A 57,671-nucleotide genomic window follows, 5' to 3' on the forward strand; every position below is an offset into this window, starting at 1 on the left:
GCTAAAAATGGAAGACGCCTAATTACATAAAAGGCTCGAAAAAAAGAATCCTTTTCAAAAATAAATGCAGATTTATCTTCCATAATATCTTTCACACATACATCTTCTAAACCCTCATTACATTTACGTTCTAAAATATCTACTTTATAAATGATCCCTTTAAATCTCTTCTCATCTTCTGCAAGTACAGGGATCGCTCTATATCCCTTCACGTTCATAATTTTTAACGCCTGTTCCCCCGAATCATTATCCTTACAAAATGTCACCTGTTGTTTCGGCAGAAAATGATATTTAACTCGCAAAATACGTTCCTCCTCACATGACGACATGTAATCTATATATAATAAGGAGACCCATATTTTATGAGTGAAATTATTTTTAAAACGCTTTCATTTATTAGTTTGCACGTAACGAATTGTTCTCTTTATATAACTGAACTCTTAGTTCCTTTAATCATCAATAATTTCACGTGATAATTCATTAAATACTCTAACCCCTCTAACCATTTTTTCGTCTCTTCTGGCGAGTTTCCCCATACAATCATTCCGTAATTATGAACAAGTATAGCACCGCCGCCTTCTATAAAATTAGGAACATGATTCTCTAATAAATCAGCAAACTTCTTTTCATTTTCTACAATCGGAATCGTAATCTCTGTAATTCCTTCTTTTCCAAAAACACGTTCTACAGTGCGTTTTTCAAATGTAACTGCTCCTTCTTTTCCATATAACTCTGATATTAAATGACTATCTACAGTTTGAACTTGCAAAATACACTCCGCATTACCTTTTTTATAAATATCTGCATGCATAAACGATTCAACTGCTGGTTTTTCATCATTTGCAAATACAGGCTCGCACATACTATTTACTACAATAAAATCCTCTTCTGCAAATAACCCTTTGTCTCTTCCTTCAATATTTACTAAAAATGTTAATGGTTCTTGTGATGTCCGCATAGATAAACTAATTTTTGTACCATAAAACCAATCACGGAGAGCCAATTCCATTTTTACATCTCTTAACTCTTTCCACTTCTTTAAAAAAAATAACATTTCGTCACCCCCATGAGAATATCACTGTAATGGTTTAGCCATTTCTATGTAAAAGAATTATTTTTTGATTATTCCAAAAATTTAATTGAATTATCACATGAGAATCTCTTTTTGTCAATACAATTTCTTCATCTACCTGAAAATTAGGCACATGTTACACAACAAAAAAAGCTCTTTCACAGAGCCTTTTTGTTCATCATTTGAAGCATCTCACTCTTCTCTTGCTCATTAATAATGCCGATCTTTTGTAATATATTTGTATACAATATAAGTTTATTATACAAGCGTTCCGACACCTTTTCCCCTTCTTTCCTCCAGTCAACTTTTTTTCTGTTGGTAAATTATATGAAGGGAACCGAAAAATGTGTCCATTTTTTTTGCACTGATACAAAACTTTTCAAAGTACCTCTCTTATCTACGTGTAAAATAATAAAACAGTAGGCCCTACAACTTTCGGATTGGAAACCTATATTTAACTAATCGTCCAGCGAATATTATTTTTTGTAATAAATTCTTCAAAACTATGCGGCATTTTTTTATCGCAAATTACGTGCCCCATATCAGAAAAACCGGCGATTCGATAATTTCCTTTTACCCCCATTTTTGTATGATCACATAAAATAAATGTCTTTTCCGCTAATTGAATCATCGCTTCTGATAACTTAGCTTTTTCCAATTCAAAACTCGAGATTCCAAAACTAGGTAACAAGCCATCAATTGAAATAAATGCCTTATGAAAATGAAACTGACGAATGACTTGCTGTGAAATAGATCCTGATACACGACAGTGTTTTGGCGATACCTTTCCTCCAATAAATAATACTTCACCATCAAACATTTTTTTATTTATAGAAGAAATTAATTGGGCTGCAACAGGAAATGAACTCGTCACAACAGTTAAGTTTTTCCGATGAACGAGATACGGGACCATTTGCAGGGGCGTGCTTCCATCATCGATAACAATGACATCTCCATCTTCTACAAAAGTTGCTGCTTTATAGCCAATTCTTTTCTTTTCCTCAATATATAGCATTTCTCTTTCTAGCATAGGGGGCTCTATCCCTGCTCCCGGAAGTTGAACCGCTCCCCCGTATACTTTCTTCAACTTTTTTTCCCGATCAAGCTCTTCTAAATATCTGCGAATGGTTTCTGTTGATACTGAAAATTCACTTGCTAGCTCTGAAACTTTCACTTTTCCCTTAAACTCTACTTTTTCAAGAATACTACGCTTTCTCTCTTCTCCAACAATAGACATAACTTCACCTCATTTTTCTCTCCCACTTACTTTTTCGGTTCTGCTTTTTGACCAAATTCTTTTTCCCAACGTTCTAAAATTTTATCGCGATTATCAGCCGCCCATTTAAAATCGTTATTTTTATATAACTTGTCTGTTGCATCTTTTGGGAAACCATCCGGAAGTTTATAATCATTTTTAATCGTCGCGAATCCATTTTTCTGGCTTTTTATCATCTTTAATTGCGGAAGTACATGATCTACACCTTTTGGAGAATATTCTTTTAACATTTCTTTCTTGTCTAAAGCCAGAAGACTAGAAGCCGCTGTTCCCCATACAACATCCGCTTGTGTATTTTTCCCTTCTGCTAACAATTTTGCTGTAATAACCCCAGTTGAATCACGAGCGATATTTAATTTCACATCTGCGTATTTCTTTTTAAAGGAATCAAGATAAATAGGTGCAAGCTCTTCTTCAATTGCTGTGTAAACTGTTAATAATCCAGACAATTTGTCATCTTTCACTTTCGCCCCCGCAGTTTCTTCTTTCTTGGCACCACACCCCATTAATAAAGAAAATACTCCCCCGGTTGCTACAGCTTTAAAGAATGTTTTTTCACTGTTTCTCTCTCCTTTTATTTTTCTTATGTACAACTTAAATATAAACATCAAGTGTAAAAGCAGTATTAAACCAACATTAATCTTTTGTTTGTTGTTTGTTTTGGTGTAATACGTTGGTACTTCAATGTTTTTTCTATTTTTTCTTTTCTAGAAAGACAGGAAGTTTACAAATAATTAAAAAAAGATTAAAAATCCCACAAAAAAACGAGGCGTTTGTAAAAAACGCCTCATTTTTGCTTACCCTTTTTTGAATTACGATTTGCATATTTCGCTGGATTTTCATTTTCATACTCTACCGCAAATTCCGCATCCGGTAGACTTTCTTTTGGAGTTTTATTATGATTCATTGCCGCATGTTGTTTTACTTTTCGTTTTACCATCAATAATACCTTCCTTCCCTGTAATGACATCTTACTTTCTATATTAGTTTGAGAAAACTTTCAAAAATTATTGATGGGAAGTGTTAACAAGTACAAAGCAACGTATATAGGGAAACACTATATCTGAACAGGAAATTTATATTTCCTACTATAATAAAGAAGGAACGATTACTTTGAAGAAAAAACAACAAATTCATTCACCCATTTTAGATGAAACTTTGCCACATCAAATGAATTTCCCCTCCTTTAAAGGAACAGGAAAACAAATGCAACAGCCCTTTATTAATCAATACGATGTTGTAATTGGAGATAGTAAATACAATTCTAAAAATAGCCCACTTAACAATTGGAGTGATGAAGTTGATCCGGCCATTATGGCTGGCGAAGAATGGATTCATCCAACAAATGATATCGGATGGATTTCAGAAGAAAATCAAGAAGTGTTACGAAACAAAACAGACGGGGTTGAAGATTCATTTATGCACCCTCAATTTGGTATTAACGATTAAAAAACCATTCTACCTTTATAGGTAGAATGGTTTCATGTTATCCAATAATAATTCTCTCTTTGGGATATTTATAGCGAGGCGGTTGTTCCCTTCCACCACTTGCTAAAATAAATGTTAAAATACCAACACGACCAATAAACATAAGAACAATTAATACAAGTTTTCCAGCAGTTGTTAAATCAGAAGTGATACCTGTTGATAACCCAGTCGTTCCAAATGCAGAACATACTTCAACAATTAAACTCATAAATGGTGCATTTTCAGTCATCGATAAAATAAATAAAGCAGAAGCACATAATAAAATCCCCATAGTCATAACAACGGACGCTTTTAAAACGTCTTCCTCATGCAATTGCCGTTTAAAAACACGTACCGTTCTACCACCTTTTGCAAACGTATATAGGGAAAGAATATTCACAGCAAACGTCGTTGTACGTATTCCCCCTCCAACTGAACTTGGAGAAGCACCAATAAACATTAAAACACTCATAAATAAAAGCGTCGGCTGTGACAAGTCACGTATATCCATTGTCGCTAATCCACCACTTCTCGTTGTAACGGATTGAAACAACGTATAAAATACCGTTTCATGCCAGGATTTCCCTAACAAAAACTGATTTCGCTCCAATAAAAAAATAACGATTGTTCCCACAATAATAAGCGAGAAAAATGTCGTTGTTGTCAATTTTGTAAATAGTGAAAAACGAAACAATTGATGTTTTTCCTTACTCAAATACTGTTTTACTTCCATTAGCACAGGAAATCCAATTGCTCCTAAAATAATAAGAAGCATATGAATTATTTGTACAATATAGTCTTTCTGATATGGTATAAGCGACTGACCAGTTAAATCAAATCCACCATTGGTTGTTGCACTAACAGCGGCAAAAAAACCATGAAAATACGCTTCTTTCCAACTTGGGAAATAGAGTAAAAATCTTGTTCCTAATAGAAGCGCCCCAACCACTTCTATCGAAATAATCAAAATTAAAATAGACCGCATCAACTCAACAAGTCCTGATAAATTTCCTTGGTTATGATCTGCCATAATTAATCGTCTTCGCTGCAAACCTATTTTCTTACCTGTTATCATCCAAACAAATGTACCAAGTGCCATAATTCCTAAACCGCCTAATTGTAATACGAGCGCTAAAATCATAATACCTGCCGTATTTAACGTATCTGGAATAGAAACCACTGAAAGCCCCGTAACACTAACAGCGCTAACAGATATAAATAACGCATCTATAAAAGTCCATTTTACACCTGGCTTAATGACAAATGGTAAACTTAATAAAATTACAGAAACAATTACTGCCATGAAATAAAATAAAACAATAAGCTGTACCGGACGCAATTTTCGCAAAAATTTCTTTATATCTCTCATCCCATCACTTCGCTACCTTTTTTCTATCGATTAAACAAAGAAAAATCATCATTTTCTTTATTTGTAAATAACTGCTGAAATAGTTTTGCAAATACCATTCCATATACAGTTCCATTTCCCCCATACGGTAATGCATAATACAAATTAGAGACTTTATCATCTTTTTTACAAATAGGAAGACCATCATGACTTCCGCCAAATGCAGCAGCCCAATAATATTCAGCTCTAACATTTGAAATATTCGGAAACATCTCTTGTATAATTTTAGTTAGCAATTCTCGTTTATGCAATAACTTTGTATCACCAAATTTCTGAAGTTGCATCGCTTCATCTAATCCGCCTACAATAATTCTGTTTTTGTACGTACGAAAATACAAATACGGCCGAGCAGTTTCCCAAATTAATGATTGTTCGTGCCACCCATTAAAATGCTCTTGCTCATTTGTAACAATAGCATAAGAGGTTTCTACCGTTGTATTTGCTTCTTTTTTCCCAAATAGTGTTTCATATCCTGTAGCCATAATCACTGCTTTCGCTACAATTTTCTTACCTATTTTTGTGTAAGAAACCAAATCTTTTTGAACAGGCTTAATATGCACAACCTCTGTATTTTCAAAAATAGAAGCACCTAGCTGGTTTGCTTTATGTATAAGACCATGAGCTAACATATACGGGTTCACTTCTGCATCCCCTCGTGTATATAATGCTGCCGGTTTTGTAAATGAATATCGTTTCTTAATATCAGATTCTGTAAAATACTCAACAGGAAATCCGTAACGTTGTAATGTACGATACTCTTCTTGAAGGAATGAAATATCTTCATTTTGACTTGCATAATATAAGCTTCTTCTCGGAATAAAACAAGGATCAATATCTAACATTGGAACAACCTGTTCCAATGTTCGCAGTGCCTCGTAACAAAGCTGATAAGCTCGCACCCCTTTTGCTTCCCCAAATGTATGAATCAAAGATGTCAATGACTTATCATGAACAAATTGTAGTAATCCTGTATTAGCAGCTGTGCTTCCGTGTGCAATTTTTCGTTTATCAATCAACGTGACACTCATTCCTAATTTTGTTAAAAAATATGCAATTTGAGCGCCTGATTCTCCACTTCCAACAATAAGCACATCACATATCATATCATTTTCTAATATCGGATAACAAGGCATACAAGCTTCTTCATTCCAGTATAACTTTCCTAATGCTAATTTCATAACTACTCTCCTACAATTGAATTTCCTACCTTTTATTTTTTGTTACTTTACATAAAAAAATCCAGCTAGCCTGTGCTAGCTGGATTTTCCATTTCATTCGTATGAACAAAAAAGATATTTGTTCAAGCCATATTAATCACTTTTTCACTTCAATTAGAGCGTTCCTCAAGCCAATTTCCAACTGTAGGATACGTTTGTTTTACAGCCGTTCCACCGTATACAACTGACATATGTCCTGTCGGCAAGCACACATACTGTTTGTCTGTACTAGAAATATGATCTAAGAGCGCCTCTACTTGACATGGCAATGCAATATGATCACGTTTTGCAGAAATATTTAAGACATTTGCCTTAATGTTTTCAAGTTTTACTTTTTGACCTCGAATCACGAGCTCACCTTTAACCAATTTATTATTTTGATAAAAATCGCGAATCCATTGTCGATACGATTCACCTGGGAATGGGATACCATCTCCAACCCATTTTTGAATTAGCTTCCAGCTTTCAACAAAGCGCTCATTTTCTGAGCGGTCAAGTAAAGCAACATACGGACCAACAAAGTTTGTAACTGGCTTTAACATTTTATTTCCGAAATCAATCATTTCCGGCGGTATATTTCCAAATGTATCAACTGCTTTGTCTAAGTTAAAATACTTTTCATCTAATAATGGACCATATAATCCTGTTTCAGAGAAATCAAATGGACTTGTCATAAAAATTAAATTTCGAATCGGCATATGTGGATGAAGTGCCGCATAAATGGATGTTAGCGTACCACCCATACAATATCCGAGTAGAGATACCTCGTCCGCTTTTGCAGTTCGCATTACTTTTTTAACTGCTTTTGCAATATAGTCGAACACAAAATCATCAAACTTTAAATGACTATCTTCTAAACCGAATGTGCCCCAATCAAGCATATACACATCAAAACCACGATCTACTAAATATTCCACCAAACTATTTCCTGGTGTCAAATCCATAATATATGGTTTATTAATTAGCGCATAGATCAATAAAATGGGAACTGAATGTGTTTTTTCCTGCTTTGGAATGTAACGATACAGCTTCGTTTTATTTTTCGTCCAAATGACCTCTTTTGGAGTTAAACCAACTTGTGGCTCTGGTTCACGTAGTAAAACTTCACTCGCTCTTTTAAAACGACGGTATGCTTTTCGATATTCTTCTGGGTATAGTTCCAATTGCTTTTCCCATTCTGTTACGAATGTAGTCATTTTCCTATCTCCTTTTTAATTGATTTCCTTCTTCAAGAAAGAAGTGCACTCCTGCTATGGATATGCACTTTCTCTTTGCTTCATTACATATATAATCCGCCGTTAATATTTAACTGTTGACCAGTGATATACGCTCCATCACGGCACAAGTATACAACACCTTTTGCAATTTCATCCGCTTGTCCGAAACGTTTCTTTGGAATCTTAGAAACGATTTTTTGACGAACATCTTCCGGCACTTCTGCTACCATTTCTGTATCAATGAATCCTGGGCAAATCGCATTCACTGTTACATTTGTTTTCGCAAGTTCTAGCGCTAATGACTTTGTAAATCCTAACATACCAGCTTTTGCTGCTGAATAGTTTGTTTGTCCAAATCCACCAGCTTGTCCAATAATAGAAGAAATGCTAATGATTCTACCCTCTTCTGATTCTGTTATGTAAGGAAGTGCCGCACTCGTTGTATTAAATATACTACTTAAGTTTACATCGATTACGCGATCCCAATCTTCACGGTTTAATTTTTTGAAAGTACGGTCTCTTGTAATACCAGCATTATTTACAAGAATATCTACCTTACCAAAATGATTCACAGCTTCATCTACAAGGCGCTTCGCATCTTCTAGCTTAGAAACATCTGCCTGAACTGCATATACATCATGACCTTCTGTTCCTAATTCATTCGCTAGATTTTCAGCCGCTTCTTTACTGCTATTATAGTTAATAACAACCTTTGCGCCCTCTTTTGCTAATGCTACTGTAATCGCTTTACCAATCCCTTTTGCCCCACCTGTTACGATTGCTACTTTACCATTTAATTGAACCATTTCTATTCCCCCTTTATTGAACTTGTTAGATATAAGAATGCATCACCCTGATACATATTTTAAAACGATATTCTACATACAAACTATTTTCAGCTGTTCATACCATTCGTAAAAGAGGTTCTCCCTTTCCCTTTTTGAACGTATAAACAACACTTCTTAACTACTTTTTATTCTCTGGTTTCAGAGGCGCTTTCGCCACTTCTTTCGCTGGTTCCTGTAATTTTGCTAACACTTCATTTTGTTTTTCAAGTAATTCTAAAATCTTATCCACTTTATCTTCTAATGTACGAATATCTTGTTTCACTTTTATTACATCACGTTTTAGCGTAGGAGATTGTCCTAAAGAATCTGCTTTTTCTTCCAAAAACTCTTCGATGTTATCAACTTTATTTTCTAAGTTAATAACAAGCGTAGCCACTCTTGCGATATCGTCTTGGGTTGGCATGTTCACTTTTTCTAAATAACCTTTTGTTGCATCATTCAACATCTTCTGATAAAACAAATTCAAATCTAGAACGCTTCCCATCCAAGCAGAATACTCTTCTGTTTTGATTGTTTCATTGAGCGCTTTTCCCCAAAATGTTTCGGTCTGTTCATAAGCTTCTTTCCATGCTTGTAGTGGATCGAATTTTTGATCAATCACTTCTCCTACACTCCTTTATTCGTTTTTGAAACAATTCAACCTATTCACTATTTTCCAATATTCTGAATAAAACTTCAAGTCTGTATTTTGTTTTTTTCTATATTCCAACAAATGTATTGACATAGAAAACAGATAGGTGTAAATTGCACTTATAAGCAAAAAATTCCATCTAACTGATTCATGAGGTGATGCACAATCATGCTACATAATGAACCAGAACAACAAGAAAGTTTGGAAACAAACCAAGCGAAACAACCAAACTCCATGCCAAAAAACTTCTTAGTTCCCTTCTTACTTCTCTGTCTAAAAGACTGGAGTCTTCACGGTTACAAACTCATTCAAATGCTAATGGATATTGGCTTTTCTTCCGTTGACCAAGGTAATGTTTATAGAACCTTGCGCAAGTTAGAAAAAGAAAACCTCATATCTTCCACTTGGGATACAAGTGAAGGAGGGCCAGCAAAGCGAATTTATTCTTTAACAGAATATGGAGAGCAATATTTAGCAACATGCGCGACCTCTTTTGAACATTATCAAAATATGTTGCGAACATTCTTCACGTTATACACCAATGCATTCTTTCCATTTTCTACTTCTCCAGAAAAGGATGAAAAAAAATCTTCATCTTCACCTGGTGGTACAGCAGAATAATCTGCGTTCACAATATGCAAAAAAATATTTGGAGGTCAAACCATGGAAACTAAACCATACGAACTGGTCGATGCATTTTGGAAAAATTGGTCACATTCTCTTTCCCTTTTCTCTTCAGCAGGGAAACAATTGGAGCAACTTACTTTAGAAACTTTAAAACAACAGCAGGATGCTTTGCATAAATTAACAGCAGGAGTAGATGAACTCGAAAAAGAACTACAACAATTCACTACTCAATTTAATAGTCAATATACAGAATACGTGAAGCAATTCACAGGCAACTCCTTAAATGAACAAATTAACGAATGGCAAGAAAAATGGAACGAACTCTCTAATCATCTTCATCAACTTACTGTGTCTCCAACAAAAACATCTTTGACAATTCTTACTCAAACGAGCGGCCAGTTTGAAGAAACAACAAAACAATTCATTGAACAACAACAACTTCAACGTGACGAGGTTCAAAAACAATTAGAAGGTTTTTTGGAAGAATTCAAATCTACACAACTGGAACTCGTAAAAAAGTTCGAGGAAAACTCAAAAAATCTATTTACTTCCATCAAGTAAGGAAAATGTGGCAGCTTACCGCAGAACAAACTAGACTCTTTCTTCCTCCCATTACATCAAGATGGCTTACATTTTTCGATATGGAAAAGAAGGAGGAAAACATGAATCTATTTCAAGAAGCGCAGTCTGTTCAAGAGCTTCATTATGATGAGATTCAAGTTGGCGATCAAGCATCCTTAACAAAAACGATTACCAATGAAGATATTATCACTTTTGCAAAACTGACCGGGGATGTGAATCCAATTCATATTCTGGACTCTTTTGCAAAAACAACAATGTTTAAAGAAAGAATTGCACATGGTATGCTTGTTTCAGGATTTATTTCGACCATTCTCGGAACAAAATTACCAGGAAAAAACACAATTTATTTATCACAAAATGTATCATTTCGTGCACCTGTAAAAATTGGTGATACCTTACGCGTAGTCGCAGAAGTTATCAAAAAACGTGATGATAAAAAAATTATTACGTTGCAAACAAATGTATATAATCAATGGAATGATATAGTTGTCGAAGGTACAGCAACAATAATGAAAAAAGAGTAGCATGTGTGCTACTCTTTTTTCGTATCCAATAACTTCTAATCTCACCGATTACTTCCGTGTATGACCAAACATATAACACATACACTAACGATACCAGTTTATACAGTGAGCTTGTATCAGCAAAACATTCCTTTACTGCTCATTAAAAACAAATAAACTGGAATATAAATTAGGATGTGTTATCAATGGTAAAAACAAATAAATTACTTGTTCCTGGTGCTGAGCAAGCCCTAGAACAATTTAAATATGAAATTGCACAAGAGTTTGGTGTAAGCTTAGGTTCGAATACAGCATCTCGTTCTAACGGATCTGTCGGTGGCGAAGTAACAAAACGTCTCGTTTCCTTAGCACAACAACAATTACGTGGATAATTCTATAAATAATTGATTCAGGGGCAGATATATTCTGCCTCTTTTCCTTTTCAACATACATTGTAATTCTTTTTGACATACTACAAAGAGCACGCCGAAAGGAAAGGTATATAATATGAAACGGATTAATATTAAAATGAGTCCTCCTCGTGTACTTACGTTATCTTTTATTGCACTATCCATTATCGGAACATGCCTATTAAAACTGCCTATCTCCACTACAACTTCAATTTCTTGGCTAGATGCATTATTTACAACTGTTTCTGCATTTACAGTTACAGGGCTCGGCGTTGTTGACACCGGAAAAGTGTTCACCCTATTTGGGCAACTTGTTATTTTAACACTCATACAAGTTGGCGGTCTCGGCATTATGAGCTTTGCTATATTAATCGCGATTATGCTCGGGAGAAAAATCGGTCTCCAAAATCGAATTTTACTACAGCAAGCATTAAATCAAACAAATATCGGCGGAGTGATTCGTCTCGCAAAATCATTATTTCTATTTTCTTTTACCATTGAATGTTTCGCTACTCTTCTTCTTGCTTTTGAATGGGTTCCAAAATACGGTGTTTCTAACGGACTATATTATAGTTTTTTTCATGCCATTTCAGCATTTAACAACGCCGGGTTTTCCATTTGGACTGATAATTTAATGTCACAATCTCATAGTATACTCGTCAACATAGTCATTTCTTCTCTCATTATTTTAGGCGGAATTGGTTTCACAGTCATAGTGGATATAAAAAGAAAACGCAACTTTAAGAACCTTACATTACACTCTAAACTTATGCTCTCATCTACTCTTATTGTAAATATTGCTGCTACAATTTTAATTTTTATATTTGAATTCCATAATCCAATTTCTATGAAAGGATTTACACCGTTTGAAGAAGGACTAGCAGCCTATTTCCAAGCTGTTTCCACACGTACAGCTGGCTTTAATACTGTAGACATGGCACAATTAACAAAACCATCCCTTTTACTAATGATGTTGCTCATGTTCATTGGAGCTGGTAGTGCTTCAACAGGTGGCGGCATTAAATTAACAACTTTTTTAATTATGCTACTCGGGGTTCTTAAATTTTTACAAGAGCAAGATGACATTGTTATCTTTAAAAAATCAATAAAAGATGGTTTGATTGTAAAATCACTTGCCATTGTAGTCATTTCAATCTCATTTATTTTTTTCGCCATATTAATTTTAAGTATCACCGAACAAGTCCCCCTCTTAATGAGTGCCTTTGAAGTATTTTCGGCATTTGGGACTGTTGGTCTCAGTATGGGACTTACCTCAAAATTGACAATAATCGGAAAGATAACCATTATATTTATGATGTTTTTTGGAAAAATGGGTCCTTTAACATTAGCATTTTCTTTTGCACATAAAAAACAAAGAAAGATAAAATATCCAAACGAAGACATTTTAACAGGTTGACAAACATTTACATTATCCATATAATGAAAATACAATAGCATATTTCCAAAGGGGAGTAGCGTCCAAGAATATATTCTTGGAAACAAAGTCGTCATTACGTAGAACTCAGTTCTTCCGGCTTTGTTGGCATTTTCATTACATATGTCTAGCAAGACCTTTGCCTATCAACGGCAGAGGTCTTTTTTGTATTCTTTTCCAATTCCTCCCATCGTTGATAGGTTGGAGTATGGGGAAACTAAACAGTGGGGAAACCTCTTCACTTGTTTAGGATTTATACAATTGAGAGGAGAATGTACATGGATGTATCATTATTATTGGAGTATGGTTGGGTATTATTAATTTTAGTTGCACTAGAAGGAATTTTAGCAGCTGATAACGCGCTAGTTCTTGCTATCATGGTCAAACATTTACCAGAAGAAAAAAGAAAAAAAGCATTGTTTTATGGATTAGCAGGAGCTTTCGTGTTCCGCTTCGGATCATTGTTTATGATCTCTTTCTTAGTCGACGTATGGCAAGTGCAAGCACTGGGGGCGATTTACTTAATGTTTATCGCTGGTAACCATTTATTCAAAACATATGTTAAAAAGAATACACATGAAGAAACTGAAGAGAAAGAAACAAAGAAAAAACAAGAAAACTTTTGGTGGACAGTATTTAAAGTTGAAGTTGCCGACATTGCGTTTGCCGTTGATTCCATTTTAGCAGCTGTTGCATTAGCGATGACTTTACCAAAAACAGGCCTTGGTACAATTGGTAGTCTTGATACAGGACAATTTCTTGTTATTTTTGCAGGCGGGCTCATTGGTTTAATCATTATGCGATTTGCTGCATCTGCTTTCGTACAACTATTAAAACGCAAACCAGGTTTAGAAACTGCCGCTTTCTTAATTGTTGGTTGGGTTGGTGTTAAATTAGCTGTTTATACATTGGCTCATCCTGCTTTAGGCGTTATTCCACACAGTTTCCCAGAATCAGCACCATGGAAAATTGGATTTTGGATTGTACTAATTGGAATTGCAATGGGTGGTTGGTTCTTATCTAAAGATACAAGTGTCCAAAATACACAAAAGAATTTGGATGAAAAAGCGCTGTAACAACAGCGTTTTTTCATTTACCTCACTCTAAATAGTCCCCCTTCCAAAATAGATAGATGGAGGATAACTAATCCATTTGCCATCCTTGAAAGATAACGCCCCAATGATAGAAGTTTCATTTTATTACATAAAAAGTTTCCATTTCCCTCTATTTTTACAAACATATGATATCATACCACAATTTGTTAACGCTTTCATTTAGAAGGTATGTCCTTTTTGTGAAACATTGCACAAACTTATTGAAACTAAGAGTAAATACGTGTACCTTATTTATATAAAGAGTACTTACAGACAATGTACTAAAGGAGCGTATTACTTATGCTAGAACAAGGATTAGCTTACGTTGTACAACTTGCGCAGAAAAAGAAACAAATGTTGGATGCAAATCCAATGCAATATTTCATTCGCGCTGCACTAGCTGGCATCTATATTGGTTTTACTATTGTACTATGTTTTAAATTAGGAAATTTCTTCAATGTTGTAAATTCACCCGCAACATATTTAGCATCTTCTATGTTTTTTGGAATTGCACTTATTTTAATTATATATGGCGGAGCTGAATTATTTACAGGAAATACAATGTATTTTACAGTCGCAACTCTGCGAAAAGAAACTACAATTGGCGATACACTTCGTAACTGGGTTGCTTGTTATGCAGGTAACTTAGCAGGTGCAGTATTTTTTGCATTGTTATTTTATGCAACTGGTATTTTCCAATCAATCGATCATAAACATTTAATGAATATAGTCGTTGCAGGAAAAATGGGAACACCTACAATGCAATTATTTTTCAAAGCGATTTTATGTAACTGGCTTGTGTGCCTTGCATGTTTCCTTCCTTCTCAAGTAAAAGGAGATACAGCAAAAATACTTATGATGATGTTTCTTGTCTTTACTTTCTTCTTATCTGGTTATGAACATAGCATTGCAAACTTATCATTATTTGCACTATCTTTAGTATCACCACATCCTGATACAGTTTCTTTCGCTGGTGCTATCCATAACTTAATTCCGGTTACAATTGGCAACATTATCGGTGGATCCGTATTCGTTGGGATGGTATATCATTATTTAACTCAAAAAAACCCAGAACCTAAAGCGGCAGAAGATAACCTAGAAGCAGTTCAACAAGAAGAAATCATCCCTTTACAAGCACAGATGAAACACTAAAAAAGTTCCAAGGATCCCCTTGGAGCTTTTTAACTTCCAGTGCATTTCACCTGTATATTTGAGGAAATCTCTCTCGTTTCTTTTCCTTTATTTATCCGCTCTAACATGTACTGCATACCAATTGAATCATTTGTATGTAAATGAATTTCCTGTACATAAAGGCCTTCCGTACAAAAAACTTCTAAAAAATCCAAACCATTTTTCTGACGCCATCCCATATTATAATCGAGCGATATAATATCTACATCAGAATTGCGCAAAAAATTTAAAGCAGTTTCGACTGTTGTCGCTAAGACATAACCGAAGGGGCAAGGTCTTTGATCATCCATATACACTTTCATTTTCTACTTCTCCTTTATCCCGCTATTTGCGGACAGTAATACCTCCACTGATTACAGTTTCACTTTATTCCAGATATATCATAGCCAAATAACATATTGTTCCAAGTGCAATAAACGGTCCGAATGGCAATGGTTGTCTTGATGTAATACGCTTGAGTAACATACCAATTCCAAAGAAACAAAGACTCAAACTAGAAGCACAACAAAGCACAATAAAAATTGCTTTCGCCCCTATTATAAATCCAAGTAGCGAAAGTAATTTCACATCACCTCCTCCAAGTCCATTCGGAAATAGAATTTGAACGAGATATAACACAATAAATATCGTTCCTCCACCAATCAAGCCCTCCCACCAAGGAACGAGTGAAATAAAAATATGTTCTAGTACAAATAAACAAGCAAAAGAGAATAAAATTACATCCGGGATTAACATATAGAACAAATCTGTCATTGTAATAATAATGAGTAAAGAAAGTAACGTCCATATAAGAATTAGTTCTTTATCCATTCCAATCACATACGTAAAAAAAAGAAATGCTCCCCCTGTTATCACCTCAAACAATGTATAAATAAAGGGTACTTTCATTTTACAATGAATGCAGCGACCTCTTTGTAAACAAAAAGAAATAATTGGAATAAGCTCTTTCGGCCTTAGCGTATGACGACAATAGTCACAATAAGAACGAGGAGCAATAATAGATTGTCCAATAGGAATGCGTACTGCTACAACCGTATAAAAAGAACCTAGCACCGTCCCTATTAAAAAAGCATATAAATAAAATATCACACCATCCTCTCCTTCCCCAAAAAAATATAGCAAAAAGAGAGCGACACTTCCATTTCGCATTATCTTTGTTCTAATAAAAAAGCAGGCCATTTCTTGGCCTGCTTTTCCCCATTTTACACTACAAAATAATATGCTTTTAATGGTCCATGTACACCTACAACAAGATTCATTTCAATATCAGCTGAGTTACTTGGACCTGTAATAAAGTTAATACAAGATGCAACTTCTTCTCCATTCTCTACACGCGTATTCATATCATAAACCGCTTGTGTAATACGTGGTACAATTGTTTCACGTGGAATGATTGCAAAATAAATCGTAGGCAAGAAGTGTAAAGAACGACCTTGTCCTTTATGACTTTGCACGACAATTGTACCGGATTCTGCTAATGTGTAATCACTAAAAGCAATACCGATATTTGCTTTTTCAGCCAAGCGAATATTTTCTTCTTTTTTCTCTGGATCCCAAGTGTTTACTTCAACATTTTCGTTCGGAAGTTCTGTAGAAAATAGAGCATTCAAACCGTACGTATCAAAACGTTCGTCCCCCGATAATAAAATAGGACCGCCGCCGTTTTCAGTAATTATTTTTCGAACTACTGCACTCAGTTCATCCTTTGTTGTTTCAATTACAGTCGTATGAATGTTGGTACATTGTTTTTTGAATACTGCTAACAATTCTTCCTCTGAATAATCTTTCAACGTTTCTACGTTTACATTATTCTTCCATACCGGACGCTGTACTCCTTCTGTTTTACGCGCACGCCCAAGTTCTTTCGCAATGTTGTCTAAAAAGGAATCACGGTTTTGAATTGTCCCTGTCATCAGTCATTCCCGCCTTTCTTATGATCTTTATACCAATCACGGAATCTTTCTTTACTTGGAGCTGGGAACTCGCGAATATCCGTCCAGTTTTTCAGCGGTCCTACACCTTTCGTTACACGATTACCAGACGTAAATGGACTCATAGCAGCCGGAGCAATTTTAGATCCCATTTTGTATAAAGATGCGGAAGACGCACCCATACTAAACATCTTCATTGCTAATTTTTCTGCAAGTGGCGCTCGCCCTTCTTGCTCAACAATGACTTGGCGATGTTTTAATAACAAGTCATGCAATGGAATTTTTACCGGACAAGCTTCTGTACACGCTCCGCATAAACTAGAAGCATACGGAAGCTCTTTATAATCATCATATCCACCTAAAAGTGGTGTTAATACTGCCCCAATTGGACCAGAATAGATGGATCCATAAGAGTGACCACCAACATGACGATATACAGGACATACGTTTACACAAGCTGCACAGCGAATACATTGCAATACTTGACGGAATTCAGAACCTAAAATTGTAGAACGTCCATTATCAACAACAACTAAATGGAATTCTTCTGGTCCGTCTACTTCCTCTTCCTGAATTGGTCCTGCTACCGTTACATAACTCGTTAATTTTTGACCAACCGCACTACGGCACAGTAAACCAACAAGAACATCTAGTTCTTCCATAGTTGGAACCATACGTTCCATACCCATTACCGCGATTTGTGTTTTGGGAATAGACATAACAAGGTCAGCATTTCCTTCGTTTGTTACTAGACAAAGAGAGCCTGTATTTGCAACTGCAAAGTTACATCCCGTTACCCCAATTTCAGCATCCATAAATTTTTCACGAAGTTGTTTACGAACAAACTTTGTCATTTCATATGGATCATCAGAATTTTCATACCCAAGCTTTTCTTTAAACACATCACGAATTTGCGTTCTGTTTTTATGAAGTGCTGGTGCAATGATATGAGATGGTGGATCATTATCTACTTGTAAAATGTACTCACCTAAGTCACTCTCTAATACTTCACAGCCAATTTCTTCAAGTGCATGGTTCATGCTAATTTCTTCCGTTACCATCGACTTTGATTTTACAACTTTTTTTGCTTGCTTCTTCTTCGCTACCTCTTGAATATACTGTGCTGCTTCTTCTTTCGTTTTTGCAAAGAAAACATGCCCGCCTCTTTTAGATACATTTTCACTCAGTTGCATTAAATAGTAGTCTAAGTTTTCTAACGTATGCTGACGAATTTGTTCACCAAGTTCACGCCATTCTTCCCAGTTTCCTAATTCATCGGCTGCTTTTAAGCGATTTGTATATAAACGCGTTTGTGCAGAAGATACTGCCCCGCGCATAAATGAATCTTGAATTCCATCGCCAACGCGATCATTAAATTTTTTCTCACTGATTTTCATAGACATAGCTTATGTTCCCCCTTCATGAGCGACTATTCAATACCTCAGCAATATGCATTACTTTTACTTCTTTACCTAAGCGCTCAATACGTCCGCCAATGTTTAACAAACACCCACAGTCAGCACCAATTAAATAATCAGCACCTGTTTCCATCACACTATCCACTTTCTCATCTACCATTTGTTCAGAGATTGGTGTCATTTTAACTGAAAACGTTCCCCCAAAACCACAACAATTTTGTGCGTTTGGTAGTTCTTTTACAGTTAGCCCTTTTACATTTGATAGTAAAATTCCTGGAGCTTCTTTTACTCCTAGCAAACGTGTCATATGACAAGATTTGTGAACAGTCGCTGTTCCTTCTAAGTGCGCACCAACATCTGTAACTTTTAACACATCAACAATAAATTGTGTTAATTCATATGTTTTATCTGCCACTTTTTGTGCACGAGGTGCCCATTTTGGATCATCTTTAAAAACGTGTGGATACTCATGAAACATTGTCGCACAAGAACCAGATGGTGTAACGATATATTCTGCGTCTTCGAAAGTTTCAATCATATGCTTCATTGCTTCTTTTGCTGCTTCTACATGACCGCTGTTATATGCTGGTTGTCCACAGCAAACTTGAGCTTCTGGAAATTCAATTTCACACCCTAAATGCTCCAACAATTCAACCGTTGCTTTACCAACATTTGTTTCAAACATATCGACTAAGCAAGTAACAAACAAAGTAACTTTCATAATTATAATTCCCCCTCATTACAACTTTGCCAACAATCATATGGTCATCAGATGACTTGACGGAAAGAAGAAGCTAGGCATAATTGACCTACCTGAACCTCTCCCTAAAAAGAAAACGCTTACTCAATCTTTCTCTATTCTATCAGAAAAATGAAATTTTGAAAGACTAAATCACGAATTTATATCTTGTCTACCTGTGACAATATGCTCTACATTTGTTAAATGATTTAGCATTGCTTGCTGTGCAAATTCCACATCTTGTTTCAATACCGCATCATAAATAACTTGATGCTCTTCTAAAAGTCGTTCTGCTGTTGTTTGTTCACCATATAAAATAATGCGTCTCGACTCACCAATCGTCTCAGCAATCATTTCCGAAACATGATTCATAAGTTCGAGTAAGATGTTGTTATGTGAAGATTCTGCAATTCCCATATGAAAATGAAAGTCCGCTTTTTCACCAGCTCTTTCATTCCCCATGCTTTTTTCCATTTCATCTAACCAATGCTTCATATTTTTCAAATTATCTTCTGTACGTTTTACTGCTGCTGCCCGAACTGCCCCGACTTCAAGCACTTTTCGTACTTCCAATAAATCTAAAATATCTTCCTTCTTCATTAACAACATGTTATTTAAAGGTTTTGTCAATGCTGAAGAATCGAAGTTCTTCACATATGTTCCTTCCCCTTGTTTCATTTCAATTAACCCCATAGCTCGCAAGGCACTGAGCGCTTCACGAACTGCAGATCTGCCAACTTGAAACTGCTCGGCTAATTGATGAACAGGAAGAAGTTTGTCACCAGGTTTTAATGTACCATTTTTTATCATCGTTAAAATGGCTTCAGATACCTCTTCGTAAATTTTTTTCGGCTTAATAGATTTGTACTCCAGTTAAATCACCTCAGTATCATCCAAACAACAATTCAAACGATTTATAAGAACATAGCATCCATAACCATTTTAGAACGAATTAGTAAGAAGTACAAATGTTTTGTTCATAAAATCGCCAAATTTTTGTTATATGGAGGGAATTAATGGATATTATACCCAGTAGCGGGTTGTAACTGGTATTTAATCTGGTATTATTCTCCTTAATTTCCTATTTCCCCCTCTATCCACGGATAGTAAGACCCCCCACTTCAAAACGTGTTACGTTTAAGTGGGGAAATTGACAACTAAAACATACTTCCTTCTTCATTCGCAGGTAATTTTATAATAACTGTTGTTCCCTTCCCTTTTTCACTTTCGACTCGCCATTCTCCATCATGGATATGCACGATTTGTTTGACAATCGCAAGACCAAGACCTGTTCCACCATGCCTACGACTTCGCGCTTTATCAACCCGATAGAAACGTTCGCCAAGCTGCTCTAAATACTCAACATCAATACCAATTCCCGTATCCTTTATTTTCAATTCACACTGCCTATCTTTTTTCTGCAATTGTATAGAAATGTTTCCATTTTGATTTGTATAACGAATAGCGTTGTCTAGCAAGTTATGAAGCACCTGTTGCATCCGATCCTCATCAATCGTTACAATAATATCTGGATCAAGATCCGTTGAAATATACAGCTCTTTTTCCATACATTTCAATTCGTACGTTTCTAATACATCTTCAATAAGCTGCGCAAATACAATCGGTTGTTTTTTTAATGGAAAATGGTCTCCTTCAAGTTGCGCCAAATCCAATAAATCATGAACAAGCCGTTGCATACGACCAGCTTCTTTATGAATGAGCTGTGTAAATTTTGATTGTTGCTGTCCCTTTGCGATCCCATCTAATATCGCTTCACTATACCCCTTAATATAACTCAGTGGCGTCCGCAGTTCATGAGAAACATTTGCTAAAAATTCCTTACGTTTGACATCTTCCATTTCTAATGAATTTGCCATTTTATTAAACGCTTTCCCTAAACGTCCGATTTCATCTTCCGACGAAATCGTAATACGCTCAGAAAAATCTCCTGTTGCCATATGATTTGCAACCCGTTCCATTTGTGAGAGCGGTTTTGTAATCGCAATAATAATTTTTCTACCAATCCATATTGTAAGTAAAATCATAACGAAAGCTAATGGCGCTAAAATAAGTCCCATATCATAGATTAAATCTTTAATACTCTTTAATGGAATATATGAGTACACAATCCCAACTAATTTCTTTTCTTCTAAAACAGGAATGACAACTCCCATAATATTACGCTCGAAATGTTCTTCATATCCAACCTTCGTAACGGTCTTTCCATCTAACAATGTTTGTCTATCACTCTCACTAATAAGGGAATGATGATGTACATCAAAAGGTATACAAGCACTTAAATCACGAGGATTACTAACAAAAAGTACATCCGCACTCGAGATACGATCAAATGCCTGAACTTTCTCTCCAAACGCTAACGTACCCTCGTCCTTTTTATATTGCGATACGAGCCTTTTCCCTTCCATTACTAACGAATCTTCAATGTTTTGAACATATAACTTTTCATATGAATATAAGGACACGAAATAAAGAAAAGAAACTGTTACACATACTGCACATACCACCGTAAGCCAAAGCTTTTGTACCATCGTAAACATGTTACACCTCAAATTTATAACCTACACCCCAAACTGTTTGAATGTAGTTTCCACTTTCTCCAAGTTTTAAACGCATCGTTTTCACATGTGTATCTACCGTTCTCGTACTTCCTGCGTAATCATATCCCCATACTTTTTCAAGTAATTGCTCACGACTAAACACTTGTCCATTATGCCCACAAAGAAAATAAAGTAGATCAAACTCTTTTACAGTAAGAGAAATAGGCTCTCCGTCTATTTCAATTCGGCGACTTTTTTCGTTAATTACGATTGGACCAAATTGAAGTTCTTCTTGTTGTTCTTGCTTCGTATATCTTCTTAATACAGCTTCCATACGAGCAACGAGCTCACCTGGACTAAATGGCTTTACAATATAATCGTCCGCTCCCATCCGCAAACCATTAACGCGGTTCCATTCTTCTCCTTTTGCTGTTAAAAAAATAATCGGTACATCCGATATTTTTCGAATTTCTTTACAGACTGAAATTCCATCCATCTGTGGCATCATAATATCTAAAATAACAAAATCGTAATGATCTGTATCAAGCATATGAAGTGCATCTTTTCCGTTCTCTGCTTCTCCCCATTCATATCCGAAATTATCTAAATACATGCCAACAAGCTGTCTCATATCACTTTCATCATCTACAAGTAACACTTTATGTTTGTTCATCTCTCTCCCTCTCTCCCTTCTCGCTGCGTAAGTTGAAACGGTCCCTTTCCAACCGCAATCGTTTGTTTCACCTTCATTTTCTGAATATCAATTACATACACTTCATTACTATCATAGCTAGCTACATAACCTTCTTTCCCACTTTTCAAAAAAGCAAATGGATTAGATCCTGCCTCAAGAGCTCCTACTTCTTGATATGTTCGCGCATCAAATTTTCTTAATGTATTTGATCCATGACTTAATGCATACACGAATTTTTCATCTCCTGCAAGACTAACTGGCATAAATGGTGCATGTAAAGAGCGAACCATCTGTCCATCTGCTAAAGAATAAACCAATACTTTCTCATTCACTTGCTTCCCATCTCCATGTCCACCAATCCATATTTCCTTTCCATCAGCGCTGACCATTGCCCCTGTTGATGCTGGTGGTACCATAAATGAATGCACAACTTTCTTTTGGTCTAAGTCAATTGTTGATAACTGTGTATCATAAAAATTTAATACATGTAATTGTTTATCATTCTGCACCATTGTTAGCGGACCTTTTCCTACCGAAACACCCCCTGTCTCTTTTCCATTTATTGTAAATAATCGCACTTTTTGTTCATTTTGATCAGCCATAAATAATTGTTTTCCATCAATTGATACGATGACATTCGTAATTCCTTTTCCCGTTTTCCATTTGTTCACTTCGTTTCCTTTTGTTAACGAGTATATATATACATATTCTAACTGCTTACCATATACAAGCATGTCTTCCCCACTTGGCAGCAGCACGATTCCTGTAATAGGTTCTTTTAATTCCCATGTTGTTAATGTCTTTTTCGACTTTTCATCAATAAAACTAACGCTACCTTCTTTAATATTTGTTGTTATGATGATACTTTTATTTTTAGCAATCGGTGTATATGAATTCCCCTGACATCCTGCTAACAGAAACAAAAAACATAGCAGAAAAAAGTATTTCTTCAAAAGATTCCCTCCATCTTTAGATGATTTCGTTATAATTGTAAAATAGCAAATATTTGTGAGGAAAGTGTGAAATCTTCCTATCTTAATAAAACTACATATATAATGTACAACAAATAGAACTAGAGGTGTGCAAATTATGCTTTTTCCCGATTTAGCAAACAAAATTGTCCGTGAAGTTCGAAGGCTAATTACTGAAAGTATTATAATAATTGATATACAAGGTACAATTATCGCTAGCACAAATGCAGCACGCATTGGACAATTTCATGAAGGTGCTCTTCGCTGTGCGAAAGAAAAGAAAACTGTCATTATTACAAAAGAAGATGAGCGGTATTTACAAGGAGTAAAAGCAGGAATGAATCTGCCTCTCCTTTTCCATGATGAAGTAATCGGCGTTATTGGTATTACAGGTGAACCTGAAAGCATTTCACAATACGGCGAAATATTACGAAAAATGACCGAATTATTAATTCATGAAAATTATTTTTTAGAACAACTAGAACTAGAACAACGTTCATATGAAGCTTTTGTTTTTGATTGGTTACAAAGCAATGATTGGTCTCCTAGTTTTCTCGACCGTGCGAAAACACTCGGTATTGATTTACATAAGAAAAAACAACTTATTTTATTTTCAATTGATCAAGATGATACGATGCTACAACGAAAAATTTGGCAGCATATTCGTAACTTGTTAGCTAAAGAGGAACTATTTGTACGCTGGGGAAATGATCGTTTCATACTATTTACAGCAATGGAAGCAAAGAAAAGAATGTTTCAATTTTTAAAGAAATTGAAACACGATTGTGAATCTTTATTTCCGATTACACTATATATTGGTATTGGACAAACAGTAATGCCAAATGAAATGCATGTATCATACGAACAAGCATTGCGTGCGCTTTCGGTTGCCTTTGAAACGAAAGGCATTATATTTAATGAAGATTTACGTTTAGAAATGTGTTTACAAGATATTACCGCTGACACTCGCGAAGAATTTCTTCAACGCACCATTTATCGCTTGCTACCTGCAACTGAACTCATGCAAACACTACGCTTATTTATCGATCATAATCAATCCTATAAACAAACAGCAGAAATGTTACACATTCATATTAATACATTACATTACAGACTTAAAAAAATAGAAGATTACACAGGACTTGCCCCAAAACAATTTAAAGATTTAATCATTTTATACTTTGCACTGCTTTTATTAGATAATCATACAAAAAAAGACAGTAAAATCAATTAATCTTTAGTTAATTATACATAGAAAGAAACCCCCTACTTTTTTATGATTATAATGAAAACACTGTTACAACGTGTATATTCTTATTTTCTTACTATCAGTAATTTTCTTTGCAACACACCACTGAATAATGAAATGAGTCAAACTCTTATGAATAGGATAAACAAGTTAACAGTTTGAGGGGGATTTTCTAATGTTAGAACAACATATTATTGATTCGTTCGTATCTATTGTTGGCAAAGATAATGTAGATACATCCAACATGGGACGTTTAACGTATAGTTACGATGCAACTCCAAATTTCCAAGCGATGCCTGATGCGGTTGTCGCACCACGCAATACGAACGAAGTAGCTGAAATATTAAAAGTATGTAACGATCATAAAGTTCCAGTTTACGTTCGGGGCTCTGGAACAAACCTTTGCGCAGGAACATGTCCACTTGAAGGCGGAGTTGTTCTTCTCTTCCGCCATATGAATCATATTTTAGAAATAGATGAAGAAAACTTAACAATTACCGTGCAAGCTGGTGTCATTACACTTGATATTATTAAAGCAGTGGAAGAAAAAGGGCTATTTTATCCACCAGATCCAAGCTCTATGAAGATTTCTACAATCGGTGGGAATATCAATGAAAATTCCGGTGGCTTACGCGGTTTAAAATACGGTGTAACACGAGATTATGTTATGGGCCTTGAGATTGTCTTGCCAAATGGTGATATCATTCGCACCGGTGGTAAATTAGCAAAAGATGTAGCTGGCTATGATTTAACTCGCCTATTCATCGGCTCTGAAGGCACACTTGGTGTTGTAACAGAAGCCATTTTAAAACTTGTTCCAATGCCTGAAACAAAGAAAACAATGCTTGCATTATATCAAGACATCAATGAAGCTGCTCGTGCTGTATCAGCAATTATTGCCAATAAAATTATTCCAGCAACACTTGAATTTTTAGATCAACCAACAATTGAAGTGGTAGAAGAATTTGCACAGATTGGTTTACCAACAGATGTAAAAGCAATTCTCCTAATCGAACAAGATGGCTCTCCTGAAGTTGTGAACCGCGATATTGAAAAAATGGCTGAAGTTTGCCGTTCTATGCATGCGGTTGATGTTCGTGTTGCAAAGGATGAAACAGAAGCAGATGCACTCCGTACAGCGCGTCGCAGTGCGCTCTCTGCTTTAGCAAGACTGAAACCTACCACAATTTTAGAAGATGCTACTGTACCACGTTCTCAAATTGCTCCTATGGTTGAAGCAATTAATGCCATCGCTAAAAAATATGATATTTCTATTTGTACATTCGGGCATGCTGGTGATGGAAACTTACATCCAACATGTATGACCGATGCTCGTAATGCTGAAGAAATGCACCGTGCTGAACAAGCCTTTGCAGAAATTTTCGAAAAGGCAATTGAACTTGGTGGTACCATTACAGGTGAACATGGCGTTGGTGCCATGAAAGCTCCTTATTTAGAGTTGAAATTAGGAAAAGAAGGCATCGCTGCTATGAAAGGTATTAAGCAAGCTTTCGATCCACATAACATTATGAATCCTGGAAAAATGTTTGCCAAGGACTCTCGTAAAAGAGTGGTGGTAGAAAGATGACAACATTAAATAAGGAACAGATTCAAAAAGAATTTAAAGAACGCCTGAATGAAGATGAATTATTAAACTGTATGCGATGTGGATTTTGTTTACCAACTTGTCCTACCTATATTCAATCTGGATATAAAGAGTCTCATTCCCCGCGCGGTCGTATCGCTTTAATGAAGGGCGTTGTCGATGGATTAATTGAGCCGGATGAAGATGTTGAAAACACATTAAATGTTTGCCTTGGGTGCCGCGCTTGTGAACCTGTTTGCCCATCTGGCGTAAATTACGGACATTTATTAGAAGAAGCACGCGATATTATGAATCAAAATAAAAAGTTCTCTATGCCAGTCAAAGCTGTTCGCAAAATTGTATTCGAGGGCTTATTTCCTCACCAAAATCGCATGCGAGCATTAACAGGACTAATCGACTTTTATCAACGCTCTGGCTTACAAACGTTAACACATAAAACAGGCATTATGAAGTTGTTCCCAGAAACACTCGCAACAATGGATCTCGTCTTACCAAAAGTACCTAAGATGAAAGAAATGAAAAATCGCCCTAAATTTTTACCAGCTGAAACAACAAAGAAAAAACGTGTTGCTTTCTTTACTGGCTGTTTAATGGATACAATGTTTTTGGAAACAAACAACGCTACGATGAAACTCCTTCAGCTTGCTGGCTGTGATGTTGTGATCCCAAAAGAACAAAGTTGCTGCGGAGCACTACATGGTCATGCCGGGGAAAAAGGTGGCGCAAAAGAGCTTGCAAAACGAAACATCCAAGCCTTTGAAGATTTAAAAGTTGATTATATTATTACAAACGCCGGTGGTTGCGGCGCGTATCTCGTAGATTATGACTACTTATTAAAAGATGATCCAAAATGGGCAGAACGCGCAAAACAATTTGTTGCGAAAATAAAAGATATCACTGCTATTTTAGTAGAATTAGATTTTCATAAACGAACTGATTTACGCCTTCCTCCGCAAATTATTACGTATCAAGACTCTTGTCACTTGCGTAATGTCATGCGGACATCTTCTCAACCTCGTATGCTCTTACAAGCAATTCAAGGTGTGACATATCGTGAAATGAAAGAAGCGGATCGTTGCTGCGGTTCTGCTGGTATTTATAATATTGTACATTCGGAATTATCCATGGAATTTTTAGATTACAAAATGGAACGTGTTCATGAAACCGATGCAACAACAATTGTCACTGCAAATCCAGGGTGCTTACTACAAATGAAACTCGGCATTGAACGCGAAAAGCTTTCTCATAAAATGAGAGGTATTCATATTGTAGATTTATTATTAGAAGCAATTGAATCAAACTCGTAATATATGTAACAATGTGAAAACGGCTATCTCTTTCTTCTATGTAAAGAGATAGCCGCTTTTTTATTCACTACAAGATTAAAAATATGTTACCGTCTATAAAAAAAGAACAACAAAAAGATTACAGCCTTGTAAAAAAGCATCCATTATATCCCTCAAAAAAATGGTGAAACCCTTGGTGTGAATGGTTTTCATCTTTCCTAAATAGGTAATTATAACCAAAATATTACCTCTATAAGCAAAGCAGGAAATGCTGAAAATTCCTTTTACAATCTAGTTTTCTCGCATTCCACCTCATATTGAAATCTAGGATAAAATAGGTAATTTTATAGTCTATGTATTTTTTTCCATCTTTTTTCCGGCAATTTGTATGCTACGATGAATTTGTCAGTCGGACAGGCTGTCAAAAATAAATCTGTGTGAGAACAGTTAAAAAACTTTTACATAGGGGGACACATATCATGAAAAAGCGTGTTTTATTATCTGTAGCAGCAGCAACTGCATTTACATTCGGAGCATCTACTCTTAGTGCCCAGGCAGCAACGGTACAACCATCTACAATAAAAGTTCAAAATATTCAGCAATCTAAAGTCTTTATGCAACATATGAATCAACAAGAATTACAAAAATACTTACAATCTATGGGAATTAACTCTCTAGCACAATGGAATCAAGTAAAATTCCAGCAAGGTAACTGCTTCATTCCTGGTCAGCAACCAAACGTACCTACTACACCAGAGGTTACTAAACCAGAAACTACTAAACCGGTAGAACAAAAACCGGCTGAAGAAACAGCAAAACCAGAGGCTCAAAAGCCAGCTGAAAATAACAACAACAACAACAACAATACTAATAACAATGAAGCACAAAAACCTGCTGAAAATAAGCCAGCTGAAGAAGCAAAAGGCTCTTTAAGCGAATTTGAACAACGCGTTGTTGAATTAACAAATGCTGAGCGTGCAAAACAAGGCTTACCAGCATTAAAAGTTGACGCTGAATTAAGTAAAGTTGCACGTACTAAATCTGAAGATATGCAAAAAAATAACTACTTCGATCATACTAGCCCAACATACGGATCTCCATTCGATATGATGAAGAAGTTCGGTATTTCTTATAAATCTGCAGGTGAAAACATCGCACAAGGCCAACGTACACCAGAAGAAGTTGTACAAGCTTGGATGAATAGTGAAGGTCACCGTGCAAATATTTTAAATAGTGGTTACACTCACATCGGTGTTGGTTATGTTGAAAGTGGAAACTACTGGACACAACAATTTATCACGAAGTAAGTATATGAATTAAAACCTTTCTTTTTAGAGGGGGAGAGAGGATCCGGCCGTACATAGAAGCGGTCGGATCCTTTTTCTGTCCCATGCCATGTGAAACCAAAAGGAGACAATGAGTACAAGTCTCCTTTTGTTCTTCATAGCAGCGACTTATATATTGGAAAATCAAAGTGGATTTATATATATAAGGAGTCTCCTATTACAGAAGACTCCTTTTTTCCCTCTATTCGCGAGCAGTAAGACCCCCACCTCAAAATCCAGCGAAAACAAGACGTTAGGTTTTGGGATCAACTGCCCGTAAAAGCCCGATTGATGAGGGCTGATAATCAGCGGGGGAATAAAGAAGCCTCCCACTGATTAAAGTTTTACTTTATGTTTCATAATTTTCTAGTATATATGAATACAAAATACAACACATAAAAGCAATAGACCCACAGCTAATCACACCGATTAGTAGATAAAATCCCCATTGTAGTTTCAAAAACAAACAAATTAATATGATAAGCGACATGTATTGAAAAATACGCTGACTAAACAAACGTATTTTCTGTAACACAATCGGCTCCTCTTCTTTTTTTCTTCCTTTTTTAAATCCTTTACTAACCATAAAAAGAAACCCACTAATCCCTATTATAAGACCCGTTTGAAATGGTATATCTATTCCAGTGCCAATAGCAAGAATAAACATATGAATAAATAATAAAAATAGCGATACATTCTCTTTAAATCTCATTACAATATAGTGGTCATTCTCATTCAACTTATATACGTAACGTGAGATTATATACAACAGACCATGAAAAAAAACAATAAGACAAGGAATAAATAATACCACAACTTGCTTCCTCGCATATTCATTTGGTTCACCATTCTGATTCCAGTGCACCGCTAGATAATTCGGTAAATTTGGATATAGAAACAACGTAAATAGAAGGCCAGCAAGAAATATACCCATAATATATTTATATCTTACCAAGTAATCTTCACCTCTCTTTTCTATTTACGGCTTCGGTTTTCACAAAAAATTTCCTGCAAAAAATATCTTTCTCAACTAAACAGAAAAACTTTATTTATTCGACATTTTAAAAGATTCCATGATGTTATTTAAATAGCTAGGAAGTGGAACCTCTACTGTTAACTCTTCTTTTGTAATTGGATGTAAAAAAACAATCCGCATAGCATGTAAGGCTTGACTTGACATATATGTGGATTGTCCACCATATAACGTATCACCAATCAGTGGATGACCACTATGACTCATATGAACGCGAATTTGATGTGTTCTTCCTGTCTCTAATTGTAATGTTACAAGCGTTACATCTTGATGCTTAAAATATTTCTCTACCCGATAATGCGTTACCGCTTGATCACCTTTTGGAGACACACGACGCCTCGTTGCATGATGTCGATCTCTTCCAATCGCTGCGTCAATTATCCCTTGCTTCTTTTTTACTTTCCCTTCAACCAATGCCAAATACGTTCTTTTAATGTTACGCTCCATTAATAACCGATCCATAATAGCACCAGCTATCCCATGTTTTGCAAATACAACGCCACCCGTTGTATCTTTATCTAATCGATGAATATGCCGTACTTTCGTCTCCACACCTTGCATTTGTAAATGAAAAGCAACAAAGTTTGCAAGTGTTCCTGTTCCACCTTTGCTAGAAGGATGCGTATCCATATGCACAGGTTTATTTACAATTAATACGTGATCGTCTTCAAATATCACTTCTAAATCACCGAACTCCGGCTGGACACCATATTCTTCCTGGATAAACATATGAACTTGCAATTTATCTCCTTCTGCTAAAGGTTCACTCCATCGTTTTCGTTCTCCATTGACGATGATACCTTTTTCCATACGAAGTTGATGTAATAGTTTTTTGGGGACGCCCCATTCTTCTTTTAACAAAGAATCAATGCTGATACCGCTCCATTTAGCAGGAACCGTAATTTCGCACCATTCTCCCTTTCTTTTCATTTCCATGCTTTATCCACCTTATTTCTATTGATTCTACTATTGTAACGGAAAATGATTCATTATGCATTGTTTAAAGCAAAAGACAGTCTACATAATAGACTGCCCTCTAAGCACGTAATTTCTTTATTTCTCGTAACATTTGTTCTGCTTTTTGCTCATAAGATAAATCTTTAAAAAAATCTGCTAATCGCTTGTAGTCATTGTAAGCATCTAATAAATCATCTATCGTTTCTTCCTGAGAAACTTTTGGCTTCGATTTCATTTTCACCGGGTACCGATAACCGGACATCTCATGTATTTTATAATATTCTTCCTCCACTTGAATTACTTTCACAAGTTCCTCTTCTTCAGCATCCATTGTGTACCCATCAAATTCCCTCAGTAATTCATAAATAATATGAGTCCATTCATCTTTTGGGTAAAACCCTTTTTCTAGTCTATAGCCGACAATGCGATACATGTGCCCATCATTTTCTGCAAACTGTACAGTATCATTTAACTTAAATTTAAAATAGCGAAACATTGTCTTCACCTGCTTTTATATGTATTGTTCTTACCACATACTATTTGCAAAAAGAGGGTGATGCTATTCATAAAAAAGCGCTCATCCTATAAGAGAAACTGCTAAAAAACTTTTCTTTTTGGGTGAGAGGGAGGATCCGATCATGCACAGAGGCGGTTAGTACCTTTTTTCGCCCCATGCCGTGTAAAAAAAGGGAGGAAATGAGAGGAAATCCGCTTTTGTGTTCATATCCGCGATTGATATGTCAGTAAATCAAAATGAATATATATGGAAAGAATGGCGGATCAAAAAAGACCACTGAAAAACTTCCGTTTTTCAGTGGTCTCTCTACAAGATGAGCGCTTTTTTAATCCGATGATTTTACTTTTTTCTTTCGAAACGGCAGCCACCAGTTCCAATCTCCGAACATTTTCATTAAACTTGGTACAAGCATAAGTCGAATTATTGTTGCATCAAGAAAAATAGCAAGTGCCACACCGAGTCCCATTTGCTTTACTGGTAAAATATCAGTAAATGCGAATGCTCCTGTTACAACAATCATAATGAGAGCAGCTGATGTAATGATACGACTCGTTGATACAAGTCCTTCTAACGTTGCCGTATCATTATCTCCTGTCTCTTCATACAATTCATGAATACGAGAAATAAGAAATACTTCATAATCCATACTTAAGCCGAACACAAGGCCGAATATAAAGATTGGTAACACGAATAAAACTGAACTTTCTTCCAATCCAAAATGTCCACCTTCAAATAGCCAAATCACAATACCAATGGTTGCACTTAAACTAAGTACATTCATCACAATGGCCTTAATTGGAATAAGTATAGATCGGAATGCAAAGAGCAAAATCAAGAAAGTGGAACCGAATATGACGGACATCCCAACCACAACTTTATCTTTAATTTCATCCTCTAACTCTTGTTGAAATGTTGTCATACCACCTAAATAATACGTAATACTGTCATCTTTATACGTGTCTTTAAAATCACGAACCCATTGCTTCGCAGTTTCCGTTCTCGGCTTTGTATCCAAGGAAATTTGAAGAGTTGTTTTATTTCCTTTTGTATATGCTTCCAGTACAGGTTCCACTTGCGTACGCTGTGGGGATTGTAACAATGTAGCAAGCTGTTCAGGTTTCATACCGTTTAGTTCATCATATAGACTTTTTACTTTATATACATGCTTATCTTTTTTCAGTTTTCGAATAACATCTTCTAACTTCTGTAAATTTTCTTTCTCTATGACATTACTTTTCATCTCTAGTACTAGCGTAACATCAGCATGTGTTTTTACAATTTTGTTAAATGACTCTTCATACCTTTCATATGCAATTCGTGTATCACTTTTCTCTGGCAATGCTTCTACACCAGGAAATTGCAGATTAGCAGTGCGAAGCGGCAACAAACAGACAATAATAAACAATGTAACAACGATAATCATCATAATAGGATGCTTCATAACAAATTGAGCGAACTTACGCCACATATTTGAAGTGCGAGGTGCAGTTTGATCCCTTTTCAAGATTCGCTTCCCTATTAACGATAACAATGCCGGAAGAAGTGTAAGTGAAAATAACATACTCATTACAACAACAATCATCCCGCTAATCGCAACAGACTGAATATAATCAATTTCAAAGAAAAACAAACCGGATAAACCAACAAAAACACATAACCCTGAAAATACAATAGCACGCCCCGCTGTTTGATATGTGACAGCTATCGCCTCTTTTACTGTCCGATATGCCACTTCCTCTCGAAACCGATTCACAAACAGCAATGCAAAGTCAATTGATAGCGCAAGCCCAATCATAGGTGCAACATTTAATACAAAAATAGATAACTCTTTATCTACACCAATAAAATATAAAATGCCCATTGTACTAATAACACTCAGCGCCCCATTTAAAATCGGCAAGATTGAAGCAAGCAAGCTACCGAATGAAAATAGTAGTACAAGAAAGGCAATTGGCAATCCGATCATTTCTGCTACTTTCAAATCATTTTGTGTTCGCTCATTAATTTCTTCATTAATCTTTGGAAAGCCTGTTGGTGATACTTTCAAAGTATCGTTACTTTCCTTTTCTATTTCTTTTGCAAATTGTAATGTCTTTTCATTCCGTTCTTTACTTGTTTTCCCGGAAAATAAAATTGTCGCATACGCAATATCGTCTTGTAACATTTCCTTATTTTCTAATGGATGATGGAATGAATCATACGTTTCTTTCGTTTGAATTCTTGTTGTAATGTCTTCGATTCTTTTTTGAAAATCCTCTTTTGAGATTCCTTTATTCTTCTGGAAAACAAGAAGGAGCGTATCTTGAGACTGTTTAAAATCTTTATCTAAAATTGCTTTTGTCGTTTGATAGTCTCCTTTTGTTTGGAAACCATCGCCCCCTAATACCCCTGGAAGTTTTGGTGCGAAAATGCCGAGTGCTATCGCTAACAAAACTAATGTAATTATGACTGTATAGCGAAGTTGATAAAGAAAGCTACCGAATTTCCCCCATTTATCTATTTTATGTACATTTGTCTTCACACATCTTCACCTACTTTATATAATTAGTGAATCTTTCTATATAAATCCATTTTAATTTTCCGACATATAAGTTGCTGCGATGAAGAACAAAAAGTGACCGCTACTTGTTTTCTCTTTCTGTTTTCATTTGGCATGGGGCTGAAAAAGGCTCTGACCGCTTTTATCCACGGACGTATCTTCTCTCCTACTTAAAAAATGGTTTATGTCGGTTTTTTCATTTGGATTTATATATATTTTAGCACATATTACCATAATCAATTAGAGATTTTAGTATGAAAAAAAACGTCCGAAAAACCCAGTAATCTGAGCCTTTTCGCACGTGTCTCATCTCTCTTGATTCGTTTCAAATCGCTCTGAAAATAAACGATGAAAATAAATAGCGATAATTAATGCAATGCCACTTAAACAATAGCCGGCTAAAATATCAGTCGGATAATGTACAGATAAAATAATTCTACTTAATCCAATCCATAAGATTAGCAGTGCCATCGCAATCGTAATAACAACTTTCCCAGCCACATTTTTTACGTTTGCAGCAATGATATAAGCAAGAAATCCATACGTAATCATTGATAGCATAGCATGGCCGCTTGGAAAACTATATCCAAGGGCATCAAGCGCTTCATTTAAACTCGGACGGTCTCTTTTCATAATTTCTTTTATTCCTTTATTTACAAGATGTGTTATTAACACAGCCATAGGATACACAATCATCGCTGCATAGTAACGTTTCTTCCAAAACACGAACAGACTAAGAATAAGCGTGCTTATAATCCCAATTGCAGATCCTATTTTTGTAAAATATGTAAAAAAAGCAAGTGAACTCTCTGTTTGTAATCCTCTTACAAAATCTTTCACATATATATCAAGTGTTGTTACACCATCTGCTTGTACTCTCCAAGCAATGAGAGCAAATGCAGCAAACAACAAGAGAATACAAGCGAGCTCATATCGATGTAATTTTCGTTTCAAATTTTTTCCTCCTATTATGAAAAAATGCGGTTCCTATTTAGAAACCGCATTTTATTATATATCCAGTTTGTTTTTCCAACACATAAATCGCGGCTATGAAAATAAAAAGGAATCTCCACTCATTTTCTCCCTTTGTTTTCACGCGGCATGGGACTGAAAAAGGATCTGACCCCTTCTATGCTCGGCCGGACCCTCTCTCCCGCCTAAAAAATTAGGTCTTCTGTCGTTTTTTTAATCTGTGTTTACATATTTTTGATTTCCAACATATAAGTTACGGCCATGAAAACAAAAGGAGATTTCCACTCATTCCCTCCTTCTGTTTTCATACCGCATGGGGCGAAAAAAGGATCTGACCGCTTCTATGCCCGGCCGGACCCTCTCTCCCACCTAAAAGATTCAGTTTTATGTTTCTATTTTCCTTTTGTTTTTAACTCTGTCCAGTAACGATCATACTCTTTTAATTTATTGTCTACATCAACAAGCCACTCTGTACGAGCTAATTCGTCTTTCGATAAGAAAATCATGTGATTATCACGATACTCTTTACTGTGAAGTTCCCATGCTTTTTCATTTGGATTACTATATCCAATGGATTCATAGTTTTTCACACTTACTTTTTCATCCATTAAGTAGTTCATAAACTTCTCGGCAAGATCTTTATGTTTCGCACCTTTTGGAATTGCTAATGTATCCGCCCAAATTGTACCGCCTTCTTTTGGAACAACATACTCTACATCTTTATTATCTTTTGCAATGAACGCTGCATCTCCAGACCAGACTGTTCCAATCCAAGCATCCTCTGTAATAAACTTTTGTTTAATATTATCTGTATCAAATGCAAGTAAGTTAGGAAGTAATTTTTGCAAGTCAGCAGCTGCCGTCTTTAACTCTGCATCATTTTGTGTGCTGTTTGAAAATCCGTTCTTTTTCAGACCCACTCCTAACACTTCACGAGAATCATTTAATAAAGTAACATGTCCTTTATATTTCTCATTCCATAAGTCGCTCCAACTTGTTGGCGCTTCTTTTACATACTTTTTATTGTAAGCAATTCCTGTTACACCCCAAGTGTATACAAGTGAGTATTTATTCTCTGGATCAAATGAAGGTGTTTTAAAATTTGAAACAAGATTTTTTACATTTGGAATGTTCTTCTTGTCCAATGGCTCTAATAAATCCATTTTTGCCATCGTTTTAACCATGTAATCTGACGGTTGAATTAAATCATATTTTGCACCGCCAGCTTGTAATTTCGCAAGCATTTCTTCATTACTTGCGTATTTATCATAGTTAATTTTCACGTTATATTTTTTTTCAAAATCCTTTAACACTTGCTCATCAAAGTTATCAGCCCAGCTATAAATATTTAGCTCTTCTTTCTTTTCACCACAGCCAGCAAGTACGCCGGCAACAAGACTGAAGCTAATTGCTGCACCAGCTATTGTTTTCATCCATTTCATCGATTCATTGCCTCCTCGTTCTTTATAATTCTCTCTTATAATGGAAGATGTCCTCCAGAGTTTTCTTCACCATCTGCACCTTTATTACGGAATATTTCCGATGCAACCATTAATCCAACAATAACAACAATTAATATTGTAGAAAGAGCATTAATTTCAGGTGTTACTCCGCGTTTCACCATACTGTAAATATATAATGGCAATGTTGTTGATCCTGGTCCAGACACGAAGAAACTAATCACAAAATCATCGATTGATAATGTAAATGTTAATAATGCCGCTGAAATAACCCCAGGTGCAATTCCTGGAAGCGTTACATAACGAAACGTTTGCCATGGGGTTGCACCTAAATCATTCGCCGCTTCTTCTAAATCACGTCCCATACCAGAAAGACGTGCTGCTAAAATCACAACAACAAACGAAATACTAAATGTAATATGTGCAATAATAATGGTAACTTGTCCAAGTTCCATCCCAATTTGACTAAATAAAATGAGTAATGATAATCCCATTAAGATATCTGGAATTAGAATCGGTAAATATACAAGACCATTAATTGCTCCTTCAAAACGATATTTATAACGATGTAATGCAACAGCAAAAATCACGCCAAGAACCGTTGTCACAACTGTCGTCACGATTGCAATTGTAATACTATTTACAAATGCATCAATGACATCTTGCTTTTGAAACAAATCTGTATACCAATGGAAGGTAAATCCTTCCCATTCTGCGTTAATACGCGAATCGTTAAAAGAATATACCATTAGAACCATCATTGGAAAATACAAGAACAATAAAATCAACCAAGAATAAGATACTAAAAACTTCTTCATCTTTGTCTATTCCCCTCCGTTTCCGTATTTATATACTTTCGTCGCACGATAATATAAGTAAATTAACAGAACAGAGAACAGAACAACAATCATTGATAATGCAGATCCAAATGGCCAGTCACGCGCACCTAAGAATTGGTTTTGAATCACGTTTCCGATCAATGCTACTTTTGATCCACCCATGACGTCTGATACAACAAACATTCCGATAGATGAAACAAATACTAGAATCGAACCAGTAGCGACCCCTGACATCGTCATTGGCAATGTCACATTCCAAAATGCCTTCATTGGTGTTGCCCCTAGATCATATGCTGCTTCTAACTTACGTTTATCAAGCTGCTCAATCGCTGCATACACTGGTAAAATCATAAATGGAAGTAAAGAATATACCATTCCTAATATTACAGATGGTGTATTATATAATAAATTTAAAGGTTCATTAATAATGCCTAACTTCAGCAATAATGTATTTACAAGACCTTGTGAACGTAAAATAACAATCCATGCATATGAGCGCACAAGAAAGTTAATCCAAAACGGAATCGTTGCTAATAATAGAAGAATAGAACGATATTTACGATCAACAATTGTAATTGTATATGCAAATGGATAACCAATGAGTAAACAAAGTACTGTTGTAATAACTGCAATTTTCACTGTTTCCCATAATGTATTCATATACAACGGATCAAACACGCGCGATATATTATCTAATGTAAATTGCATTTCCACTGTCCCGTATGCTCCGCGCTGTAAGAACGCAAATGCTAATACGAATACAAGCGGAAATAAAAAGAAGATTAGCAACCATGTAACTGTAGGTAATGCGAGTAGTTTCCCTTTTTTCAATTTAAGGTCACCTCATCCTCTTGCTCCCAGCCTACATATATATTATCACCGATACTCCACTGCGCTGCTTCTTCGGCAGTTTGATATGCCATTAATAGTTCTGATGTTTTTTCATCGCGTACATAAAGCTTTTCCATATTTCCAACAAATTCAACATCTTCAATATGCCCAAGATGGTATTCTTTTAAAATCGGTTGCTCAACCGAACGTATTTTTACATTTTCAGGGCGCACTGCTACGTAGCTTTCCCCATTTTTTATAATATTATTTTCACCAATGAACGTCGCAACAAACAATGTTTTCGGTTCTTTATAAATTTCCTTTGGCGTTCCGACTTGCTCAATATGTCCTTTATTCATAACAACAATTCGATCACTCATACTCATTGCTTCTTCTTGATCATGTGTTACATAAATGAACGTAATTCCTAAATTACGCTGCAAATTTTTCAATTCACGCTGCAAATCTTTTCTCAACTTAAAATCAAGCGCTCCAAGTGGTTCATCCAGTAATAACACACGCGGATTATTTACGATTGCTCTTGCAATTGCAACACGCTGTTGTTGTCCACCAGAAAGTTTTGTAGGCTTACGATCACGGAATTCAAGGAGCTGAGTTAAGCGCATCGCTTCTTCTGCACGTTCTTTTTGTTCTGCCGCTGATACTTTTTGCATCTTCATACCAAAACAAATATTTTTCTCCACCGTCATATGTGGAAATAATGCATAATGCTGGAACACTAGGTTCATATGACGCTTATAAGGTGGTAAATCGTTAATTCTATCCTCGTCAAGTAAGAGATTCCCTTTTGTAGGAGTTTCAAAACCTGCAATCATACGAAGTAAAGTTGTTTTACCACACCCACTCGGTCCAAGAATTGTTAAAAATTCTCCTTCTTTAATATCTAAAGAAAGAGGTGGTATAATCACTTGATCTCCAAAATGTTTTTCTACTGCTTCAACTTTAATAATCTTTTTCATTTTCCCGTCCTATCTACCTCAAATTTTTAATCTTTATATTCATGAATAAATATTAGTTTTCTATCAATTCTTTTGTTTCGATCCAAACAAAAACGATTGTTTAACAGCGTCCTTATCTATTCTTTATGTAGTATGTTTGATTCATTTTCCCATGATACATATGTCGAACAGAAAAACCCCTTCAGGTGAGAAGGGGTTTTTATCATACGGCTACGCCTACTGATAAACACCATCATCATTTTAACAACTTTCGTATGAATTTTAAAGCACTTTTTGTAGAAGAATAACGAATTTTCATATCAAATACTGTAGATTGGGACAAAATGCTTTTATAGTGTGAAAATGTGCGAAAACTTTGTTTTCCATGATAACTTCCTAATCCACTGCTCCCAACACCACCAAAGGGTAGATATGGCGTAGCAAGATGATATACAACGTCATTTATACACCCACCGCCATATGAGATATTACGTGTAATTTGTCTTTGAATTTCTTTACTCTCTGAAAATACATATAAAGCTAATGATTTAGGTTGTCGCTGAATTCTTTCAATGATGTCTTCTATTTTCTCATACTCTATAATCGGCAAAATTGGACCGAAAATTTCATCTTCCATAACGGAATCCTGCCATGTAATATTCGTTACAATACTAGGCTCAATATGCAGCGTTTCTTCATTATATTTCCCACCAATTTCCACCCTGCCATCTTGTAAGAAAGAACATAATCTTTCAAAATGACGTTTACTGACAATCCGAACGTAATTTTCATTTTGCAGTGGTTTTTCGCCATATTGATTTTTAATTTCAATTCGTAGTGCTTCAATAAATTGTTCTTTTACAGAAGAATGAACATATATGTAATCAGGCGCAACACATGTTTGTCCCGCATTCAAGAATTTCCCCCAAACTATGCGCCTTGCTGCTATTTCTAACTTTGCATCATTATGCACAATACATGGGCTCTTTCCACCAAGCTCTAACGTAAGGGGAATCAAACTTTTAGCTGCCGCCTCCATAACAATTTTACCCACTCCAACGCTACCGGTGAAAAAAATATAATCAAACGGCTCTTTTAACAGTGCTGTACTCTCCTCAATACCGCCTTCAACAACCGCAACAAGTTCAGCCGGAAATAACTCTTGTAACATATTTGCAAGAAGACTAGAAACATTAGGTGTCAATTCTGACGGCTTTAATACAACCGTGTTTCCAGCGGCTATTGCCCCTACAAGGGGTGCAATCGCAAGTTGAAAGGGATAATTCCACGGAGCCATTATAAGAGTAACACCGTAAGGCTCTGGAACGACTTTCCCCTTCGAACCAATGTGTGTAAGTGCTGTACGAACGCGCTTTGGCTTACTCCATGAAGAAAGATGTTTCATTAAAAAGGAAATCTCCTTTAATACGTATCCAACCTCTGTCGTAAATGATTCATGATCTGATTTATTTAAATCCAATTTTAACGCTTGAAAAATATCAGATTCAAAACGCTGAATCCCTTCATATAATCTTTTTAAATGTTGCTTTCTTTCTTCTATATTTCTTGTGTGACCTTTATAAAAATATGACTTTTGCTCGTTCACAATAGAAGTGATATCCATCTATTATCCCTCCTTCTATATTTACATTGCTATTTCAACATATACATTACTGTTACGAAAACAAAAAGTGACCTACACTCATTTTCTCTCTTTGTTTTCACTTGGCATGGGGCAGGAAAAAGATCTGACCGCTTCTACGCTTGGACGGATGCTCTCTATCACCTTAAAAAGGGTTTATATTGGTTCTTCAATATATATTCCACCTTTTACTTAACATTTTCCTATTCTTAAAGTTTAATTATATACGAGTTTGCATTTCATATAAAATACATTTGCTCATAAAAAAAGCTGTTGAAAGGAAAACCTTCAACAGCTTCTTCATAATTAACGATATAAGCGAACTGCACCTGCAGACTTATCATCCGATTGGCCAACTACTTCAAATTTCAGGCCAAGTTTTGGTAAAATGCGTCCTGCATCTGGAATTTGCTTATTAATATAAGCTTTAGAATCGTCGAACTTCGCAACACCTGGTAGTCCACTGTATTCAAATGTTCCACGAGGTTGTGATACAACTTTCCATGCCGGTGTTTGATCGAAAGAGAACGCTGCATCAGCAATTTGATAACGTGTGCTATCTTTAAATGTTGGCTTACCATTTAAAGTTCCTGCAATTGCTTCAGGATGAGAATCAACTACACCAAGGAATCCGTATCCTGGATGCACGCCAACCCAGTTATCTGTATAGCTTGAGTCTGCATACCATACAACCATACCTGTGTTATATACTGGACCGCGAGCATATTTTAACGCTTCGTCAGCACCAGCATAGTTTCTCCACTCTACATAGTAGTTGTGCTTTTTCTTTTCAATTCCATTAGAAGCAATGAAGCCATCTAGTTTGAATTTTGGTGTACCTTCTGCATCATCAGAGAATACAACATTACCATCTACTGTTAATGTTGCATTATCAAGAGTAAATCCATCTAATGCTAAACCACCATCCGTAATATATTCAAATACAAGCTTCACTTTCTTACCTTTAAATTGGCTTAAATCATAAGATTTGTCTACCCATTTTCCAAGAGTGGTATCTGCACCACCTTTTACATTTTTATTACCAATTGTATCGATTAATGTTTTCGATCCATCTTCTGCTACTGCATGTACTTCTAAGAAATCATAGTCTGTTTCAATTTCATATAATGATTTGTAATCAAACTTTGCATTTGTTGCATTTGTTAAATCAAATAAAGGTGTTTCTAATGTTGTATGAAGATCATCACCTTTTGTACTATAGTAGTACTTCTTACCAAACGCAGGTTGAATTCCTTTTACATCTTTATCCGGTAAATTAACACGGATCATACCTGGACGAGCCGTTTTTGTTACACTTTGATCTAGGTATGTTGCATAACCAATTCCTCGGTTTAACTTCTCATAATCTAATTCCACAATATTCGCCCAGTTTCCACCAATTGTTTTTTGGAAGAACTCTTTGTTTTGCGGAGAGAAACTTGTTGGCGTTGTTCCAGCAATTTCACCAGCCCAGCTACCACCACTCATAATAGACCATGACTGAACTGGCTCGCCGCCGCCAGAATATTTTGTATCATACTCATCTGGAAGACCTAAATCATGACCATATTCATGCGCGAATACACCGACCGCTCCATCTTCTGGTTCAATTGTGTAGTCAAACGCTGCCATTTTGCCATTCCAGTATGGTACTTTTGATTTTGTACCTTCTATTTCATATGGTTTTTGACCAACTGTCCAACGATGTGACCAAATTGCATCATCACCCAATTTACCGCCACCAGCTTCTTGTCCAACACCAGCATGGATAACCATTAAGTGGTCGATCAAGCCATCTGGTTGATTTTGATTGCCATCTTTATTTACATCATATTGATCAAATTGATCGAATTCTGATAAATCAAGACCGCTATCTACCGCTGCTTTTAATGCATCTTTGATCAGGTCACGAGGTCCTAGTGGGCCTTTATTATCATGGCCGTCTCCAGCATCTGCACCGTAATCAGACGCTTTACCTGGAACTGTTAACCACTTTGTAACCGTTCCATCTACTGTATAGCTACCGCCAGATTGTTCTTCATAATATTTCTTAAATGTTTCAATGCTTGTCCCATCTTCTAATTTAAATGGTTCGTTACCAAATAACATTTTTTGATAATGTTCTTGGTTAAAATCACTAGAATACATATAACCAGGCTCTTTATCGATATTATTATGTTTGAAATCAGCATACTCTACAAGTAAAACAAGTACTTTGTCTTTACGAACGTTTCCATTATACTCTTTTGCCTTTGCAGAAGTAGTTGGCACTTTACCATTTAATGCGCCTTTAACGGGAACTGCTCCAGCTTCATTTCCATTTGCTGGTGTTTCTAATTTTTCTTTTGTATCTGCCTTTGCATCTTTAACCTTCTTCAGGAAATCAGACGCTTCTTTTGTAACAGAATCCCCAGTCGTTTCTTCTTTTCCAGGTTTGTCACCCTTCTTTTTCTCTACATACTTTTCGACAGCTTTCTTTGTCTCTTCATTTGAAGCTGATGAATCAATTACTCCTCGGTTTTTAAGAGCATTAGCTAAGCGCTCTTCTGGAATTAAATGATCATCAATCGGGCTTGTAGGTACTGTTTTTGCAGGTGTTTCTGCATAAACAGACTGGCTACCAGCCCCAAACGAGCAGCCAAGAACAGCTGCTACAGCAAGTGTTGATAACACTTTAAACGGTTTCTTTTTCATCCCTTTTTTCCTCCCCCAATAAAATATGTACCAATATTTAGATAATAATAAAAATTCAGTAACTTTTCAATATTTTGTTTGATTTTGTGCTATTTTGTAACTTTTGTAACACGTTTGTAAAAATAACATATTTTTCACAAAAATATCCCTCTATATATCAGTTATTTCTGAAGATATTGATAATTTTTGATAAAACTATTACAATTTCTTTATAGAATGACAAACTAGTAACTTTTTATTAGTGTTACCTACAAAATATACAATAAATTAACATTATTTTTACCAAATTAACTTTTTGAAATATTATAATGTGTTTAAAAGGTTGTTTATTTTGTACGATTCATTACACATTAGGGAGGAATACACTTTGTACAAACAAAAGGCAGATACGCTAGATCAGGATTGGATTGATTTAATGCTTGAAGCTTTAGATGCTGGGATCGCTATTCAAGATATCGAACACTTTTTCCAACGTATGAACCAGCCTACCAGAAACTAGCAGCGTAGCAGAGGCGTTCTTTTTAACGAAATTTGTGTTATAATAATGACATCATAAGCCGACTACATACTTACAGAAAGGTGCACAAAGATGATAGGAGAACGTATAAAACGCCTTCGGTTGCAAAGAGGGATTTCTTTAACAGAACTTGCTGAAAAAGCAGGTGTTGCAAAGTCTTATATTAGTTCCATTGAACGTAATTTACAAAAGAACCCTTCCATTCAATTTCTTGAAAAAATTGCGAATGTTCTGAAAATACCAGTGGACACACTCCTTCATGACGAAACATCATCCGAAAACCAATTGGATTCGGAATGGACACACCTCGTCAAAGAAGCTATGAACTCCGGTGTCTCAAAAGAGCAATTCCGTGAATTTTTAGAGTTTACAAAATGGAAGAAAAACCAGGAATAATATATACAAGGAGGAGTGCATACTGGGGGGCGCTCTTTTTTTATTTACAAAAAAAGCGGGGAATCCCCGCTTTTTTGTTTGTTATTTCCTTATTGATTATCTCTCTTCGCCTTCAGTTTGGCTTGCATTGAATGTCCATTCTAAGTTTAATTTATCGCCTTGGAATTTATTTTGATCTTTACCATTTTCTTCAAATACAAATTGTACCCACAGGTAGTCTTCTGTTCCAGCTTCTAAGCCACCTTTTTCACCCCACTCTGGAGCAAAGATGTCTTTTGCTAGAAGATCTGGATCAGCATTTTGTAAATCTGCTAATGTTGTTTCATATACAGGCTCGCTTTGTTTATCCCAGTTCCAAATAAATTTCACTTTAATATGCTTACCGAAATCTTCCCCAGCGTTATCGCCTTTCGCATCTGTAACTGAGTACTTCGTTGCTAATTTAACATCTTTAATTGCTAACGTGCCGCTGTTCTTTAATAAGAATTCTTTCTTAACAGAATCGCCTGGTTTAAGGTCCTTAATATCTACAATTGTTTGAGGGTCCAAAGTAAGATCTAATGTACCCGCTGCAAACGTATTGTTCGATACTTCTTTGTCACTAAAGTAAGCGAATGTTCCTCCACCGATTAAAGATAATCCCAATGCCGCTGAAGCGACTCCCATACCTAATTTTTTCTTTAAACTCACTGTAAATTCCCCCTAGCTATTTTTTTTTATTGTTATCTCTTAATGTAGGATAAGAGGTATAACCAATCGAACGCCTGTTATTTTTCTACGGCCAATGTATGTACAATACCCCTTGAATTTATCTGTTCTTTAAAAAGCTACCTATACGTTCATTATAAAGAACATATAGGTGTAATTGCAACTATAAAATAATATTAATTTTGAAACTATTCTCTATTCATCCTTAAAAAGACTTAATCCTTCCTATACTTCATTTGAGTATACCTTTTATAAAAATAAAGCCCACACCCCACTAAACCAATTCCTATTAAAACCATACTGCTTTGTTGCACACCTGTACGTGGCAGCTGCCAGTTACTATTAGAATCTATGGATGCAGGAGGTTGCATTTGATTGCTTCCCGTTTCATTTTCTGTACCCGCACCATTTCCGTTTGGCTCTTCCGCATAAAAAAGAAATTTCACCATTGTTTGTAATCCTTGATACTCATTTCCTAACTCTTTAGGAACATGTATCGTATAGATAAGCTCGTCAGTTCTATCAACTGCTAATGTACGCTTTTCCATACTTTGAAGTTCTTTTACAGCACTCCTTGTTTATCTTTTACAGTGACCGTAAGAGCTTCATATAATTTCGTAGACCCCTCTGAAGCCTCGCTCTTTATACTATATGATAATTTCTTTGTTCCTTCATTACTAATACGTATACTTCGATTTGCCCAGTCTCCTGGCTTCATATTTAAAACATGAAATAGTACTTCTTTTGGCTCAAGGCTTATATCTATTTCTCGCCGCTCCTCTGCATACACTTGGTCAATATTTTTTGTAATACCAATGAAAACTACTAGAATCAGACATATACTCATGATAAATAACCACTTCTTATTCATGTACATCCCTCATATAACAAGAATTGGTATGAAAAAAAGGCAGGAAAAACCTACCTTTTTTCTATCAATCCTATTATTTTTCTGACCCTTCTGTTTGTTCTGCTTCAAATGTCCATTTCAACTCAAGTTTATCACCTTGGAATTGATTTTGATCTTGCTTATTATCTACAAATTCATATTGTACCCAAAGATAGTCGGAATCACCATGCTTCAAACCACCCTTTTCAGCAAACCAACCTGCAAAAATACTTTCTTCCACTGCATCTGGAGACATAGCTTTTAAATCAGCCAATGTCGTTGAGAAAATAGGCTCACTTAATTTATCCCAATTCCAGAAGAAATTCACACGGATATGCTTACCAAAGTCTTCTGAATTATCTCCTTTTGAATCTATTACATTATAATTAGTTAATAATTTCACAGTTTTTATATCTAATGAACCATTATTGACAAGCTTAAAGTCACGTGTCATTTTATCCCCTGGCTTAATATTATTAACATCAATAATCGTAGTTGGATCTACAGAAAGATCTAATGTACCTGCTGCAAATGTATTATTTGATACTTCCTTATCACTAAAGTATGCAAATGTTCCTCCACCAATTAAAGATAGTCCTAACGCAGCTGATGCAACACCCATTCCTAATTTTTTCTTAATTCCCATTCCGTATTCCCCCTGAACTTCATTTTTTTATGTTAACCTCTACATTTGTAGAAGGTATAACCCAAAAATCAGTGGTTTTCATGTACAGCGCTTGAATCTTGTTTCTGCACTTCTTCTTTATTCTCTTCAGGCTGTTGTAATACTGGATTGGTCTTTTTCGCTTATTGAGCTTGATTGACTTGTTCTTGTTTAGGGTTTGATGGTTGCTTTATTTCTTCTTGTTTATTTGATTTTTTTTGCTCAGAAGAAGGTACAACTTGTTCTTGTTTTGATGGTTGTTTTATTTCTTCCTGGCTGTTTGACTCTTTTTGCTCAGAAGAAGGTACGACTTGTTCTTGTTTAGGGTTTGATGGTTGCTTTATTTCTTCCTGGCTGTTTGACTCTTTTTGCTCAGAAGAAGGTACGACTTGTTCTTGCTCTGTTTTTCCAGACGTGTTATTAACCTGTTGCGCTTTTTTCTCTTCTATTTTCTTTTGTAGGGTTAGAATAAATTCTTCCATTTTTTGTACTGATATTTTCTTATCAACATTATCCTTAATACTCCCTACTTTAGTAAAACTCGCTTGTACATATTGAAGCACTTGCTTACTTGAATCGCTATTATTTACTCTTACATTTTCTACTGATTGCTTATAATAATCTTCTATTTCTGTATATATGTGTTGCAAGGCTTCACGTTCCACTTTCACTTTTTCAAACTGTTCTCTCCATTGCTGCGCTTTTTGTTCGAGTACTTCTACAGAATCAGCTTGTGTTTCCTGATTCATTCCTTCAGCTCCATTTAAAATCAAATTCTCATGCTGCTCTGCTTCTTTCACCAAAGTATCAATCGTTTTTGGAAATACAATTGCAGTTGAAACAGTAGAATGTATTTTTGTCTCATTTACAAAAGCAGCCTCTGTATACGTAACTACTTGTGATCCCATATAGAAAGCTATTGAACACATACATGGTAACATGAGTATTGTTTTTATTTTTTTTGATGATTTCATCATTCCAACCTCTCCCATTACTCGTATTCAATTCTCTATAAAGAACATAATTTCATTATATAGAATAAAATCCGAAAATGAAATAAAAAATATAGTATTTTTTTACATTTTTGTTACACATGACCTTTTCGCGTGGTAAAAAACCTAATTCCATCAATCTAATCTCTCGTATACATATCTCCGTATAATAGTTCGAAAATAATATATATAAATAGACTATCAATTTGATAGCCTATTTATATAATTATTTCTCTCTACCAACTGTTTGCTGTGCATCATTATTAACTAGTATTGAAGGTTTCCCCAATAATATCTTTATATTTATAATCTCTAAAATGGAGAAAATAACGGAATTATACAGATTGTCCTACATCTGCAGATTTCTTTTTCTTTTCGCTATCAATGCTACGGATTGCACTAAAAATAGAAATTGCAGAGTACCCAAGTAAACATATGCCTGGAATAATTAAAAGTAAGGCTGCTCCTGCTTTTGAATTCGCATAATTCAACAAATATCCCACATATGGAACTGTAATATTTCCATATTTCCCAATAACATTTTCTGCTAAGACTGGTTTTAAATCCGGGCCATTATTATTGTCACCTTTTGTTTCATACATTACTTTCCCATTTACGTTTTTCACATCAATAATACGGTGAGTTACAATTTTTTTATCGCTTTCTTTAAAAGTAATTACATCGTCTTTTTTATATTTAGATCCATCTTTCGTTGGTTCGATTGCAATAATTGATCCTGTTAAAAATGTTGGTTCCATCGATCCAGATAGTACTGTTTTAAATTGATATCCCATTACAGTCGGATCCCCGCCGCTTGCTTTTGATGAGATGACAATAAACGCTAAAAAAACCATTAACGCAAATAAAACAAATGAAATGACGTTACTCATAATCTTCCAAACTAGTTTCATCTGTATCTCCTCCTCTTTATTATGTATATGCACGTAAAAACTAGGATATCCTAAGATGTTCTTAAAAGAGAACCTAAATTAATACTATAATGAACGAATAAAAAACGCAATAAAAAATAGGCAATTGATCATTGCCTATTCCACTTCTGAAACTGCATTCTTTTTAGCTCGTCTTACCACATATAAACCAATTATTATTAAAGCAATAATTCCAGCTCCAATACTTACCATCAACCCAAAAGGATACGTAGGCTCAGCTGGCTTTATATTTTTTTTCGGCATTGCAAATGTAATATCTTCCTTAGACAGAACATTAATGCTTTCAATCATTTGATTGTTTTTTGTCACGTCTACTGTTCCAATTACATCCCCGCGATGAATCCCCTTTTGATATAGCTTTTCTTTATCAACCGGAGCCGTTCTAAAGACTGTTTTTACATTCTTTCCTTCGTCTTTCTTTAACATCAATTCTGCACTTTTTTCAAGTTCACAATCTATATTTTTATCTAAATATGTTGCTTTCTGATGCCAATTATTTTTATCTAAAACCATTTGCTTAGCAAATTGCGAGAAAGAATGATCTGCAATTTGACGCATATCTTCGTAAATCTCTGGTCTTTGTGACGCCATCACAACATTGACAATACAATTACCATCTTTCTCATTTAATAATACAAGTGTATTGCGTGCTTCATTTGTAAAACCTGTTTTTCCACCAATACTATATGAATTTTCGAAATAAGTAGCCTTATTAAAAATAGAAACCGTTTGTCTAGATGTTGTAACCGTTGTTCGTTTCGTATTCATAGCTTGTAAAATCTCAGGGTATTGTTGAACCCCTCTCGTGATCATTGCCATATCATATGCCGTCGTATAATGATTCGGATCATGTAAACCATTCGGCGTTACAAAATGACTATCCTTTGCTCCTAACTGCTTCGCTTTCTCGTTCATCATATTCGCAAAGTTTTCTATACTTCCACCAATACGTTCACCAATTGCATACGCAACATCATTTGCACTTAATACCATTAAAATTGTTAGTGCTGTATTACGATTGATTGTTTCACCTACCTGAAATTCAAGTTGATAATTACTCTTTTCCTGATCTAATGCAGGTTGTGAAAACGTAAATTGCTCCTCTGGCTTCGTATGCTCCATTAATAAAATAGCAGTCAATACTTTCGTCATACTTGCCGGAAATGCATGTTGATGTGCATTTTTGTCATACAAAACATCCCCTGTTTTTGCATCAATTGAAACTGCAAACTGCCCAAACACATTTGGACCCGGACCAGGTGCCGACACTGGTTCAGTTCCAGTTTCAGCGTACAATGTCATAGGCGTTAAAAAAAATAAACAAATCACCATAATGAAAACCGAAATCTTCTTACAATTTACCATATGACTCTCCCTTTTCTATTTTCTTTTACCTTATATACTAATTCTACCAATCCGACATTAAATTGGTATTTAAATGGCAAATTAATTACCATTTTTCACTATATCATAATTTTACAAGGAAAGACATAATCACACACATAAAAATAAGAAGGACTCATTCTTTCTTATCCTTCTCATCAGCCAATAAATCTATTAAATTATTCCCAGCTTCCTCTTCTGTAATCTCATCGGTCATGCCCATGAAGGACCAACCCTTTGAATCTATCCATTCAATAAACTCATCTAAAAACTCATCATGAGAGACATCAACATCAAGAATCGCACCATTTATTGAAATCGTTCTATTTCTAGATACACGCATCTTGAAAGATTTTCTTACCATTCTTATATACCTCTTTAATCTATAAAATATTTATAAATCTATTTTCTATCTCTGTTATACCCTATTTCCATGAAATTGTAAAAAGAAGATCCTACCAAAACAAATATAAATGTAATATTCATTTGCTATGTTGCTTCATATAATCCTCATAAATAGGTATTGCGCTAGCATCACCAGCATCAGCTTTCGCACTGTTAAAATTATTTCCTGCTTTCAATCCATTTTGTCCGATATCAAGATCATGTAAAATACGGTGAACATATACTAAAGCTGTTGTATCATGATTTTGAATTGAAATATGAAGTAATTTTCTAGCTCGGTCTAAATCTTCTTTATAAATTGCCTTTAGTCAACGAAGCAGCTTCTTTTAAAGTGGTATCAATTAACTTGAATCCCCATTCGTTCTCTTGCCAAGCTGGAGCATCGGTCTTCTCAAGATTCTCATACCTTTCCCAACCTGTAATCGTATTTAAATCACTATGCATTTCTCTTATCTTCATTCCAATATCTTTTGATTTATCTACCTCTTCGATTTGCTCAGTCTTTTCAGCATTCATTTCTTTCTTATCTGCTTTATGAAACAACATAATGCCACCGCATATTAATCCAAATAAAACAAGGCCTCCAATAACAAAAGCAATTCCTTTTCCTATCCTTTTAAACAAAGTGACACACTCCTTCAAGTTATTTAGGTAACCTCCTAAATTATATCAATTTTAAATCGTATTATCTTATGAAATTAATATTCAACTTGATGAAAGGCGAAAAATCACTCTAGCTTCATGAGTGAGTAATCCCCTTACTATTTACTATTAAACTACATGTAAATGTGCTCGCAATAAATATAATCATGTCATTCTATCAGGTTCCATTTTAAAGATTATAGTAAAAACTATTGTAAGGTGTCACTTAGTTTTGTATAATCAAACAGACAGAATTATCAGATATATAATTCATCACTTTTATCATGATCCCGTAGCTCAGCAGGGAGAGCGCCACCTTGACAGGGTGGAGGTCGCTGGTTCGAGACCAGTCGGGATCATAAAGTGAAACTTTAATCAGTGGGGGTTTTCTTCATCCCCCACTGATTATTAGTTGAACCAATCGGGCTTTTACGGACAGTTGATCCCCCACCTATCTTCCTCGTTTCTCTCTGAATCTTGAGGTGGGGGTCTTACTGCCCGTTAATGCGGGATAAAATACGGCAAAATAGCGTTCTACCAATTGGTAGAACGCTATTTTTATACGATAATTTACTCGTTGATTTAGCCAACATGGTTGCTGATTCAAGCTATACAAAAGAATTCAATGAGATATTTAATAAACATCAATGTCACTTTCCCTTTATTTATAATCAATTATGGGAAATATTTTTCAACTATATATACACAAAGAGAGGGCATATATTTATCCCTCTCTTCTGTCCAATCAATATTAATCTTGCTCATCCATCATTTCCTCAAACGCAGCAGACACTTTTTCAAACTCCTTGTCACTCTCAATGTATGACAATTCACCATCATCTTCTACTCTTAAAAAGAAGATGTCAATGTCTTCATCTGTTTCCTTTTGAAGGTCTTCTACAAAGCCGACAGCAATGTATTCTGCTCCTTCGACATTCATCGTTCCCAGCACTTCAACTTCCTGCTCCTGATCACTCTCATCGCTAATGGTAAAAGTTTCGCCTACTTCAATTTCCACCATATTCGTACTCCTCCTTTCATACTCTAAAAAATAGAGCAGTCAAACCGCATACTTACTAGCATATCTTTCCATAAAAAATGAAATTAATGCGCAAAAAACAACAAATTCTTGCTGCTTCAGCGTAAATACCCAACCAAAAGGATATCATTCGTGAATATGAACTAACGCATTTCGTATTAGATAATTGGATCAACTAAAGTGATTAAAGTCCCAACGCTTTCGAAAAATTAGAAATATACTATTTTAGATTTTCGAAAGACCTCCTTGATCCGCAATTATTTCTTTCATATAGGAAACAGGCAAGCCGTCTTGTAACAGCTGTTTCATCATTTTCATATAAGGGTTAATATGCTTAAAATATTTCTTATAGGATGCGCATAGATAATTTAATCCTGGCTCATTTTGATTTGAAACTAGAAATCTATTTTTAGGACATTCGCCATGACAAGCGAATCGAACCTCGCAATTTCTACACACTGAGGGCAGTGTATCTCGCTTCTTCTTACCAAAGGCAAGCTGTGATGGGGAATTTATCATATTTACTAATCCATCTGTAATATTTCCTAATCGATATTCAGGATAAACGTAATGATCACAAGAAAACAGATCACCATTATGTTCCATAGCGACCGCTCTACCACACTCTTCCGAAAAAATACAGACTGGTGACGGAATTCCGGTCCAGGAAGCTAATGCCCATTCAAAATTCATAACATAAACCGACCCTACATCATGCTGCACCCACTCAATAAATTTACACAATAAAGAATCTAGTATATTAGCACTAAACAAAACAGCTTCTTCAAGTCTTCGCTTGAAAAAGCTGTTTCTAATAAAAACATATTACTATAGTAATAATGATTTTTTTACAATATGTACATGAACTACAATGACTTTAAGGTAATACATATACCTTTACTGTTCTAACTCCCCAGTTCCAAACTTCCTGCTTTGAAGGTATAAATACGTCTATTTTATTCCCTTTAATAGCTCCACCAGTATCCCTAGCTCCAGCTGGTCCATATCCCTCTACATATACATTCGAGCCAAGTGGAATAACTGAAGAATCCACAGCAATCACTTTTAAATTTGGATTAGCAGTTAAATCATCTCCCATACTCGTATAAACATGTTCACCAGGTTCCGCACCATTTTCTTCCGGGTCGTTTGAGTATGCTGTTGATCTAACCGTTAGCTCACGCGTATTTCCTATCCATTGTCCACTATCTTTGAAATAATTCATTTTTTCGTCAATCTTATTCCAACCTGTTTTCATCGTTCCACCAGCTGCTTCATCTAAGTAATACCAACTACCACCTGTTTTCAACCAGCCTGTCTTCATTGCCCCGCCAGCTGCCGCATCCAAGTAATACCAATTTACTCCGTATTTCAACCAACCTGTTTTCATTGCTCCGCTGGCTGCCGCATCCAAGTAGTACCAACTACCACCTGTTTTCAACCAGCCTGTCTTCATTGCCCCGCTAGCTGCCGCATCCAAGTAATACCAATTCTCTCCGTATTTCAACCAATCTGTCTTCATTGCCCCGCCAGCTGCTCCATCCAAGTAATACCAATTCTCTCCGTATTTCAACCAACCTGTTTTCATCGCTCCGCTGGCTGCCGCATCCAAGTAGTACCAACTACCACCTGTTTTCAACCAGCCTGTCTTCATTGCCCCGCCAGCTGCTTCATCCAAGTAATACCAATTCACTCCGTATTTCAACCAATCTGTTTTCATCGCTCCGCCAGCTGCCGCATCTAAGTAATACCAATTCTCTCCGTATTTCAACCAACCTGTTTTCATCGCTCCGCCAGCTGCCGCATCTAAGTAATACCAATTAGTTCCTTCTTTCAACCAACCTGTTTTCATCGCTCCGCCAGCTGCTTCATCTAAGTAATACCAATTAGTTCCTTCTTTCAACCAACCTGTTTTCATCGCTCCACTGGCTGCTTCATCTAAGTAATACCAATTAGTTCCTTCTTTCAACCAACCTGTTTTCATCGCTCCACTGGCTGCTTCATCTAAGTAATACCAATTAGTTCCTTCTTTCAACCAACCTGTTTTCATCGCTCCGCCAGCTGCTTCATCTAAGTAATACCAATTCTCTCCGTATTTCAGCCAACCTGTTTTTTTACTACCATTTTCATAATAAAACCTTTCACCATTTTCTAATTTCCATCCAGCTTGTTGAGTAGAATCTTGCGTTATGTTATTTGATGTTTCTGCTAAACTAGCAATCGGTTGGAAACCGAAGCCCAGAACCATAGCTAAAGAAAGTGCTGTGATTTGTTTTTTCATAAATTCATTCCTTTTCCCTAAATTTGGCCATTGACTAAATCATCATACTATGTATAAGTATAATTGTTTCTAAGATAAGAATAAGAGTAGTAACAAAAATGTAATAAAAATAAAACAGAATGAAATCCAGATGCAAACTTATTGCATACTGGACTTGATTCTGTTTTATTCCTGCTATCTTCTACCTCTTTTACTAGCTTATAATTTCTTACTCATCAATACCACCAACACAATAATCCCCACAAACATCGCCGCTAAACATCCAATCAGTTTATAAAAACCTCTCTTTGTCAGCGTATTATCTTTCGTAATATCTTTGCGAACGAAGAAATACATGAATAGAATTAAAATAATACTTATACTAAACGCATAAAGAAATTGCATTTTTTCTCCTTCCTATATGTAAGACCTATAATTCATTATTTTCCACTTAATATCTTTTAGATAAAACAACAAACGAAATAAAAACCGTACTAATCGTTAAAGCAGCTAATATATTAAGTAGTTCTCCAGCTGTCAATATAATGATTTCTAAATGTAACCCAATTGAAAAAACAATGAAATATATCAATAATGCAAAGAAAGAATAAAACATCCCTTTTTGACGGATTAACTTCATCCTTTCGTCTTTCTCTTTAAATTGTGGGTGAAGATAACTTAAACAAAAGCACATAATCATCATCGATGCTAATGTATAAGTCGGAGTTGGCGGCGCAGAATGTGTCATAATCCCTGCTAATACCATGAATCCACTCATAATTAAAAAAAACATTCCTATAATCAAAAAGTACTTCTGTGAATAATTCATTAATATTCCCCCTTCTCTATCATTCCCGTTCTTTCCCTTCATAAATAAATACATTCTCAATGGTTGTCTGAAATGTTTTCGCAATTTCAAATGCTAAAGGAAGTGATGGATCATATTTTCCTTTTTCAATTGAAATAATCGTCTGTCTAGAAACACCAAGTTTTTCGGCTAACTTCTCTTGAGACAGTCCCAATTTTTTTCTGTATTCTACCATTTTGTTTTCCAAGGAAAATCCCTCCTCCTCCTTGAACAGAGTATAAATGTAAAGCATCCTTTACGTCAAGTATCCTTTACATAACTTTTCCAATCCTTCTTACTCCCACCTATTCTTTTTGATCACGACTATTGTCATAACTAAAATGGAACATATAGTTAACTTTATTTGTATAGATGGTTTTCATTATATTTATCCCTCTGTAATGAGAAAAATTAATATTGTTATCTGCACTTTATCTTTTTAAAATATTACATTTTTTCTCCTATACGAATGAAGCTGGCTACCCTTTTTAAGCTATTTTCTGCTATATTTGCAAAAACTAACGATTTATGAACCATTTTCAAATCATAATCATCACTTACAAGCAAATTTTTCTTTTTTCCTTTCAATATTTAACACTATTGAAATAAAGTTTACGATAAATTCATAATTTTTTATTTTTTATACTATATCCTGTTATATTGTTGTATAATATTTTTGAAAGCGTTTATTATTTTAATATACATAAATCAAACCGCATTTTAACAAAACATTCTTACAATTCATCTTATATTTTCATATGGAAGATTTTGTTCCAAGTGCGGATGTACCAGATGAAATCACCTATTTTTTCCTTAAAATTACTTTATAACATGAAAGATTAACTTGGGTGATAAGTAATTGTGAATGTTTTTTTACAAAACGGATAAGTAATAATGTTTGGTATTATGTAAATTATCGTAATAACATAAGAGTAAAGATAACATTTACATTCATTACTGGTTCATCAATTATGAAAAGAGCAAAATGCATTCTTTCGCATTATGAAAGAAGGATTACATGCATTGGGAGGTTTAAACAAATGACGAGGAAGAATACAACGACAAACCCTTGGGCCAAATTCCATGGTCCGAACCTTGGTTATGTTATTGAACAGTATGATCGTTACGTGACAGGAGAAGGTTCTGTTGATCCGGAATTACAAGAGCTTTTTGAAACTTTTGGAGCTCCTCCATTCCAAGCAGATGTCGTAACAGGGGACAACAAGGAAACAAATTTTTCTCCTCAAAACACAGGAAACATTGAAAAAATTCTTAAAGTCGTTCAACTTGTTGAGCATATCCGTTCATTCGGTCATACATCGGCTCATATTAATCCAATGGAAGAGCCTGCTGATGGACAATCTCTCATCGAGAAAGCAATGAACGAATTGAGCGATGCAGATTTGAAAGCGATTCCAGCTAAAACAGTATGGGCAGATGCACCAAATGATGTTCACACAGCTTTTGATGTAATTAATAGATTAAAAGATGTTTACACAAAATCTTTAGCCTATGAATTCTCGCATATACAGGATAGTGAAGAACGCGCGTGGTTGCATCAAATGGTGGAATCAAATTCCCTGCGTCAACCATTAACAAATAAAAAACGAACTGCTCTCTTAAAACGCTTAACAGCTGTTGAAGGTTTCGAGCAATTCTTGCATAAAACATTCGTTGGCCAAAAACGTTTCTCCATCGAAGGCGTTGATATGCTTGTACCTGTACTAGATGAAATTATTTTAGAAGGTGCTAAAGGCGGCGTAAACGATGTCATGATTGGTATGGCTCACCGCGGTCGTCTAAGCGTACTCGCTCATGTATTAGAAAAACCATATAGTCACATGTTTGCAGAATTCAAACATGCAACAATAGATAATGCTAAAGTTAATACCGGCTGGACTGGCGATGTGAAATACCATTTAGGTAGAGAAGAAGTTGTCGGATCTGAAGAAGCTAGCACACGCGTTACATTAGCAAATAACCCGAGTCACCTTGAGTTCGTTAATCCAGTTGTTGAAGGTTATGCACGTGCTGCTCAAGAAGATCGTAAAAAAGCTGGCTATCCCGAACACGACGTTTCAAAATCATTCGTAATTTTAGTTCATGGTGATGCTGCATTCCCTGGTCAAGGTATTGTATCTGAAACATTGAACTTAAGCAGATTGAACGCATACCAAACTGGTGGAACAATTCATGTTATCGCAAATAACGCAATCGGCTTTACGACAGATAGCTATGATTCTCGTTCTACGAAATATTCAAGTGACCTTGCGAAAGGATTCGAAATTCCAATCGTTCACGTGAATGCTGATAACCCGGAAGCATGTCTTGCTGCTGCTAACCTTGCGATTCAATATCGTATGCTGTTCAAAAAAGACTTCTTAATCGATTTAATCGGTTACCGTCGTTACGGTCATAACGAAATGGATGACCCAGCAGTTACGCAGCCACAAGTTTATAAAAAAATTAAAAACCATCCAACTGTAAGAGCTTTATATGCAAGCCAATTAGAAGCTGCGGGCGTTCTAAATGCAGATGAGGTTGAAACAATTACTCAATTCGTACAAGAGCATTTAAAATCTGAGTATGCACAAGTACCACCAGCAGATACAAGTGAAGCTGCAATTCATGTTAAGGTTCCAGATGTTGTTGCGAAAGGAATTCAGTCAATTGATACTAGTCTTCCGCTTGAAACACTTCGTGCAATTAACGAAGGGCTTTTAACTTGGCCAGAAGGCTTTAACGTATATCCGAAAGTGAAGAAAATTCTTGAGCGCCGTA

Annotated in this window: 59 protein-coding genes, 1 tRNA gene, 1 pseudogene and 1 riboswitch (2 of these 62 only partly in view); of the genes and pseudogenes, 16 read left to right on the forward strand and 45 right to left on the reverse strand. The window is 35.6% G+C overall.

All coding sequences use genetic code 11. The features are described from left to right. The 5 genes and pseudogenes from cbpA to MHH45_RS09645 form a co-directional block, all read right to left on the reverse strand. Nucleotides 1–302, reverse strand: partial view of a cyclic di-AMP binding protein CbpA gene (gene cbpA, locus MHH45_RS09625; RefSeq protein WP_016113929.1) — the 5' end (the start) only. The gene continues 322 nt to the left of window position 1, outside the view; the window shows 302 of its 624 coding nt (coding positions 1–302); the start codon lies at nt 300–302; the stop codon falls past the left edge of the window. A gap of 122 nt (nt 303–424) precedes the next feature. Beyond that, nucleotides 425–1,054, reverse strand: coding sequence for a class II aldolase/adducin family protein (locus tag MHH45_RS09630; RefSeq protein WP_003196074.1), 630 nt, complete (start codon nt 1,052–1,054; stop codon nt 425–427). A 472-nt stretch (nt 1,055–1,526) separates the two neighbouring features. Continuing rightward, a complete protein-coding gene (locus MHH45_RS09635) occupies nt 1,527–2,309 on the reverse strand; it encodes a DeoR/GlpR family DNA-binding transcription regulator (protein WP_016131264.1) in 783 nt (260 codons plus the stop codon). Between the two features lie 26 nt (nt 2,310–2,335). Further along, nucleotides 2,336–2,956: pseudogene (locus MHH45_RS09640) on the reverse strand (2-aminoethylphosphonate-binding protein). Between the two features lie 179 nt (nt 2,957–3,135). Continuing rightward, nucleotides 3,136–3,288 (reverse strand): hypothetical protein, encoded by a 153-nt coding sequence (locus tag MHH45_RS09645; protein ID WP_000240797.1) that lies wholly within the window; start codon nt 3,286–3,288, stop codon nt 3,136–3,138. 173 nt (nt 3,289–3,461) lie between these two features. On the opposite strand from MHH45_RS09645, the gene MHH45_RS09650 reads away from it, so the two are divergent. Then, entirely contained in the window at nt 3,462–3,797 is a 336-nt protein-coding gene (locus MHH45_RS09650) for a DUF3905 domain-containing protein (protein ID WP_016113926.1), read from the forward strand. Between the two features lie 37 nt (nt 3,798–3,834). Here MHH45_RS09650 and MHH45_RS09655 read toward each other — a convergent pair whose 3' ends face one another. The 5 genes from MHH45_RS09655 to phaR all read right to left on the reverse strand — a co-directional run bounded on the left by MHH45_RS09655 (nt 3,835) and on the right by phaR (nt 9,106). Further along, nucleotides 3,835–5,184: a TrkH family potassium uptake protein gene (locus MHH45_RS09655; RefSeq protein ID WP_016113925.1), complete on the reverse strand. Its 1,350-nt coding sequence runs from the start codon at nt 5,182–5,184 to the stop codon at nt 3,835–3,837. 23 nt (nt 5,185–5,207) lie between these two features. Then, nucleotides 5,208–6,401 (reverse strand): NAD(P)/FAD-dependent oxidoreductase, encoded by a 1,194-nt coding sequence (locus tag MHH45_RS09660; RefSeq protein ID WP_016113924.1) that lies wholly within the window; start codon nt 6,399–6,401, stop codon nt 5,208–5,210. Nucleotides 6,402–6,550: 149 nt separating this feature from the next. After that, on the reverse strand, nt 6,551–7,636 hold the full coding sequence (phaC, locus tag MHH45_RS09665; RefSeq protein WP_016113923.1) for a class III poly(R)-hydroxyalkanoic acid synthase subunit PhaC: 1,086 nt from the start codon (nt 7,634–7,636) through the stop codon (nt 6,551–6,553). An 83-nt stretch (nt 7,637–7,719) separates the two neighbouring features. Further along, complete coding sequence (locus MHH45_RS09670; protein WP_016131263.1) at nt 7,720–8,463, reverse strand: acetoacetyl-CoA reductase; 744 nt, start codon at nt 8,461–8,463, stop codon at nt 7,720–7,722. Between the two features lie 160 nt (nt 8,464–8,623). Then, nucleotides 8,624–9,106: a polyhydroxyalkanoic acid synthase subunit PhaR gene (gene phaR, locus MHH45_RS09675; protein WP_016113921.1), complete on the reverse strand. Its 483-nt coding sequence runs from the start codon at nt 9,104–9,106 to the stop codon at nt 8,624–8,626. 198 nt (nt 9,107–9,304) lie between these two features. On the opposite strand from phaR, the gene phaQ reads away from it, so the two are divergent. The 7 genes from phaQ (at nt 9,305) to MHH45_RS09710 (ending at nt 14,939) form a co-directional block, all read left to right on the forward strand. Continuing rightward, nucleotides 9,305–9,757, forward strand: coding sequence for a poly-beta-hydroxybutyrate-responsive repressor (phaQ, locus tag MHH45_RS09680; RefSeq protein WP_003196063.1), 453 nt, complete (start codon nt 9,305–9,307; stop codon nt 9,755–9,757). Nucleotides 9,758–9,799: 42 nt separating this feature from the next. Continuing rightward, entirely contained in the window at nt 9,800–10,324 is a 525-nt protein-coding gene (phaP, locus tag MHH45_RS09685; protein WP_016113920.1) for a polyhydroxyalkanoic acid inclusion protein PhaP, read from the forward strand. Between the two features lie 101 nt (nt 10,325–10,425). After that, a complete protein-coding gene (locus MHH45_RS09690) occupies nt 10,426–10,869 on the forward strand; it encodes a MaoC family dehydratase (protein WP_016113919.1) in 444 nt (147 codons plus the stop codon). 185 nt (nt 10,870–11,054) lie between these two features. Next, a complete protein-coding gene (locus MHH45_RS09695; protein WP_000241213.1) occupies nt 11,055–11,240 on the forward strand; it encodes an alpha/beta-type small acid-soluble spore protein in 186 nt (61 codons plus the stop codon). Nucleotides 11,241–11,355: 115 nt separating this feature from the next. Then, complete coding sequence (locus MHH45_RS09700; protein ID WP_016113918.1) at nt 11,356–12,675, forward strand: TrkH family potassium uptake protein; 1,320 nt, start codon at nt 11,356–11,358, stop codon at nt 12,673–12,675. Nucleotides 12,676–12,713: 38 nt separating this feature from the next. Beyond that, nucleotides 12,714–12,891: riboswitch (yybP-ykoY riboswitch) on the forward strand. A gap of 80 nt (nt 12,892–12,971) precedes the next feature. Further along, nucleotides 12,972–13,769, forward strand: coding sequence for a TerC family protein (locus MHH45_RS09705; protein ID WP_088093991.1), 798 nt, complete (start codon nt 12,972–12,974; stop codon nt 13,767–13,769). 318 nt (nt 13,770–14,087) lie between these two features. Next, nucleotides 14,088–14,939 carry a formate/nitrite transporter family protein gene (locus MHH45_RS09710; RefSeq protein ID WP_088093990.1) on the forward strand — a complete coding sequence of 284 codons (852 nt, stop codon included), beginning with the start codon at nt 14,088–14,090 and terminating at the stop codon, nt 14,937–14,939. 29 nt (nt 14,940–14,968) lie between these two features. Here MHH45_RS09710 and MHH45_RS09715 read toward each other — a convergent pair whose 3' ends face one another. The 9 genes from MHH45_RS09715 to MHH45_RS09755 all read right to left on the reverse strand — a co-directional run bounded on the left by MHH45_RS09715 (nt 14,969) and on the right by MHH45_RS09755 (nt 23,271). Next, a complete protein-coding gene (locus MHH45_RS09715) occupies nt 14,969–15,280 on the reverse strand; it encodes a cyclic-phosphate processing receiver domain-containing protein (RefSeq protein ID WP_016113915.1) in 312 nt (103 codons plus the stop codon). Between the two features lie 64 nt (nt 15,281–15,344). Beyond that, a complete protein-coding gene (locus MHH45_RS09720; RefSeq protein WP_088094001.1) occupies nt 15,345–16,127 on the reverse strand; it encodes a prepilin peptidase in 783 nt (260 codons plus the stop codon). Nucleotides 16,128–16,180: 53 nt separating this feature from the next. After that, a complete protein-coding gene (locus tag MHH45_RS09725) occupies nt 16,181–16,891 on the reverse strand; it encodes a LutC/YkgG family protein (RefSeq protein ID WP_016113913.1) in 711 nt (236 codons plus the stop codon). Continuing rightward, nucleotides 16,891–18,312, reverse strand: coding sequence for a LutB/LldF family L-lactate oxidation iron-sulfur protein (locus tag MHH45_RS09730; RefSeq protein WP_088093989.1), 1,422 nt, complete (start codon nt 18,310–18,312; stop codon nt 16,891–16,893). Before MHH45_RS09730 ends, MHH45_RS09725 begins: the two co-directional genes overlap by 1 nt. A gap of 16 nt (nt 18,313–18,328) precedes the next feature. Beyond that, nucleotides 18,329–19,048: a (Fe-S)-binding protein gene (locus tag MHH45_RS09735; protein ID WP_016113911.1), complete on the reverse strand. Its 720-nt coding sequence runs from the start codon at nt 19,046–19,048 to the stop codon at nt 18,329–18,331. 171 nt (nt 19,049–19,219) lie between these two features. Beyond that, nucleotides 19,220–19,909: a FadR/GntR family transcriptional regulator gene (locus MHH45_RS09740; protein WP_255254994.1), complete on the reverse strand. Its 690-nt coding sequence runs from the start codon at nt 19,907–19,909 to the stop codon at nt 19,220–19,222. Between the two features lie 314 nt (nt 19,910–20,223). After that, nucleotides 20,224–21,624 carry a sensor histidine kinase gene (locus MHH45_RS09745; protein ID WP_016113909.1) on the reverse strand — a complete coding sequence of 467 codons (1,401 nt, stop codon included), beginning with the start codon at nt 21,622–21,624 and terminating at the stop codon, nt 20,224–20,226. A 1-nt stretch (nt 21,625) separates the two neighbouring features. Beyond that, nucleotides 21,626–22,297: a response regulator transcription factor gene (locus MHH45_RS09750; protein WP_016113908.1), complete on the reverse strand. Its 672-nt coding sequence runs from the start codon at nt 22,295–22,297 to the stop codon at nt 21,626–21,628. Then, on the reverse strand, nt 22,294–23,271 hold the full coding sequence (locus MHH45_RS09755; protein ID WP_016113907.1) for a YncE family protein: 978 nt from the start codon (nt 23,269–23,271) through the stop codon (nt 22,294–22,296). The genes MHH45_RS09750 and MHH45_RS09755 overlap by 4 nt, the downstream gene beginning before the upstream one ends. 136 nt (nt 23,272–23,407) lie before the next feature. Between MHH45_RS09755 and MHH45_RS09760 the strand changes: the two genes are divergently transcribed. From MHH45_RS09760 to MHH45_RS09775, 4 genes are all read left to right on the forward strand, one after another. Further along, nucleotides 23,408–24,523 carry a CdaR family transcriptional regulator gene (locus MHH45_RS09760; protein WP_088093988.1) on the forward strand — a complete coding sequence of 372 codons (1,116 nt, stop codon included), beginning with the start codon at nt 23,408–23,410 and terminating at the stop codon, nt 24,521–24,523. A 190-nt stretch (nt 24,524–24,713) separates the two neighbouring features. Continuing rightward, a complete protein-coding gene (glcD, locus tag MHH45_RS09765; RefSeq protein ID WP_088093987.1) occupies nt 24,714–26,126 on the forward strand; it encodes a glycolate oxidase subunit GlcD in 1,413 nt (470 codons plus the stop codon). Continuing rightward, the gene (locus MHH45_RS09770) at nt 26,123–27,451 is read left to right on the forward strand and encodes a (Fe-S)-binding protein (protein WP_088093986.1); all 1,329 of its coding nucleotides are present in this window, start codon (nt 26,123–26,125) and stop codon (nt 27,449–27,451) included. The genes glcD and MHH45_RS09770 overlap by 4 nt, the downstream gene beginning before the upstream one ends. 458 nt (nt 27,452–27,909) lie before the next feature. Next, nucleotides 27,910–28,737, forward strand: coding sequence for a CAP domain-containing protein (locus MHH45_RS09775; protein ID WP_088093985.1), 828 nt, complete (start codon nt 27,910–27,912; stop codon nt 28,735–28,737). 367 nt (nt 28,738–29,104) lie between these two features. Here MHH45_RS09775 and MHH45_RS09780 read toward each other — a convergent pair whose 3' ends face one another. From MHH45_RS09780 to MHH45_RS09830, 11 genes are all read right to left on the reverse strand, one after another. Further along, the gene (locus tag MHH45_RS09780) at nt 29,105–29,710 is read right to left on the reverse strand and encodes a DUF1648 domain-containing protein (RefSeq protein WP_016113902.1); all 606 of its coding nucleotides are present in this window, start codon (nt 29,708–29,710) and stop codon (nt 29,105–29,107) included. 90 nt (nt 29,711–29,800) lie between these two features. Continuing rightward, the gene (locus MHH45_RS09785; RefSeq protein ID WP_016113901.1) at nt 29,801–30,724 is read right to left on the reverse strand and encodes an RluA family pseudouridine synthase; all 924 of its coding nucleotides are present in this window, start codon (nt 30,722–30,724) and stop codon (nt 29,801–29,803) included. Between the two features lie 100 nt (nt 30,725–30,824). Further along, nucleotides 30,825–31,241 (reverse strand): hypothetical protein, encoded by a 417-nt coding sequence (locus MHH45_RS09790; protein ID WP_016113900.1) that lies wholly within the window; start codon nt 31,239–31,241, stop codon nt 30,825–30,827. A 346-nt stretch (nt 31,242–31,587) separates the two neighbouring features. Beyond that, nucleotides 31,588–33,783: an MMPL family transporter gene (locus MHH45_RS09795; RefSeq protein ID WP_016131258.1), complete on the reverse strand. Its 2,196-nt coding sequence runs from the start codon at nt 33,781–33,783 to the stop codon at nt 31,588–31,590. A gap of 324 nt (nt 33,784–34,107) precedes the next feature. Then, on the reverse strand, nt 34,108–34,755 hold the full coding sequence (locus MHH45_RS09800; RefSeq protein WP_016113898.1) for a phosphatase PAP2 family protein: 648 nt from the start codon (nt 34,753–34,755) through the stop codon (nt 34,108–34,110). Between the two features lie 410 nt (nt 34,756–35,165). Beyond that, complete coding sequence (locus MHH45_RS09805) at nt 35,166–36,215, reverse strand: polyamine ABC transporter substrate-binding protein (RefSeq protein ID WP_003196038.1); 1,050 nt, start codon at nt 36,213–36,215, stop codon at nt 35,166–35,168. 35 nt (nt 36,216–36,250) lie between these two features. Next, nucleotides 36,251–37,051: a spermidine/putrescine ABC transporter permease PotC gene (potC, locus tag MHH45_RS09810; protein WP_016113897.1), complete on the reverse strand. Its 801-nt coding sequence runs from the start codon at nt 37,049–37,051 to the stop codon at nt 36,251–36,253. Between the two features lie 6 nt (nt 37,052–37,057). Continuing rightward, nucleotides 37,058–37,903 carry a spermidine/putrescine ABC transporter permease PotB gene (gene potB / locus MHH45_RS09815; RefSeq protein WP_016113896.1) on the reverse strand — a complete coding sequence of 282 codons (846 nt, stop codon included), beginning with the start codon at nt 37,901–37,903 and terminating at the stop codon, nt 37,058–37,060. Next, entirely contained in the window at nt 37,900–38,883 is a 984-nt protein-coding gene (potA, locus tag MHH45_RS09820) for a spermidine/putrescine ABC transporter ATP-binding protein PotA (RefSeq protein ID WP_088093984.1), read from the reverse strand. The genes potB and potA overlap by 4 nt, the downstream gene beginning before the upstream one ends. A gap of 235 nt (nt 38,884–39,118) precedes the next feature. Further along, nucleotides 39,119–40,486 carry an aldehyde dehydrogenase gene (locus tag MHH45_RS09825; protein WP_016113894.1) on the reverse strand — a complete coding sequence of 456 codons (1,368 nt, stop codon included), beginning with the start codon at nt 40,484–40,486 and terminating at the stop codon, nt 39,119–39,121. A gap of 324 nt (nt 40,487–40,810) precedes the next feature. After that, nucleotides 40,811–43,198 (reverse strand): immune inhibitor A domain-containing protein, encoded by a 2,388-nt coding sequence (locus MHH45_RS09830; RefSeq protein WP_016113893.1) that lies wholly within the window; start codon nt 43,196–43,198, stop codon nt 40,811–40,813. 367 nt (nt 43,199–43,565) lie between these two features. Here MHH45_RS09830 and MHH45_RS09835 point away from each other — a divergent pair, with 367 nt between their 5' ends. Then, complete coding sequence (locus tag MHH45_RS09835) at nt 43,566–43,697, forward strand: anti-repressor SinI family protein (protein ID WP_016113892.1); 132 nt, start codon at nt 43,566–43,568, stop codon at nt 43,695–43,697. Between the two features lie 90 nt (nt 43,698–43,787). Then, nucleotides 43,788–44,111, forward strand: a complete 324-nt coding sequence (locus MHH45_RS09840) for a helix-turn-helix domain-containing protein (RefSeq protein ID WP_016113891.1) — start codon at nt 43,788–43,790, stop codon at nt 44,109–44,111. 96 nt (nt 44,112–44,207) lie between these two features. On the opposite strand, the gene calY is transcribed toward MHH45_RS09840, so the two are convergent. The 9 genes from calY to MHH45_RS09885 form a co-directional block, all read right to left on the reverse strand. Further along, complete coding sequence (gene calY, locus MHH45_RS09845; protein ID WP_016113890.1) at nt 44,208–44,801, reverse strand: biofilm matrix protein CalY; 594 nt, start codon at nt 44,799–44,801, stop codon at nt 44,208–44,210. 233 nt (nt 44,802–45,034) lie between these two features. Beyond that, nucleotides 45,035–45,367, reverse strand: a complete 333-nt coding sequence (locus tag MHH45_RS09850) for an LPXTG cell wall anchor domain-containing protein (protein ID WP_249922710.1) — start codon at nt 45,365–45,367, stop codon at nt 45,035–45,037. A gap of 14 nt (nt 45,368–45,381) precedes the next feature. Beyond that, on the reverse strand, nt 45,382–45,690 hold the full coding sequence (locus MHH45_RS09855) for a CalY family protein (protein ID WP_249922709.1): 309 nt from the start codon (nt 45,688–45,690) through the stop codon (nt 45,382–45,384). A 73-nt stretch (nt 45,691–45,763) separates the two neighbouring features. Next, nucleotides 45,764–46,354: a CalY family protein gene (locus tag MHH45_RS09860; protein ID WP_016113888.1), complete on the reverse strand. Its 591-nt coding sequence runs from the start codon at nt 46,352–46,354 to the stop codon at nt 45,764–45,766. A 161-nt stretch (nt 46,355–46,515) separates the two neighbouring features. Then, nucleotides 46,516–47,349, reverse strand: coding sequence for a DUF4047 domain-containing protein (locus MHH45_RS09865; protein ID WP_016113887.1), 834 nt, complete (start codon nt 47,347–47,349; stop codon nt 46,516–46,518). A 350-nt stretch (nt 47,350–47,699) separates the two neighbouring features. Next, nucleotides 47,700–48,275 carry a signal peptidase I SipW gene (gene sipW / locus MHH45_RS09870; RefSeq protein WP_016113886.1) on the reverse strand — a complete coding sequence of 192 codons (576 nt, stop codon included), beginning with the start codon at nt 48,273–48,275 and terminating at the stop codon, nt 47,700–47,702. A 135-nt stretch (nt 48,276–48,410) separates the two neighbouring features. Further along, nucleotides 48,411–49,679, reverse strand: coding sequence for a D-alanyl-D-alanine carboxypeptidase family protein (locus tag MHH45_RS09875; RefSeq protein WP_016113885.1), 1,269 nt, complete (start codon nt 49,677–49,679; stop codon nt 48,411–48,413). A 154-nt stretch (nt 49,680–49,833) separates the two neighbouring features. Beyond that, nucleotides 49,834–50,061, reverse strand: coding sequence for a hypothetical protein (locus MHH45_RS09880; RefSeq protein ID WP_016113884.1), 228 nt, complete (start codon nt 50,059–50,061; stop codon nt 49,834–49,836). A gap of 332 nt (nt 50,062–50,393) precedes the next feature. Next, the gene (locus tag MHH45_RS09885) at nt 50,394–50,726 is read right to left on the reverse strand and encodes a hypothetical protein (RefSeq protein ID WP_249922708.1); all 333 of its coding nucleotides are present in this window, start codon (nt 50,724–50,726) and stop codon (nt 50,394–50,396) included. A 304-nt stretch (nt 50,727–51,030) separates the two neighbouring features. Here MHH45_RS09885 and MHH45_RS09890 point away from each other — a divergent pair. Further along, nucleotides 51,031–51,103: transfer RNA gene (locus MHH45_RS09890), tRNA-Val, on the forward strand. Between the two features lie 392 nt (nt 51,104–51,495). Here the strand turns inward: MHH45_RS09890 and MHH45_RS09895 are convergent. From MHH45_RS09895 to MHH45_RS09920, 6 genes are all read right to left on the reverse strand, one after another. Further along, nucleotides 51,496–51,765: a DUF1292 domain-containing protein gene (locus MHH45_RS09895; protein WP_016113860.1), complete on the reverse strand. Its 270-nt coding sequence runs from the start codon at nt 51,763–51,765 to the stop codon at nt 51,496–51,498. 243 nt (nt 51,766–52,008) lie between these two features. Further along, complete coding sequence (locus MHH45_RS09900) at nt 52,009–52,476, reverse strand: SPASM domain-containing protein (protein ID WP_249922707.1); 468 nt, start codon at nt 52,474–52,476, stop codon at nt 52,009–52,011. 184 nt (nt 52,477–52,660) lie between these two features. Further along, the gene (locus tag MHH45_RS09905; RefSeq protein ID WP_340862333.1) at nt 52,661–54,064 is read right to left on the reverse strand and encodes a 3D domain-containing protein; all 1,404 of its coding nucleotides are present in this window, start codon (nt 54,062–54,064) and stop codon (nt 52,661–52,663) included. Nucleotides 54,065–54,262: 198 nt separating this feature from the next. Further along, nucleotides 54,263–54,448, reverse strand: a complete 186-nt coding sequence (locus MHH45_RS09910; protein WP_088093982.1) for a DUF3976 domain-containing protein — start codon at nt 54,446–54,448, stop codon at nt 54,263–54,265. A gap of 46 nt (nt 54,449–54,494) precedes the next feature. Continuing rightward, a complete protein-coding gene (locus MHH45_RS09915; protein ID WP_016113855.1) occupies nt 54,495–54,872 on the reverse strand; it encodes a hypothetical protein in 378 nt (125 codons plus the stop codon). A gap of 19 nt (nt 54,873–54,891) precedes the next feature. Next, nucleotides 54,892–55,098 carry a helix-turn-helix transcriptional regulator gene (locus MHH45_RS09920; protein WP_016113854.1) on the reverse strand — a complete coding sequence of 69 codons (207 nt, stop codon included), beginning with the start codon at nt 55,096–55,098 and terminating at the stop codon, nt 54,892–54,894. Nucleotides 55,099–55,930: 832 nt separating this feature from the next. On the opposite strand from MHH45_RS09920, the gene MHH45_RS09925 reads away from it, so the two are divergent. Next, nucleotides 55,931–57,671 carry the 5' portion of a 2-oxoglutarate dehydrogenase E1 component gene (locus MHH45_RS09925; RefSeq protein ID WP_016132601.1) on the forward strand. The gene runs 1,127 nt beyond the window's last position, so only the first 1,741 of its 2,868 coding nucleotides appear in the window; its start codon is at nt 55,931–55,933; its stop codon lies beyond the right edge, outside the window.

Origin of the sequence: Bacillus sp. FSL K6-0042 (genome assembly GCF_038006685.1) — a bacterium.
Lineage (GTDB): Bacteria > Bacillota > Bacilli > Bacillales > Bacillaceae_G > Bacillus_A > Bacillus_A pseudomycoides.

Excerpts from the sequence above, each read along its gene's own strand:
- MHH45_RS09915 (WP_016113855.1), bottom strand. The coding sequence starts at position 54,872 with ATGAATTATTCACAGAAGTACTTTTTGATTATAGGAATGTTTTTTTTA.
- MHH45_RS09785 (WP_016113901.1), bottom strand. The coding sequence starts at position 30,724 with ATGGAAATGAAAAGAAAGGGAGAATGGTGCGAAATTACGGTTCCTGCT.
- glcD (WP_088093987.1), top strand. The coding sequence starts at position 24,714 with ATGTTAGAACAACATATTATTGATTCGTTCGTATCTATTGTTGGCAAA.
- sipW (WP_016113886.1), bottom strand. The coding sequence starts at position 48,275 with ATGAAACTAGTTTGGAAGATTATGAGTAACGTCATTTCATTTGTTTTA.
- MHH45_RS09905 (WP_340862333.1), bottom strand. The coding sequence starts at position 54,064 with ATGAAAAAACAAATCACAGCACTTTCTTTAGCTATGGTTCTGGGCTTC.
- MHH45_RS09670 (WP_016131263.1), bottom strand. The coding sequence starts at position 8,463 with ATGGTTCAATTAAATGGTAAAGTAGCAATCGTAACAGGTGGGGCAAAA.
- MHH45_RS09855 (WP_249922709.1), bottom strand. The coding sequence starts at position 45,690 with ATGAATAAGAAGTGGTTATTTATCATGAGTATATGTCTGATTCTAGTA.
- MHH45_RS09760 (WP_088093988.1), top strand. The coding sequence starts at position 23,408 with ATGCTTTTTCCCGATTTAGCAAACAAAATTGTCCGTGAAGTTCGAAGG.
- phaP (WP_016113920.1), top strand. The coding sequence starts at position 9,800 with ATGGAAACTAAACCATACGAACTGGTCGATGCATTTTGGAAAAATTGG.
- MHH45_RS09880 (WP_016113884.1), bottom strand. The coding sequence starts at position 50,061 with ATGGTAAGAAAATCTTTCAAGATGCGTGTATCTAGAAATAGAACGATT.
- MHH45_RS09775 (WP_088093985.1), top strand. The coding sequence starts at position 27,910 with ATGAAAAAGCGTGTTTTATTATCTGTAGCAGCAGCAACTGCATTTACA.
- MHH45_RS09720 (WP_088094001.1), bottom strand. The coding sequence starts at position 16,127 with ATGCGAAATGGAAGTGTCGCTCTCTTTTTGCTATATTTTTTTGGGGAA.
- MHH45_RS09745 (WP_016113909.1), bottom strand. The coding sequence starts at position 21,624 with ATGTTTACGATGGTACAAAAGCTTTGGCTTACGGTGGTATGTGCAGTA.
- MHH45_RS09690 (WP_016113919.1), top strand. The coding sequence starts at position 10,426 with ATGAATCTATTTCAAGAAGCGCAGTCTGTTCAAGAGCTTCATTATGAT.
- MHH45_RS09635 (WP_016131264.1), bottom strand. The coding sequence starts at position 2,309 with ATGTCTATTGTTGGAGAAGAGAGAAAGCGTAGTATTCTTGAAAAAGTA.
- MHH45_RS09725 (WP_016113913.1), bottom strand. The coding sequence starts at position 16,891 with ATGACAGGGACAATTCAAAACCGTGATTCCTTTTTAGACAACATTGCG.
- MHH45_RS09860 (WP_016113888.1), bottom strand. The coding sequence starts at position 46,354 with ATGGGAATTAAGAAAAAATTAGGAATGGGTGTTGCATCAGCTGCGTTA.
- MHH45_RS09830 (WP_016113893.1), bottom strand. The coding sequence starts at position 43,198 with ATGAAAAAGAAACCGTTTAAAGTGTTATCAACACTTGCTGTAGCAGCT.
- phaQ (WP_003196063.1), top strand. The coding sequence starts at position 9,305 with ATGCTACATAATGAACCAGAACAACAAGAAAGTTTGGAAACAAACCAA.
- MHH45_RS09705 (WP_088093991.1), top strand. The coding sequence starts at position 12,972 with ATGGATGTATCATTATTATTGGAGTATGGTTGGGTATTATTAATTTTA.
- MHH45_RS09790 (WP_016113900.1), bottom strand. The coding sequence starts at position 31,241 with ATGTTTCGCTATTTTAAATTTAAGTTAAATGATACTGTACAGTTTGCA.
- phaC (WP_016113923.1), bottom strand. The coding sequence starts at position 7,636 with ATGACTACATTCGTAACAGAATGGGAAAAGCAATTGGAACTATACCCA.
- potC (WP_016113897.1), bottom strand. The coding sequence starts at position 37,051 with ATGAAGAAGTTTTTAGTATCTTATTCTTGGTTGATTTTATTGTTCTTG.
- MHH45_RS09630 (WP_003196074.1), bottom strand. The coding sequence starts at position 1,054 with ATGTTATTTTTTTTAAAGAAGTGGAAAGAGTTAAGAGATGTAAAAATG.
- MHH45_RS09695 (WP_000241213.1), top strand. The coding sequence starts at position 11,055 with ATGGTAAAAACAAATAAATTACTTGTTCCTGGTGCTGAGCAAGCCCTA.
- MHH45_RS09660 (WP_016113924.1), bottom strand. The coding sequence starts at position 6,401 with ATGAAATTAGCATTAGGAAAGTTATACTGGAATGAAGAAGCTTGTATG.
- MHH45_RS09710 (WP_088093990.1), top strand. The coding sequence starts at position 14,088 with ATGCTAGAACAAGGATTAGCTTACGTTGTACAACTTGCGCAGAAAAAG.
- MHH45_RS09825 (WP_016113894.1), bottom strand. The coding sequence starts at position 40,486 with ATGGATATCACTTCTATTGTGAACGAGCAAAAGTCATATTTTTATAAA.
- MHH45_RS09840 (WP_016113891.1), top strand. The coding sequence starts at position 43,788 with ATGATAGGAGAACGTATAAAACGCCTTCGGTTGCAAAGAGGGATTTCT.
- MHH45_RS09735 (WP_016113911.1), bottom strand. The coding sequence starts at position 19,048 with ATGAAAGTTACTTTGTTTGTTACTTGCTTAGTCGATATGTTTGAAACA.
- MHH45_RS09900 (WP_249922707.1), bottom strand. The coding sequence starts at position 52,476 with ATGAATTTTGAATGGGCATTAGCTTCCTGGACCGGAATTCCGTCACCA.
- MHH45_RS09645 (WP_000240797.1), bottom strand. The coding sequence starts at position 3,288 with ATGGTAAAACGAAAAGTAAAACAACATGCGGCAATGAATCATAATAAA.
- MHH45_RS09910 (WP_088093982.1), bottom strand. The coding sequence starts at position 54,448 with ATGCAATTTCTTTATGCGTTTAGTATAAGTATTATTTTAATTCTATTC.
- MHH45_RS09895 (WP_016113860.1), bottom strand. The coding sequence starts at position 51,765 with ATGGTGGAAATTGAAGTAGGCGAAACTTTTACCATTAGCGATGAGAGT.
- potA (WP_088093984.1), bottom strand. The coding sequence starts at position 38,883 with ATGAAAAAGATTATTAAAGTTGAAGCAGTAGAAAAACATTTTGGAGAT.
- MHH45_RS09805 (WP_003196038.1), bottom strand. The coding sequence starts at position 36,215 with ATGAAATGGATGAAAACAATAGCTGGTGCAGCAATTAGCTTCAGTCTT.
- MHH45_RS09715 (WP_016113915.1), bottom strand. The coding sequence starts at position 15,280 with ATGAAAGTGTATATGGATGATCAAAGACCTTGCCCCTTCGGTTATGTC.
- MHH45_RS09865 (WP_016113887.1), bottom strand. The coding sequence starts at position 47,349 with ATGATGAAATCATCAAAAAAAATAAAAACAATACTCATGTTACCATGT.
- MHH45_RS09770 (WP_088093986.1), top strand. The coding sequence starts at position 26,123 with ATGACAACATTAAATAAGGAACAGATTCAAAAAGAATTTAAAGAACGC.
- MHH45_RS09655 (WP_016113925.1), bottom strand. The coding sequence starts at position 5,184 with ATGAGAGATATAAAGAAATTTTTGCGAAAATTGCGTCCGGTACAGCTT.
- MHH45_RS09875 (WP_016113885.1), bottom strand. The coding sequence starts at position 49,679 with ATGGTAAATTGTAAGAAGATTTCGGTTTTCATTATGGTGATTTGTTTA.
- MHH45_RS09730 (WP_088093989.1), bottom strand. The coding sequence starts at position 18,312 with ATGTCTATGAAAATCAGTGAGAAAAAATTTAATGATCGCGTTGGCGAT.
- MHH45_RS09750 (WP_016113908.1), bottom strand. The coding sequence starts at position 22,297 with ATGAACAAACATAAAGTGTTACTTGTAGATGATGAAAGTGATATGAGA.
- MHH45_RS09850 (WP_249922710.1), bottom strand. The coding sequence starts at position 45,367 with ATGGAAAAGCGTACATTAGCAGTTGATAGAACTGACGAGCTTATCTAT.
- MHH45_RS09700 (WP_016113918.1), top strand. The coding sequence starts at position 11,356 with ATGAAACGGATTAATATTAAAATGAGTCCTCCTCGTGTACTTACGTTA.